Source organism: Streptomyces sp. NPDC051776 (assembly GCF_040681345.1).
Taxonomy (GTDB): Bacteria; Actinomycetota; Actinomycetes; order Streptomycetales; family Streptomycetaceae; genus Streptomyces.
Genome location: NZ_JBFAYQ010000017.1, coordinates 1 through 51,946, shown reverse-complemented (window position 1 = coordinate 51,946; position 51,946 = coordinate 1). Strand labels below are relative to the sequence as shown.

Here is a 51,946-nt window from a genome sequence, read left to right as displayed (position 1 = left end):
GTAGGTCCGGCGTGGGACCGGGGTACGGCCCAGGCGTCGGACGGGGGTACGGGTCCGGCGTGGGACCGGGATACGGCCCAGGCGTCGGACCGGGGTACGGCCCGGGACCACGACCGGGACACCGCGGACCGGTCCATGCCGCCCGTCGACGCCTGGCTGTACCGTCACCAGACCGACGGCGCCATGTGCATGACCATCGGGATGCTCGCCCGGTTTCACGGGCCGGCGCCCGCACTCGGCGAGCTGCGCGCCCGTGTACGCGAGCGCTGGTGCTGCCTTCCACGGCTTTGCGCGGTGCCCCTCGAACGCCCCTGGCCCCGCTGGTCGTCCGCCCGGCGGCCACCCGACCCGGACCTTCACGTGGTCGACCACACCGGGTGCGACCGGCAAGACCCCGATCAGGACCGTGGCGCCGACGACCGGGCTGACACACTCGTGGCCACCCTGCTGTCACAGCCCCTCGACGGCGCATGCGACGTCCGCGACTTCGACGGCTTCGACGACCTCGACGACCTCCACGACTGCAACGACTTCGACGGCAGCGGCGACCTGGCCGGCAGCGGCAGCGGTGGCGGTGGCGGCGACATGGCCGGCAGCTGTGACGGTCACGGCGTCGGTGACGGCGGCCGTGACGGTGGCGGTGACGGCGTCGGTGACGGTGGCGGCGCCGACCGCGTACCGCCGTGGCGCCTCCATCTCCTCCCCGCCGCCGACGGGTTCGCGCTCCTGCTGCGCGCCCACCATGCGCTGCTCGACGGCAAGGCCCTGATCACCCTGCTCCGCATCCTCCTCGACGGTCCCGGCGCGTACCCCCTGCCACCGGCCGCCGCGCACCTGGCCGAGCCCTTCGCCCTGCCCCCGGTCCCCCGCTCCGCCCGGCTCCGTGCCGCGGCCGGACTGCTCCCCGCGGGACGCCGGCTGCCGTTCCACGTGCGGGTGGGCGACGGACGGGCCCTGGCCTGGAGCGAGGTTCCTGTGACGGCGCTGCGCGAGGCCCGCCGGGCCCTGCCCGGTGACCCCGCCTCCGTCAACTCCGTGTTCCTGGCAGCCGTTGCGGCCGCGCTGGGCTCCACCGGCGCACTCGGCCCCCGCCCGGGTCTGCCGGGGGTCCGCGCGATGGTCCCGGTCGATCTCCGCTCGCCGCTGGACGAGGCGTTCCTCGGCAACCACTACGCGACGGTCCGCCTCCCGCTACCCACGGCCACGGCCGTCTCCCCGCAGGAGCGCCTCGCGGCCGTCGACGCCGCCTCGCGCCGGGCCGCGCGCCACGGGCTCGCCCCCGCCCAGGCCCTGATGGTGCGTCGAAGCTCGCGCCGTCGCGGCCCCGTACGTGACGCGTTCGCCCGGTACGCCGACTCCCCGCGCTACTCCTCGCTCCTCTGCAGCAATGTGCGCACCGGAGCGGCCGCTCTGGCTCTCGGCGGCGCGACGCTGGACCGGCTCACGGCCGTACCCGCCCTCAGTCCGGAGCATCCCGTCGCCCTGTCGCTGACCACGCACGGCGCGACCTCGGTCGTCGCCGTGCTCACCGACACCGCGCATGCCGCCCTCGGGGCGCTGCTGGCCGACCGCGTCCGGGACGAGGTGCACGCCCTCCGGGCGGCGGCCCTTGACCGCCCCGAGTGACACCGAGCCCCGGTAGGAACGCACGACTCAAGAGGCCCCTCCCGAGTCCCCCGGCCCGTACGGATGAACGTCCCGGCGTCCGGATGAACTTCCGGCGCCCCGCGACGCCGAGCGGGCGTGCGCACCGCCGCAGACCTGATAGTGCTCAAATGCGACGACTTGGGGATGCCGGGGACACCGGAGACGCCGGAACCGCCCGGGACGACGGCGGAGTGGCGGAGAAGAACAGCGGCCGTCGGCCGGCGGCGCCGTGCCGCCGTACGGTTCTCGGGCTCGCGGGCGCCCTGACGGCCTCGCTCACGGCTCCGCGGGCCGCCGCCGCGCCCCGGCGCCTCCCTGCCCAGGACCCGCCGGGCCCGCAAGCACCCGCCGCCGAGGCGCCGTTCGACCTGAGCCTCCCGTCCACCCGCTGGATCGCCGAGAAGCCGCTGCACCACACCACCGTCATGCAGTCGTTCGGATTCGACGAGAGCCGCCGACACATCTACGCGGTCCAGCTGATCTCGGGCGGTGTCCAACTGCCGGGCGAGTCCCGCGCGTACACCCATGCCGAACGCTCGCTCGCCGGTGACCTCTGCATGAACCGGCTCTCCTGGGACGGCACCCTCCTCGACCGCATGTACCTCAAGGGCTTCGGCCACGGCACCGTGATGGCCGTCGAGGACGCGCGCGCGGACAGCGGCCCCGTCACGCTGTGGACCGAGTGCGACGCCAACCCCGTGTCGGGCTACGGACGCGCGATCGGCCGCTTCCCGTACGCCGCGGGCACCGTGCTCCACAGCACCGACCCCGCCGTCTCGCTCCATTGGGCGCTGCCCGGGACCACCAACAACACCGCGGCCCTGGACCAGGACAGCCGTCGGCTGCTCCTGCGCTACGCGATCGGGGGGTTCCGCCGGTACGCCCTCTTCGACCTGGACGCCTTCACGGCAGGGCGCTACGTGCGGCGCGCCGACTTCGCCCAGCCGGGCACGGAACTCGCCCTGCCCTTCCAGGGCATGACGCTCCACGGCGACTACGCGTACCAGATGCTCGGCCACTCCCACGACCCCGACAGCCCGCCCCCGGACCGCGGCGACACCCTGCTGTACTGCATCGACGTCCGCACCGGGGAGGTCGTCCAGCAGGTGCGCTCCGACACCGTGTACGCGCTGAACCTGCGCGAACCGGAGGGTCTCGCGGTGCTCCGGAGCGAAGGCCCGCGGCTGTGCATGGGCTACGCCTCGGGGCCGGTCGGCGCACGCAAACTCTCCGTGTACACCCTGGAGTAGCGCCTCGCGCCGCGGACCGCGGAGGGCCGCGCGCGCCTCGCCTGTCGATCTTCCCACCCGGGCCCGCCGGTGCGAGGCTGGAACCATGGCTGACCTCATCGAGCGACTGCGCGACGGGCTCCCCGCCGAGGCCGTCCTCACCGACCCCGACGTCACCGGCTCCTACGCCAACGACATGGCGAGCTTCTGCGACGCGGGCGCCCCGGCCGCCGTCGTCCTGCCGCGCACCGTCGAGCAGGTCCAGCACGTCATGCGCACCGCCACGGAACTACGCGTCCCAGTGGTGCCGCAGGGAGCGCGGACGGGCCTGTCCGGCGCCGCGAACGCCTCGGACGGCTGCATCGTGCTCTCGCTCGTCAAGATGGACCGGATCCTGGAGATCAGCCAGGTGGACCGGATCGCGGTCGTCGAGCCGGGCGTCGTCAACGCGGCGCTCTCCCGCGCGGTCGCCGAGAAGGGGCTCTACTACCCGCCGGATCCCAGCAGCTGGGAGCAGTGCACGATCGGCGGCAACATCGGCACCGCCTCGGGCGGTCTGTGCTGCGTCAAGTACGGAGTGACGGCCGAGTACGTGCTCGGGCTCGACGTCGTCCTCGCCGACGGGAGGCTGCTGACGACCGGCCGCCGCACGGCCAAGGGCGTCGCCGGATACGACCTGACGCGGCTCTTCGTGGGCTCCGAGGGCAGCCTCGGCATCGTCGTCCGCGCCGTCCTCGCCCTCAAGCCGGCGCCGCTCCAGCAGCTCGTCCTCGCCGCCGAGTTCCCGTCCACGGCCGCCGCGTGCGAGGCGATCTGCGAGATCATGGCACGCGGCCATGCGCCCTCGCTGCTCGAACTCATGGACCGCACCACGCTCCGCGCCGTCAACGCCATGGCCTCCATGGGACTGCCGGAGACCACCGCGGCGCTGCTGCTCGCCGCGTTCGACACCCCGGACCCGGCGGCGGACCTGGCGGCGGTCGCGGAGCTGTGCTCGGCGGCCGGGGCAACCGAGGTCGTCCCGGCCGAGGACGCCGCCGAGTCCGACATGCTGCTCAAGGCCCGCCGGCTCGCCCTCACCGCGCTTGAGCGGGTCAGCACCGCCACGATGATCGACGACGTGTGCGTGCCCCGCTCCAGGCTCGGCGCGATGCTGGACGGCACCGCGGCGATCGGCGAGGAGTACGGCCTGACGGTGGGCATGTGCGCGCACGCGGGCGATGGCAACACCCACCCGGTCGTCTGCTTCGACGCCTCCGACCCGGACGAGTCGCGCCGCGCCCGCGAGTCCTTCGACCGGATCATGGCCCTGGGACTCGACCTGGGCGGCACGATCACGGGGGAGCACGGTGTCGGCGTGCTGAAGAAGGAGTGGCTGGCGAGGGAGCTGGGACCGGTGGGACTGGAGCTCCACCGGGGCATCAAGCAGACCTTCGACCCCCTGAACCTGCTCAACCCGGGCAAGATCTTCTAGGGCCCCGTCTTCGAAGCAGCGTCGTCCGATCGCCTCACCTGCGCGGTCGCGGACGGTTCTCTTTGCTGGGCGCACGGCTCCGCCCCTGCCCGGGCCCGTACCGCCGTACCGGTTCATGCGCGTCCGGTACGCATCCGGGTGGAGGGGTGCACTTCGTCTGGATAGGGTGCCCAGAGAGGCGGTTGAAAAGGCCGGAGCGCCCAGTGGGGCCGCGGCCGGAGCTCTACAGGGGCCCTCGCATGAGTGAAGCCGTACCCGCACAAGACACCACGACGCGCGGTTCCGAGGATGTGGAGCTCCGCCTGGAGCGGCACCGGACGGAACTCACCGGCTACTGCTATCGCATGCTCGGCTCGGCCTTCGAGGCCGAGGACGCCGTGCAGGAGACGATGGTGCGGGCCTGGAAGGCGTACGACCGCTTCGAGGGCCGCTCCGCCCTCCGGTCCTGGCTCTACCGCATCGCGACCAACGTCTGCCTTGACATCCTGGGCGGGAAGGAGCGCCGCACCCGCCCCATGGACCTCTCCTCCCCGCAGACGGCCGCGTCCCCTCTGGGCCCCCCGCTGCCGGAGGTCACCTGGATCGAACCGATGCCCGACAGCCGCATGCTGCCGACGGACGGGGACCCGGCCGAGGTGGCCGTGGCCCGGGAGTCGGTGCGGCTGGCATTCATCGCCGCGCTGCAGCATCTGGCGCCCCGGCAGCGGGCCGTGCTGATCCTGCGCGAGGTGCTGGCCTGGAAGGCGAGCGAGGTCGCGGAACTGCTCGACACCACCGTTGCCTCGGTCAACAGCGCCCTGCAGCGGGCGCGCGCCACGATCGCCTCCAGCGACATCGCGTCCACCGACACGGCCAGGCCGATGGACGAGGAACAGCGGGCCCTGCTCGCCCGTTACGTCGACGCCTTCGAGCGCTACGACCTCGACTCGCTCACCTCGCTGCTCCACGAGGACGCGACCCTGTCCATGCCGCCGTACGAGCTGTGGCTGCGCGGCCACCCCGACATCCTGGAGTGGCTCACAGGACCCGGGCACGGATGCCGCGGATCCCGGCTCGTCCCGGTCACGGCGAACGGTTCACCGGCCTTCGGTCAGTACCGGCCCGCCGCGGTGGGCGGCGGTCACGAGCCCTGGGCGCTGCAAGTGATCGAGGTCTCCGACGGCCGTATCGCCGGGCTGAATTCATTCCTCGACACCGCCCGGCTGTTCCCGCTGTTCGGACTGGCGCCCCGGCTCGACCCGTAGCCCGGGGCACGCGGGCAGGACCTCGTCCAGGCCCGAATGCAGCCAGCAGGCAGCGAAGCTCGTCGCGGACATGACGCAGCCGGATGCTCCGGCCCGTGCGTCGGGCGGTGAGCTGCAGGCGTGCCAGGGCTTCCAGCGTGAGCACGTCCGGTGCGAGGCGCGGCCCCACCTCCAAGGTCACCGTCTCGGCGTCGCTGCCCCGCAGAAGCACCCCCAGGCGCTCGCACAGCCGGGGCACGTGGGCGGCCGTGATCGGACCGTCAAGGGCGAGGACGATCGCACGTACCGTCGGCTCTTCATCAGGACCGGCCAAAGCCCGCCTCCCGTCGTGGTCTTCCCTAGTGGAGACCCGGCGGCGTCACTAAACTCATCGCCGCCCGGACCGCAGATGCGGTAACGGGGATGTCGCACCGATGAGTTCTGTGCCGACGTGCCGTCCAACTCCTCACCAGCACACCGGAACGTGACCGCCAACGGAGGAGCCCACGATGACCGATGCGACAGCGATGACACCGAGGCGGGCCGGTATCGCCCTACGGGTCCTGGAGATCGCCACCGCCGCTTTCTTCGTCCTCGGCGCCGCCCCCAAACTCACGGCCCAGAACCCGGTGAAGGAGACCTTCGACAAGATCGGCTTCGGCGACTGGTTCCTGTACCTCGTCGGGGGCCTGGAGTTGGCGGGTGCGGTGGCCCTTCTGATTCCCGCGCTGACGGGCCTGGCCGCGCTGGCGTTCCTCGGCCTGTTGACGGGCGCCACGGTCACGCACATCGTCGTGCTCGAGGGTGAAGGCGTCCTCGTCCCGGTCGTCGCGGCCGTGCCGGTCGCCTTCATCGCCTGGATGCGGCGCGAGCGCACCGCGGAACTGTTGCGGCGCGTGACGGACCGGGCATAGGGCGCGGCACGATCAGGGTGCGGCGATCCCCCTTGCCCCGGGCGGGAGTTGGGAGACCCGCCCGGTGGTCCGACGCGGCCGCGGTGCAGGGCGCCGGGCGGGCCGTTCGGGCGGGGACCGGGCGGGTACGCGCAAGGAGACCGGGCCGCACGACGGATCCGGGGCCTCTCCCGGGTCTGGTATGTGTGGACGGTGTGCTCCGGCCCGCGCACGCAGGAACGCGGGCGGTGACGGAGCCTGGTACACCCCACCGCGCGTGTGCGGCAGACTGCTCCTGCCCAACCGCACACCACGGCAGAGCAGATACGACGGGACACGGTCAATGAGCGCCCCTACCTCAGGATCCGCCGGCGGCAGCCCCGCCCCCGGCTTCTACCCCGACCCGTCCATCCCCGGCTACATCCGGTACTGGAACGGTGCCGCATGGGTCCCGGGGACGAGCCGGCCGGCCCCCGCCGACGGCGAGGCCATGCCGGGCGCGCCGGGCGGGGCACCGCCCGCCTCCACGGCGCCGGAGCCGCCGCGGGAGGAGACGGGGGACTCCTCCCCCGACGAGGGAGAGGGCGCGGGCGGAGCGCCGCAGGCCGGACCGGGCCGCGCGCTGCCCGAGTTGAGGCCCCGTGGCGAGATGGACGTACGCCCCTCCGATGGCATCGACTGGAGCGATCCCCAGCGCCTTCACGGCTCGCGCCCCGAGCCCGCTTCCGCCTGGGGCGCGGATGCCTCTCGCCAGTCGGGCTTCGGCGACCAGGACCGTGTGTCCTGGGGCGCGAACCGACCGGGTGATCTGCGGAGCGGCGGCGACGCCCGTACGGGTGGCGGTGACCCTGGTACGGGCAGCGATCCCCGAATCGGCGGTGATCCCCGAATCGGCGGTGATCCCCGTACGGGCGGTGATCCCTCTACGGGCGAGGCAACCGCGTCCGGCGAGCGAGGCGGGCCGGGCACCGTGGACTTCGGGGCCGGGCGGTCCTCCGTCGAACGCGACCGCGAAAGCGATCAGGGAAACGACCGAGGACCGGGCGCCGAAGGCGACCGCCCCCGCCGCGACGGAATGCTCGCCCTGCGCACCGATGCGGGCGACGGCGCCGCATCCCCGGCCGCGGATCCGGCGGCGCGCGGCGAGGCCGGTGGAGACGGCACGATGGCGATCCGCGCCGTACGCCAGGGGGCGGGCAGCGGGACGCCGTCGGTGCCCCCGGCGCGGGAGGGCGGTTCGGCCTCCGGGCAGTCCGGGCAGTCCGGGCGGTCCGGGCAGTCCGGGCAGTCCGGGCGTACGGGGCAGTCGGACCCGGTGGCCGCGGCGCAGGATGGGACGATGACCATCCGGGCGATTCCCGGCCCGCCCGCCGGTTCCTCGCCGTCCGCGGGACGGAGCGACGGCACGATGGCCATCCGCCGCACCCGGCGGTCCGGCACCCCGGGCGGCGGCATTCCGGCCCAGCCCGGCCCGGGATCAGCGCAGTCCTCCCACGGCCCGGCGCAGGCCCAGGCGCCCGGCCCGCACGCGAAGGCGCCCGGCCCCAATGCCCAGGCACCCGGCCCCAATGCCCAGGCACCCGGCCCCAACGCCCAGGCACCCGGCCCCAACGCCCAGGCACCCGCCCCCACGGCGGCCTCCCCCACGGCAGCTTCCCCCACGGCGGCCTCCGCCGCGGCGGCCCCCGGCGCCCGGGCCCCGCAGCCTTCCTCGCCCGCCCCGGCCGGTCCCGTGGGGCCGGTCACCCAGGGGCCCGCCGGCGGTCAGGCCTCGTGGTCGCAGCAGGCGCACCCGCTCGCGCAGCCGGAGGGCGGCCCGTCGGGCGGCGCGTCCGAGCCCGTCGTCCCCTGGCGGCCCCCGGCCGACGACCCGTTCCTACAGGCGGCGCGGGCCCAGGCGTCCGCCCGCCCGGCCTCCCTCGGCCGCAGGTTCGCTGCCCGGCTCATCGACACGCTGCTGCTGGGCGGCGCCGTCGGGGCCGCCGCCGTACCGCTGTGGACCAAGGCGTCGGACCACATCAACGACAAGATCGAGCAGGCCAGGCTCAGCGGCGAGACCGTCACGGTCTGGCTGCTCGACGGCACCACGGCCGTCCATCTCGGCATCGTGCTCGGCGTTCTGCTCCTCGGCGGCGTCCTGTACGAGGTGCTGCCGACGGCCAAGTGGGGCCGGACGCTGGGCAAGCGCCTCTGCGGGGTCAAGGTGCTCGGCATCGAGACCCACGAGCCCCTCGGCTTCGGTGCCGCCCTTCGGCGCTGGCTGCTCTACAGCGTCCTCGGGCTGCTCGCCGTCGGCATCGTCAATGTGCTGTGGTGCCTGTTCGACCGGCCGTGGCGCCAGTGCTGGCACGACAAGGCGGCCGGAAGCTTCGTGGCGGGCACGGGCGGCAGCGCCTCCGCGGGCTGACCGCCGGTCGCCCGAACGGCGCCTGCCGGGCTGCGGCCGTGGTCCGGCAGGGGTCGACTGGTGCGCATGAGCACCGATGAGCCGCCACCGGGATCCGGCGGGCCGCCGGAGGAGGATCCGTTCCGCAAGCGCCCGCAGGACGGTTCCGGATCCGGTGCCGGAGGGGGATCTCCGTACGACAAGGCACCGCCGCCCCCGCCCGGTGAGGGCTCTCAGCCACCTCCGGGCGAGGGCCAGGGGCAGTGGAGCGCGCCGCCGCCCCCGGGCGCACCTGGTCCCTATGGCCAAGGGCCGTACGGGCAGGCGCCGTACGGCGGTTCACCGTACGGCGCCGATCCGCTCGCCGGGATGCCGCCGCTGGCGAACCGGGGCAAGCGTCTGGTCGCCCGCATCATCGACGCCTTGATCATCTATGTCCCGGTCGGGGTCATCATGTACTTCGTCGTGGGCGGGTACGACCCCACGGACGCGGACGATTCGGGCCGGCAGGCCTCCGTCCAGGGCGTCGCGCTGCTCGCGTACCTCATCTACGAGGGGCTGATGCTGACGCGCTTCGGGCAGACCGTCGGCAAGAAGCTGATGAACATCCGTGTCGCCATGCTCGCGGACGGATCCATTCCCAAGGGTTCTGAGGGGTGGGTCCGCGCCTGCGTCTACACCGTTCCGGAGATCGTGCCGTGCTGCGGCTTCATCTTCTGGCTGATCAACGTGTTGTGGTGCACCTGGGACCAGCCGTACCACCAGTGTCTTCACGACAAGGCCGCCAGGACCGTTGTCGTGGAAGTGCAATAACCCACGGGGGGTGGGTTGTCAGTGGTGCAGCGAGTGCTCCTCGACACGGGAGCCGGAGGCGGAACGGGTGCGCGCCCGGGGCGCGGCGGCGCCGAGCCGCTCGCCGCGCTGCGCGGTGGCGGGCTGCCCGGGCGGGGTCGTGCGGGGCGCGGGCACCGTCAGGGCGACGAGGAGTCCGAGGGCCAGCCCGGTGAAGGCGATCACTGTCACCCCGAACCCTGAACGGGTCTGGGAGAGCAGGAGCATGGCCAGGGTCGAGAAGACGACGGTGGCCGAACCGTAGGCGAGCTGTGCGGCGGTCGGTCGCGGCATGGCGGGTTCCGTCCTCGGAGCTGATGCAGGGGTATGAGTGCTGTCTGCCCGAGGCTAACCGGCGGTAAGCGTGACCTTACCCACGCCCCCGGTGCACGGGGGGCGCACGGAGTCATTCGGCATTCCAACTGCCGAGACGGACGCGCCTGTTGGGGCGGTGACCAGGTATGACGACACCGCTGATCCTGCGCCCTCCGGATACCGGAAGGCATAAGCCAAAAAACGTACTCGCCTGGCGTGCGCAAGTCAAGATCTGTTTTTTCGGCCCAGTCTCCGGTCCAATGCCCCCTGACCACGCAGCAATCGGGGAGGGCACAAACAAGTGAAGAACGCGAAGAGCGGACGGCGGGCCATAAGATCTGCCGCCATCGTGACAGCGGTCGCCGCAATCGGTGCGGCCGCGCTGACGATCGGAGCCGCACAGGCGGAGGACCGGCCCGCGGACATCGAGCGCCGTGACCCGGCGCCCGCGAAGCAGAACGTCGAGCACGATCTGAAGGGCCCGTTCAGCGAGCGCCAGGAGGCGCAGCGCGAAGAGGCGCTCCAGCGGGTGCTCGCGGGGGATGCGAAGGCCACCAAGCGCGGTGCTTCCCAGGTCGTGAAGCTCGGCAAGAACAAGTACGTCGAGCTCGGCCGTGAGAAGACCGACAAGATCTTCACGATCCTCGTGGAGTTCGGCGACAAGGTCGACGACACGACCATGTTCGACCCCGACGGCTCCGGCCCCAAGCCGCCCGTCGTGAAGTACGGCGGCAAGCCCGGCCCGGCTCACAACGAGATAGCCGAGCCGGACCGTGCGGACGACAACAGCACGGCCTGGCGCAAGGACTTCAATCGCAAGCACTTCGAGGACATGTACTTCTCGACGGCGAAGAAGAAGCAGTCGCTCGAGAAGTACTACGAGAAGCAGTCCTCGGGCCGCTACTCGGTCGACGGCGAGGTCGCGGACTGGGTCAAGGTCAAGTGGAACGAGGCCCGTTACGGCTCGAACTACTGCGGTGACACCAACTGCGCCAACGTCTGGGACGCCGTGCGCGACGGTGTCAACCAGTGGGCCGCCGACCAGAAGGCCGCCGGCAAGACCCCGGAGCAGATCAAGGCTCAGCTGAAGAAGTACGACGCCTGGGACCGCTACGACTTCGACGGCGACGGCAACTTCAACGAGCCCGACGGCTACATCGACCACTTCCAGATCGTCCACGCGGGCGAGGACGAGTCGGCGGGCGGCGGTGTCCAGGGCGAGACCGCGCTGTGGGCGCACCGCTGGTACGCGTACGGCACCGACGCCGGCAAGACCGGCCCCGCGGACAACCAGGCGGGCGGCACCCAGATCGGCGACACCGGCATCTGGGTCGGCGACTACACCATGCAGCCGGAGAACGGCGGCCTCGGTGTCTTCGCCCACGAGTACGGCCACGACCTCGGTCTGCCGGACCTCTACGACACCACCGGCAAGGGCGAGTCCTCCGTCGGCTTCTGGTCGCTGATGTCCTCGGGTTCCTGGCTCGGCACCGGCAAGAACGAGATCGGCGACCTGCCGGGCGACATGACCGCCTGGGACAAGCTGCAGCTCGGCTGGCTCAACTACGCCAAGGCCAAGGCCGGCAAGAAGTCCACGCACGCACTGGGCGTGTCCGAGTACAACACCAAGCTGAAGCAGGGTCTCGTCGTCGAGCTCCCGGCCAAGTCGAAGACCACCACCATCGCCAAGCCCGCCGCGGGCTCCAAGCAGTGGTGGAGCGACATGGGTGACGACCTGAAGAACACCCTCAGCCGCCCGGTCGACCTGACGGGCAAGACCAAGGCCGAGCTGGCGCTCAAGGGCTGGTGGGACATCGAAGAGGGCTACGACTACCTCTACACCGAGGTCTCGACGGACGGCGGCGCGAGCTGGACCCCGGTCGACGGCACCGCCGACGGCCAGGCCATCCCGCGCGACGGCGGTGACAAGCCGGCCTTGACCGGTGTCTCCGAGAAGTACAAGAGCCTCGTCTTCCCGCTGGACGCCTACGCGGGCAAGAAGATCGACATCCGGTTCCGCTACCAGACGGACGGCGGCGCGGCCCAGCTCGGCGTCGCGGCGGACGAGATCGCGGTGACCGCGGACGGCCAGGAGCTGTTCAAGGACGGCGCCGAGGGTGACGACAACGGCTGGACGGCGAAGGGCTTCTCGCGCATCGGTGAGTCCTTCACCAAGGAGTACCCGCAGTACTACATCGGTGAGAACCGGCAGTACGTGTCGTACGACAAGACCCTCAAGTCCGGCCCGTACAACTTCGGTTGGGCCACCAAGCGCCCCAACTGGGTGGAGCACTACCCGTACCAGAACGGTCTCGCCCTCTGGCTGTGGGACACCTCCCAGGCGGACAACAACGTGGGCGTGCACCCGGGCGAGGGGCTGATCCTGCCGGTCGACGCGCACCCGAAGCAGGAGAAGTGGTCGGACGGCTCCCTGATGCGCAACCGCATCCAGGCGTACGACTCGCCGTTCAGCCGCTACGGCACCGACGGATTCACGCTCCACAACGACGGCAAGGCCGCCAAGGTCAAGTCGAAGAAGGGCGTCTCGGTCTTCGACGACCGCAACGGCGACTACTACGACGAGTCGAACCCGACGGCCGGCGTCAAGATTACTGACACCAACACCCGGATCAAGATCCTCAAGGAAGCCCGTGACGGCTCCCTCATGATCGTCCGAGTTGGGCCTGCGGCGAAGTAAATCGTTATCTTCGCAGGTCAGAGCGTATTCGGCCGCCGCCCTCTAGCGGGCGGCGGCCGTTCGCGTTTAGATGCTCTGGCAAGCTTTCTTATTGACACAACGTCTCAACGGGGGAGATCCGAGGCCAATGGCAGGTGGAGGATTCGTCAAGCTTCCGGGCGGCAGCGTGGTCGTCGCGCTGTCGTTGCCGCGGCCCCAGAGGGCGCCCGGTGAGGGCGCCCGGGACGGTGCCCGGGTCCGCGTGCTCGTGCACGCCGCGAACCGCGCACGGGCCCTGACCAGGCTCCGGAACCTCGGCCTGCGGGCGGTCTACCTGCGCGGCAACGCCGAGCCGCCGACGCCCGACGAGATCACCGCTGTGCTGCACCACCCCGACGGGCTGGTGTGGAAGGCGTCACCGGACGACGACACCGAGTCATGGCACCCGATCCGTACGCTGCTGCGGCCGCCGGCCCAGGTGCAGCGGCAGCACCGGACTCCGGCCCCGCCTCCGGCGAGCCCGCTGCCGGACCACATCCCCACGGGGTCGGCCTCCACGTGGGCCTGGGAGGGCATCCTGGCGGAGTGGTCCGCTGCGCTGTAGTCCCTCATGGCGGGCGCAGGCCGGGCTCTGCGGGGCGCGGGCGGGGTGCGGGGCCTCCCGGCGCGGGCAGGCGCGGCAGCGGTGGCACGGCGTTGGCACGGAGCCCCACCGCGGCTCTGCGGGGCGCGGGCGGGGTGCGGGGCCTCCCGGCGCGGGCAGGCGCGGCAGCGGTGGCATGGCGTTGGCACGGAGCCCCACCGCGCGGGTGGGTCGGTTGCGGGCGCGGGTCAGACGACCGGCTTGCCGCTGAGCTCCACGCCCGCCGCGCGCAGCTCTTCGAGCGTCCGCTCGGTTGTGATGTCCGACACACCGGCGGTCAGATCGAGCAGTACATGGACCGCGAAGCCTTCCCGCACCGCGTCCAGCGCGGTGGCCCGTACGCAGTGATCCGTCGCGAGGCCGACCACGTCGATCCCGGTCACCCCTCGGGCCCGAAGCCAGTCGGCGAGCGGTGTGCCGTGTTCATCGGTGCCCTCGAAGCCGCTGTACGCCGCGTTGTACGCCCCCTTGGAGAACACCGCCTCGATGGCCCCGGAGGCTATGGCGGGCGCAAGGTTCGGGTGGAAGCTGCTCCCCTCCGTGCCGGCTATGCAGTGCTGGGGCCAGGTGTCCACATAGTCCGGCTCCTTGGAGAAGTGGATGCCCGGTTCGATGTGGAAGTCGCGGGTCGCGACGATGTGGCGGTAGTCGGCACGCGACTCCGCGACCATGTCCGTGATCGCGGCGGCGACGTCCGCGCCCCCGGCGACTGCGAGGCTCCCCCCCTCGCAGAAATCGTTCTGCACATCGACGACGATGAGTGCCCGTTGCATGACACACGCCTTCCGGCTGGTGAGCGGCGGGGTGCGGGGGACCCCGCCTCCCGAAGGTGGAACTGGTGACACCGCACGGGAGAGGGCCGCCTCCCACACCCCCAAGCCTGCGGACCGCCTGTTTCTTCCCGCTGTGGGCGGGACCGAACCGGTACGGCGCGCCAGTACCGAGCCGGCATTCTTCCCGCTACTCCGCAAGGATCCCAGGCGGCACGTACGCCACTTCCGATCCCCGCCGCGGCGGGAACGCTCCATCCGGGCGGGGCCCTGCCCGCCGCGGGCCGCCGCTACAGGTACTCCGTGGGCAGCACCGGTTCCCCACGGGAGAGTTGCGTCGCCGACAATGGCAGGTTCCCCCGCGCCGCGACGTGGCGGTCGCGGGCGGCGGCCAGCGGCTCGCGACCGATGATGTCGCCGCCGCGGACGAGTTCCACCAGGAGGAGGTCGTCGGCGAGGTCGGCCGGGACCTCGCCCGTGCCGATGACCTCCGCCTCGGCCACGCCCTGCTCGTCCTTGCGCCGCGCGGCCCACTTGCGTCCGCCGACCGACGTCTTGCCGCCCACCGATTTCTTGGCCACCGGCACCAGCGGTGCGTCCGGAGCATCCGACTCCGCCCGCGCCACCAGCTTGTAGACCATCGAGCAGGTGGGGTGGCCACTGCCGGTGACGAGCTGGGTGCCCACCCCGTACGCGTCCACGGGGGCCGCCGCGAGCGAGGCGATCGCGTACTCGTCGAGGTCGCTGGTGACCACGATCCGCGTGTTCTTCGCGCCGAGGTCGTCGAGCTGCTGCCGCACCCGGTGGGCCACCAGCAGCAGGTCGCCCGAGTCGATCCGTACGGCGCCCAGCTCGGGGCCGGTGATATCCACCGCCATCCGTACGGCCTCGGCCACGTCGTAGGTGTCCACCAGCAGCGTCGTGCCCCGCCCGAGCGACTCGACCTGCGCGGTGAAGGCGTCCCGCTCGCTGTCGTGCAGCAGCGTGAAGGCGTGGGCGCTGGTGCCCACGGTCGGGATGCCGTAGCGGAAGCCGGCCGCGAGGTCGGAGGTCGAGGAGAAGCCGCCGATGTACGCCGCGCGCGATGCGGCCACCGCGGCCAGCTCGTGCGTACGGCGCGCGCCCATCTCGATCAGCGGCCGCCCGCCCGCCGCCACGGCCATGCGGGAGGCCGCGGCGGCGACCGCCGAGTCGTGGTTGAGGATCGAGAGGATCACCGTCTCCAGCAGGACGGCCTCGGCGAAGCTGCCCTCGACGCGCAGGAAGGGCGAGCCGGGGAAGTACACCTCACCCTCCGGATAGCCCCAGATATCGCCGCGGAAGCGGTGGTCCGCGAGCCAGGAGAGCGTCGCATCGTCGACGATGCGGTGGCCGCGCAGGAACTCCAGGGCGCCGTCGTCGAAGCGGAAGTTCTCCACGGCGTCAAGGACGCGCCCCGTGCCGGTCACGACGCCGTAGCGGCGGCCCGTGGGCAGCCGGCGGGTGAAGACTTCGAAGACGGACCGGCGCCCCGCCGTGCCCGAACGGAGCGCGGCTTGCAGCATGGTCAGTTCGTAGTGGTCGGTGAAGAGGGCGGTCGACGGCACATCCACCGGTACGCGCAGGTCCCCTGTGTTCATGGCAGGATCGTACCCCCATTACTCGTCACTCTGACGATTTCCCTCATCCGGCCCTCCGAGCCCTCTCCGGGCCGGTGCACTCGGCCGCTCACCGGGCGGCGGTTTAGGCGATGGCCCACCCCGGGTGGCAGCATGGAACGTGTGAGTGTCGCCCCCGTCGAGATCGAGCGCCCCGAGTCGAGCGAAGCACCCTCCGCCGTGCCGGAGCCCGACGTCCCGTGGGTGACGCTGGTGCACAACGACCCGGTCAACCTCATGAGCTATGTGACGTACGTCTTCCAGGCGTACTTCGGCTACCCCAAGGACAAGGCCCACAAGTTGATGCTCGACGTTCACCACAAGGGCCGCGCCGTCGTCTCGCAGGGCACCCGCGAGGAGATGGAGCGCGACGTTCAGGCGATGCACGGATACGGGCTGTGGGCAACCCTGCAGCAGGATCGCTGATGGCGGGACAATTCGAGGCCATCCCCGGTGGCGGGGCCGCCGTGGCGCTGGACGAGGTCGAGATCGCCATCCTGCGCAGCCTGGCCGTGCAGTTGATGGAACTGGTCGGCCCCGGTGACCAGCCCGCCGAGGGTGCGGACCCGCTCGCCGCGATCCTCTCGGAAGGACCGAGCAAGCCGCCCTCCGACCCTGCGCTGGCCCGGCTCTTCCCGGACGCGTACGGCGGACCGGAGGACAAGCCGGACGAGCAGACGCGTGCCTTCGCCGCGGAGTTCCGCCGGTACACCGAGAACGACCTGCGGGCGCGCAAGCGCGACGACGTGCTCGCGGTCATCCGCTCCCTGGACGCTCTCACGCCGGCCGGGGACGGCGGCGCGGTGCTCAAGCTCGGACCGGACGAGTCACCGCGCTGGCTGGGTGCGCTCAACGACCTGCGGCTGACCATCGGGACCCGGCTCGAAGTGGCGGACGACGACGACAACAACGAGCTCTACCGGCTACCGGACTCCGATCCGCGCAAGCCGATGGTGATGGCCTACCTCTGGCTCGGCGGGCTTCAGGAGTCCCTCGTCGAAACGCTCATGACGTAAGGCCGTAAGGCCGTAAGGCCGTAAGCCTCGCCGCGATGTGTGGCGGCGTTCACTTCCAGGCCGTTTTCCGGGTGTTCGCCGTACCCCTGCGTCTCCCCGGATGTCTGGCTCATGCAAACTGGTCGACAAACGTCCTCTTTGCGTTCGCTCAACGGACACTCAGATCCGGATAACGAATCAGCAACCGCCCCGGTCTTCTTGAGGGGCGGTTGAGTTTTATGTCCGCTTCTTCCTGTGATTCGCGCCACGAGAGTCTCCCCGAACCGTCGTTCGGTCCGTGATAGACCTGCACGACGCCTGCCGGGACAACACCCCTGTCCTTGCAGGGGTGCTGAGCCGGCTGATCGCCGGTATGCAACTCCATCCATTTCCGGGGGGTCGGGACCCGATCCGAGCCGAAAGGCCGGTCGGGCGTGGAGAAAGGCGCAGCATCATGACCTCAGTGCAGGTCGCGCGAGATGACAACAACGCTGACGGCAGTGGGGCCGCGGGCCACACCCCTGAAGAGGGCTACCAGCGGGGACTTGGCAGTCGTCAGGTCCAGATGATCGCCATCGGCGGCGCCATCGGCGTCGGTCTCTTCATGGGTGCCGGAGCGAACATCGCCAAGGCCGGCCCGAGCATCATCCTCATGTACGCCCTCGCGGGCGTCGTGATTTTCTTCATCATGCGAGCGCTCGGTGAGCTGCTCCTGTACAGGCCGGTGTCCGGCAGTTTCGCTGAATACGCCCGCGAGTTCCTCGGCCCGTTCTTCGGCTATGCGACCGGCTGGACGTATTGGCTGATGTGGGTCGTGACCGGTATGGCCGAACTCACCGCCGCCGCAATCTATATCAACTTCTGGTTCCCGGAGATCCCGCAATGGGTCAGCGCACTGGTCTTTCTGGTCGTGCTGTTCGGTGTGAACCTGATCTCGGTGAAGATCTTCGGTGAGGTCGAATTCTGGTTCTCGATGATCAAGGTCACCGCCATCATCGGCATGATCGTGATCGGTCTCGGCGTGCTCACCCTCGGCTTCTCCGACGCCGGTGACACCGCCGCAGCCAGCAACCTCTGGGCCCACGACGGCCTCTTCCCCAACGGCATCGGCTCCAGCCTGATGACCCTGCAGGGCGTCATGTTCGCCTACCTGGCCGTCGAACTCGTCGGCGTCACCGCGGGCGAGTCCGAGAACCCCGAGAAGACACTGCCCAAGGCGATCAACACCCTGCCCTGGCGCATCATCGTCTTCTACGTCGGCGCCCTGGTCGTCCTGCTCTCGGTGATCAAGTGGACCGAGTTCTCCGCCGGTGAGAGCCCGTTCGTGCACGGCTTCGAGAAGATGGGCATCCCGCTCGCGGCGGGCATCATCAACTTCGTCGTCCTCACCGCGGCCCTGTCGTCCTGCAACTCCGGCATGTACTCCACCGGCCGGATGCTGCGCGACCTGGCGTCCAACAGCGAGGCCCCGAAGGTCTTCGGCAGGCTCAACGCCCGTAAGACCCCGGCCGTCGGCATCACCGTCTCCGTCGCCCTCATGGGCATCGGCGTGGTCCTCAACTACGTCGTCCCGGAGAAGGCCTTCGGCTACGTCACCTCCGTGGCGACCGCCGCCGGTATCTGGACCTGGATGATGATCCTGGTCAGCCACATCCGCTACAGGCGGGCCGTGAAGGCGGGACGCCTGCCCACCTCCTCCTTCCCGGCACCGGGCGGCTCGCTCTTCAGCTACGTGGCGCTCGCCTCGCTGATCTTCGTGACCGGCCTCATCGCGTACGACTCGGAGGCCCGTGTCTCCCTGTACGTGGGCGCCGGCTGGGCGGTCTTCCTCGCCGTCGGCTGGCTGATCCTCAAGGCCCGCAATCCGCAGGTCACGGCCCCGGTCCAGGAGCGGCAGCCCGAGTACGTCTCGAAGTAGCGGCTGCGGCCCCACGCCCGATCCCGCGTTCCATCAGGCGGCCCCCGGACCCGGTCCAGGGGCCGCCCCCCGTTGCCCGCCCGTCGCCCGCCGCCACCCTCAATCGTGGCGCTGCGCGCCGCCCCTCATATTCTTTGGCCATGCTGACCATCACCCAGGACCTCCACGACCGGATCGTGGCGCACGCCCGAGCCGACCACCCCGACGAGGCGTGCGGCGTCATCGCGGGCCCGGCCGGTTCCGGCCGCCCGGAGCGGTTCATCCCGATGCTCAACGCGGCCCGCTCTCCCACCTTCTACGAGTTCGACTCGACCGATCTGCTGAAGCTGTACCGGGAGATGGACGACCGGGACGAGGAGCCGGTGGTGATCTACCACTCGCACACGGCCACGGAGGCGTACCCCTCCCGTACGGACATCTCGTACGCCAACGAGCCCGGAGCGCACTACGTCCTCGTCTCGACCGCGGAGTCCGGCCACGAGGAGGGCCCGGTGGAGTTCCGGTCCTTCCGGATCGTGGACGGCGCGGTCACGGAGGAAGAGGTCAAGGTCGTCCCGGCCTACTGATCCCGAGGCGGCCACCGGGAAACCGGAACCCGGGCACCGGGAACGCTGCGTCGGGACTGTTCGACGCTGTGTCCAAGAAGACGTCCGCATCGTGGGACCGGGTCCCGGAGGGCGGACAGGGAATCGTTACGATGAGCCCATGGTTGTGGAAGACGTGAGCGAGAGGACGCCGGGCACCCAGCTCGTGGCGCGGCTGCACGTCGATCTGTGCCGCCTCGCCAGCGCCATGTGTCCGCACACCGGCGCCTGACACACGACCGCTCGCCGCGGTGCCCCGCGTAAGGGCCGCCGGGCACGCACCGCTTCGCAAGCCGCACCATTCCGCACCTCCCTCCCGCCGCCGGCGCAGGACGACGCCGCGCGCCGCCTTCGCCTCATCCCGACAGGAGCCCACACCATGGCCATCGAGGTCCGCATCCCGACCATCCTCCGTACCTACACCGACGGCCAGAAGGCGGTCGAGGGCAGCGGCGCCACCATCGATGAGCTGTTCGCCGACCTGGAGTCCCGGCACGCCGGGATCCGCGAGCGCCTGGTCGACGGCGGGGAGCTGCGCCGCTTCGTCAACGTCTACCTCAACGACGAGGACGTGCGCTTCCTCGACGGGATCGGCACCGAGCTGACCGACGGCGACAACGTCACCATCCTGCCGGCCGTCGCGGGCGGCTCCGCGGCGTACACCGGCTCCGCGGGACGGCACTGATGCGGTACGACTCCCCTCTGGCAGCGGTCGGCAACACCCCGCTCGTCCGCCTGCCGAGGCTGTCCCCGTCCGAGCACGTACGGATCTGGGCCAAGCTGGAGGACCGCAACCCCACGGGCTCGGTCAAGGACCGGCCCGCGCTCCACATGATCGAGCAGGCGGAGAAGGACGGCAGGCTGACCGCAGGCTGCACCATCCTCGAACCCACGTCCGGCAACACGGGCATCTCGCTGGCGATGGCGGCAAAGCTCAAGGGCTACCGCATCATCTGCGTCATGCCCGAGAACACCTCGGACGAGCGGCGGCAACTGCTCGCCATGTGGGGCGCCGAGATCATCTCCTCCCCGGCGGCAGGGGGCTCCAACACGGCTGTACGGGTCGCCAAGGAACTGGCGGCCGAGCACCCGGACTGGGTGATGCTCTACCAGTACGGCAACCCGGACAACGCGGCCGCCCACTACGCGACCACCGGACCGGAGATCCTCGGCGACCTGCCCTCGATCACGCACTTCGTCGCCGGCCTGGGCACGACCGGCACCCTGATGGGCGTCGGCCGCTACCTGCGCGAGCACAAGCCGGACATCAGCATCGTCGCCGCCGAACCGCGCTACGACGACCTGGTCTACGGCCTCCGGAACCTCGACGAGGGATTCGTCCCCGAGCTCTACGACGAGTCGGTGCTCACGACCCGTTTCTCCGTCGGCTCCGAGGACGCGGTGCGCCGGACACGCGAACTCCTGCGGCAGGAGGGCATCTTCGCGGGTGTCTCCACGGGGGCGGCGCTGCACGCGGCGATCGGCGTGGGCCGCAAGGCCGTCAAGGCGGGAGAGCCCGCGGACATCGTGGTCGTCGTCGCGGACGGCGGCTGGAAGTACCTGTCGACGGGCATCTACACGGCCGAATCCACCGAAGCCGCGGTGGAGGCCCTCCAGGGCCAGCTCTGGGCCTGAAACCCTCTGGGGCGACAAGCCCGGCCCGGTCCCGTCGACCCCTCCGTTCCCGGCCCGGTCCCGTCGGCCCCTCCCTGCCCTGCCGGGCCCCGTCGGCCCCTCCCTGCCCTGCCGGGCCCCGTCGGCCCCTCCCTGCCCGGCCGGGCCCCGTCGGCCCCTCCGTGCCTTCCCCGGCCGCCGTCCGCGGCGACCCTGCCCCCTGCGGGCCGGGTGGCAACCGCCCCTGTGGGGGCGGGGCGGTGGCCACGTTCCGGCGTCGGTGACCGCTCGGGCCGAGCGGTCACCGCGGCAGGCTGTTCACCGCGGCAGGCTGTTCACCTCGGCGGGGTCTCGCCCGGCGAGCGCCGCCTCGGTGAGTGCTCGCCTCAGTGGGTGTTCCTTCAGCGAGCCTTCAGCAGCCCGGACTTGTTCAGACCCTTGAAGCCGTTGGCCCACAACTGGTCGACGCGGGCCGACTCGTTGGCGTCCGGTCGGTCGTTGGTGCAGGAGGGGCCGGGGCCGCCTCCGGACATCAGCTCCGAGCACGGGCCCTCGTAGTGGTCGGGCAGGCCCAGGACGTGCCCGGTCTCGTGGGAGGCGACGCGGTCGGAGTCGTACTCCTGGTTCTGCGCGTAGTCCAGGAAGATATAGCCGTGTCCGTGGCCGTCGGTGCTGGCGTACGAACCGCGGGGGTCGTTGCCCTCGCGGTAGGTGAAGTCGGCGTTGCCGCCCTCCTGCAACTGGACGTTGCCGACGGAGGAGTTCCAGACCGAAGCGCTGTTCGCGATCTCCGAAGCGAACGTCGGGGCCGCGCTCGCGTCGTACGTCACGGTGACCGCCGCGGCGCCGGTGGCCTTCTGCTTTGCCTTCGCCGACTTGATCACGGCTTCGAAGAACGCCCGCGTGTTGGCCCGGTCCGCGGCCGAGCCGGTATAGGCCGCGATCGACGCGGAGTGACGCTCGGCGGAGCGGGCGTCAGCCGTGGCATCGGCAGCCGACGCCGGCACCACGGCCATCGAGGCGAGCAGCCCGAGCCCGAGGGCCGTCGTCCCGAATATCTTGGAGCGATTCATGGGGGGAGTCTCCAATCCATTTCCGGACAGGGCGTGTTGCGTCGCCTGGGTGAGCGACAGGGGGCCCTCCGGAGAACATCTGGGTACCCAAAGTCTCGGGGCGTTTCCGGCCGTGCGGGATGATGCCAACTCCCGATAGCGTCAGCCAATCCCCCCTCATTTACTGCTGAATTGGCCATCCAACGAGACATACCGCCTGATCGCAGAATCATGGGGGCAATACCTGATTTCGCAGCCTTTGTAGGGCTGGCCGGGAGAGCTGAAACGCCGTTATTCTCCGGTCGTGGAGCTCGATGTGAGGCACCTGCGAGCACTGTGCGCGATTGCCGATGCCGGCAGCGTGCGCAAGGCCGCGGTGCAGTTGGGCATGACACAGCCCTCTCTGACGACACAGCTCCGCCGCATCGAGAAGGCCGTCGGCGGCACGCTGTTCACCCGCGAGCGGACCGGCAGCAGGCCGACGCCGCTGGGGCGTTCCGTACTGTCACGAGCCCGCCCCATCGTCGCCGAGATGAGCGCGCTGATGAGCGCCGCCCAGGACGCGGCGGTCGGCACCGGGGCCTCGCGCCTGCGCATCGGAAGTACCGCCAGCCGGGCGGTCGTCGGCTGGCTCCGCCGGGTACGCGACCGGCTCCCGGAGACGGACACCACGATCCACATAGAGGTGTCGTCCAACGCCCTGCTGGAGATGCTCGCCACGAATCAGCTCGACGTCGCGTTCGTCCACGAGCCCGAGTTCTTCCCTCTCCGCGTGCCCGCCGGCCTCGACCAGCGCGTCGTGGTGGAACGCGAGCCGCAGTTCGTCGCCGTGTCCACGGACCACCCGCGGGCGGGCCGCTCCTCGGTACGGCTGGCCGACCTCGTCACGGACAGCTGGATCGTCGATCCGGCAGCCGACGACGAATACGCCGCCCTGCGCCGCGCCTTCGCGGTCCTGGGATGCGAGCCGCGCACCGTCGCGGTACGGGACATCACCACGGCCGCGGACCTGGTGGCGGCGGGCGAGACCGTGAGTCCGTGCCAGCCGACCTCGCGCACCCGCGCGGGCATGACGATCCTGCCGCTCGCCGACGACCCTCTGGCCGTACGCCTGTTGCTGATCGCCCGGCCGGGCGCCGCCGCCGTCACCGACGTCGCGATGCTCCACCGCGAGCTGGAGCAGGCATACATCGAGGCGGCCTGGGCGAGCCCCGCCTACCGGCAGTGGCTCATGCGCCACAACAGCCCGCTGCTGCACGGCGCCGGTGACCCCGCGCCGCCGCGGCCGCCGCTGGCGACCCTCCAACTCCCGTCCCAGTCCCGCGTGGCGCGCGGCTCCTGACTCCGGCCCGCCCTCGCGCGCTGCCGGTGTGCGCACTCCGCGGGCGCACCGGCGCCGGTGCGCCCACCCGTATGTGACCCCTGCCTCCGTGCCCCCGGGCGCTCGGCCCCGGGCGGCCCGTGTCAGCGCGAGAGGTGCCGTACGCGCGCCCACACCTTCCGGTCCACCGCTCCCACGTGGCGCCGGAACTCCCCGACCCGTACCTCCCGCAGCTCCTCCGTCTCCAGATAGCTGCGGCGTCCGGCCGCGTCCCCGACCGCCCCGTCGGGCAGGGCGATCACCCCGGCACGGCCCTCCCGCTCACGGCTGGTGATCTTCACGACCAGCGCGCTCTCCCCGCGCAGGGCCAGCACCAGGCACGGCCGGTCCTTCGACCCCGGCCCGTCCTCGTACGGCACGTCCGCCCACCAGATCTCGCCCGGCCGCGGGCGCCTCCCCGCCGGGCGCTTCCCCGGCCCCCGGCGGCCCGGCCGTGCCGCCGGCCTGCGATCCCCGCGGCCCCGCGGCCGGCCGCCGCCCGGACCGGGCCGGGCACCGCCCGCCCCGCGCGGCCTGCCCCCGCCCGGACGCCGCCGCGGCCCGCGGTCGCTCCGTCCCCACCCGTCCACCAGCGACGCGATCAGCGCCACCACCACGACCACCGCGCCCAGCGCCCACCACCACGTCGTGTTCACGCCCAGCACCGTACCTTCGAAACACAGAGCGGCAGCGCCCCCCGTACCGGTGAAGCCATGGGTGAGTTCCCCCACAACACCACTCCGTGGAGGGGCGACCATCCATTTCGCGCCTTACGCTCGACGGACCGCAAGCGCTCACCCCTTCCCACAGCACGCCCCCCGGACCGTCCCCCCGGGTCTCTCGAGACGGGGACCCAGCCTCGGAGGTTTCTGCTTGATGAAGCTCACCGTCGTCGGCTGCTCGGGGTCGTTCCCGTCCGCGGACTCGGCCTGTTCGAGCTACCTCGTCGAAGCCGACGGCTTCCGGCTGCTCCTCGACATGGGCAACGGAGCCCTCGGCGAGCTGCAGCGCCACTGCGGTCTCTACGATCTCGACGCCGTGATCCTCAGCCATCTGCACGCGGATCACTGCATCGACATGTGCGGGTACTTCGTCGCGCGCTACTACCGCCACGACGGCGGCCGCCCGGAGGCCCTCCCGGTCTACGGTCCGGACGGCACCGAGCAGCGGTTGACCACCGCGTACGACGACGTTCCGTCCGAGAAGTCGATGAGCGAGGTCTTCGACTTCCGCACCCTCGAGCCCGGAGAGTTCAGGCTCGGCCCCTTCACCGTCCGCACGGACCGCCTGTGCCACCCCGTCGAGGCGTTCGGCTTCCGGATCGAGCACGCGGGCCGCGTCCTGACCTACTCGGGGGACACCGGCCCCTGCGCGGCCCTCGACCGGCTCGCCGAGGGCGCCGACCTCTACCTGTGCGAGGCGTCCTTCACGCACGGCAAGGAGGACGTACCCGAACTTCACCTCAACGGACGGCAGGCGGGGGAGTCCGCGGCAGCGGCAGGCGTCAAGCGGATGGTGCTGACCCACATCCCGCCGTGGACCGACCCCGAGGTCAATCTGCGGGACGCCCGCGAGGTCTTCGACGGGCCGGTGGAGCTGGCCCGGGCCGCCGCGGTCTACGAGATCTAGGGCCGCGCGCCGTACCGCACCCGGTGCGCGCTCCCCGTACGCCCTCCCCGTACGCCCTCCCTTACGCCGACCGTCCCCACGCCCGCCCAGTGCCCGGCCCGGCTCCCCGCGCGGGGCTCTCAGTCGCGGTCGTCCCGGTGGGTGGCGCGGTGCTGCAGCTCGTGCCACAGGTCCGGCAGGTCGTGCCTGCCGGACATGAACTCCTGGAACTTGATCTTCGCCGTGATCACCGGGTGCCGCCAGCGCTGATCACGCCGAGCCGCCCGCGCCAGCCGCTTCGGCTTGTCGCGGTAGCGCCACCGGGCCCACGGAGCGTCCGGGCGGCTCAGCCTGATCGCCCCGATGACCAGCAGAGGCAGGAAGAACAGGCCCAGCAGCCCCGTCCACACCTTCCCCTTGAGCAGGGTGATCACAGCGAGGACCAGAGCCAGCAGCACCACCCCGACCAGCAGCAGCGCATTGCCGGGAGTCGGGTCGGACTGATATCCCGACCAGTCGATCACCGCGACCGGACGGAAACCGAGCAGCACCAGACCGCACAGGGCGATGGCCACGAAGACCGCGTCGACGGACGTACGCCCCGCCTCCGTCCAGTAGACGTCCCGCAGATGCAGGATCAGCGCGAACTCGTCCAGTACCAGCGCCGCACCCACCCCGAAAACCCCGGCGAGAACGGACTTCACCGTGACCGACGGGTCGGAGACCACGATCAGTGACGCGCCGCTGACCAGCATGAAGACCACACCGAACACCACATGGTGGATGTGCAGCCCGCCGGGCCGCACATTCCCCGGCCACCAGCGCACCTCCGCCCGGATCATGCGCACGCTGAGGCGGATGAAGGCGAATCCGGCGATGAAGGAGCAGAGGAAGACGAAGAGCGGGAGCAGCCCCGCACCCACGACCTCCCGGTGAAACCAGCCGCCCTGCGCCAACGTCACCACACCGAAACGCTAGCCGACCTCCGGCTCGGAATCCCCGGCGAGCGGCCCGCGAGCAGCCTCCTTACCCTGGCCGCATGGGCGTCATCGGCGAGACGAGCCGGAAAGCCGCTCCGGCCGGGGGACCCCGGCCCGACGACGAACCCGCCAGGCCCCGGGACCGCTTCCTCCACCGGGTTCCCGGCGGATTCGGCGCCTTCTTCGGCGGCCTCGCCCTCTACTGCGCCATCACGGCCGTCATCCCGCCCCTGCGGGGCGCACTGGCCCCGGTGACCCGGTTCCTGGAGTTCCTCACCGTCCCGGTCAGCGCCAACCTCGCCTACGCCGCTTTCCTGTTCCTTCTCGCCGCCGCCATCGCCTCCCGCAAGAAGATCGCCCGGCGCCTGGTCATCGCGTACCTGGCGCTGGTGATCCTGGCCGACGCCGTCGCGATGGCCACCGGCGCATGGGACGCCGTCCCCTCCTTCCTGGTGTGCGCCGCCGCGATGGGGCTGCTGGGCGTGGCCCGCCGCGAGTTCTACGCCGACACCCGCGGCGGCGCGCTCTGGCGTGCCCTGCTCGTCCTCGTCGTCGGCCTGGCCGTGGCCGTCCTCGTCGGCTGGGCCCTGGTCGAGGCGTTCCCGGGCAGCCTGCCCCGCGGCCAGGCCTTCCCGTGGGCGGCCAACCGCGTCCTGGGCGGACTCGTGCCCGCCTCCGAGTTCGACGGCCGCCCCGCCCGCTGGCACTACGTCCTGCAGGGGCTGCTCGGCGCCGTCGCACTGCTCTCCGCCGCCGCGACCCTCTTCCGCTCCCAGCGCCTGGAAGCCGCCCTGCACGGCGACGAGGAACCCCGTATCCGCGCCCTCCTCGGCGCCTACGGCGACCAGGACTCACTCGGCTACTTCGCCACCCGCCGCGACAAGGCCGTCGTCTTCTCGCCCAGCGGCAAAGCCGCCGTCACCTACCGCGTCGAAGCCGGAGTCTGCCTGGCCAGCGGCGACCCCGTCGGCGACCCCGGCGCCTGGGACCCCGCCATCGAGAAGTGGACCCGGCTCGCCCGCCGCTACGCCTGGACACCCGCCGTCATGGGCGCGAGCGAGGAGGGCGCCAGGGCGTACGGGCGAGCCGGGCTGAGCGCCCTTCAACTCGGCGACGAGGCCGTGCTCGGCGTCGCGGAATTCGACCTCGCCGGCCGCGACATGCGCGTGACCCGGCAGGCCGTCACCCGCGTACGGCGCCAGGGTGTCACCACCCGCATCCGCCGCCACTCCGCCCTGACCGACGAGGAGATGAGGGAGGTCGTGGAGCGGGCCGACGCCTGGCGCGACACCGAGACCGAGCGCGGCTTCTCGATGGCGCTCGGCCGCCTGGGGGACCCCGCCGACCCCGACTGCCTGATGGTCGAGGCGTTCGACGCGGACGGGACAATGGTGGCGCTGCTGTCCTTCGTGCCCTGGGGGCGGCAGGGCGTCTCCCTGGACGTGATGCGCCGCGACCGCAGGGCGCCCAACGGTGTCACGGAGTTCATGGTCGCCGAACTGTGTGCCCAGGCAGGGCGGCTGGGTGTGCGCCGCATCTCCCTCAACTTCGCCGTCTTCCGCGCCGCGTTCGAGGAAGGCGCGCGGATCGGCGCGGGCCCGGTGCTGCGCGCCTGGCGCCGGCTGCTGCTGTTCTTCTCCAAGTGGTGGCAGCTGGAAGCCCTGTATCGCTCGAACGTCAAGTACCAGCCCGCCTGGTACCCGCGGTTCCTCTGCTACGCCGACGCCGGCTCCCTCGCCCGCATCGGCCTCGCCTCCGCCATCGCCGAGGGCTTCGTATCCGTCCCCAGCCTGCACGCCCTGTGGGGCAAGGGCCGGGCACGCGGCATCACCGCCCCCGCCAGCACCGCCGGACTGCCCTCCCTCGGCGAACTCGGCCTGGCCGGGCCGACGGAGGGCCGCGAGGGCGAGCGGGCCGACCCCCTGGCAGGGCTGCCCGAGCAGGTCCGCGTACGGCGGCGGAAGCTGGACCGGCTGCGCGCCGACGGCGTGGACCCCTACCCCGTCGACGCCGCACCCCGTACCCACACCCTCGCGCAGATCCGCGCCGCGCACCGAGGCCTGGCAACTGGAGCCCGCACAGGCCAACGGGCCACCGTCGCCGGGCGGTTGCTGCTCGTACGCGACTTCGGCGGCGTCGTCTTCGCCGTGCTCCGCGACTGGTCGGGCGACCTCCAACTGGTTCTCAGCCGCGACCGTACGGACCCGGACGTGCTGAGGCGGTTCACCGCCGACACCGACCTCGGCGACCACCTCACCGCCAGTGGCGAGATCGCCGCAAGCGACCGCGGCGAGCTCTCGCTGTTCGTCACCTCCTGGCAGCTCACCGCCAAGTGCCTCCACCCGCTGCCCGAGAAGCGCCGCGGCCTCGCCGACCCCGAGGCCCGCGTCCGGCAGCGCTACGTCGACCTGGTGGTGCGCCCGGAGGCGCGCGACGTCGTACGGGCGCGCAGCGCCGCCGTCCAGGCGCTGCGCCAGGGCCTGCTCGACCGCGGATACCTGGAGGTCGAGACCCCGATGCTCCAGCAGATCCACGGAGGCGCCAACGCCCGTCCGTTCACGACCCACATCAACGCCTACGACCTGGATCTGTACCTGAGGATCGCCCCCGAGCTGTATCTGAAGCGGCTGTGCGTCGGCGGCATGGAGAGGGTCTTCGAACTGGGCCGCAACTTCCGCAACGAGGGCATCTCGTACAAGCACAACCCGGAGTTCACGTCCTTGGAGGCGTACCAGGCGTTCGCCGACTACGACGTGATGCTCGACCTCACCCGCGAACTGATCCAGGCCGCGGCCGAGGCGGCGCACGGGGCGCAGGTGGTGCGCACGACGGACGCCGACGGCACGGTGACCGAGCACGACATCTCCGGCCCGTGGCTCGTCAAGTCCGTTTACGGCGCGGTCTCCGGGGCGCTGGGAGAGGAGGTCGACGCCGACACCGGCATGGAGGAGCTGCTGACGCTGTGCGACGGGGCCGGCGTCCCGCACATCCCCGAGGACACCCGGGGCGACGTGGTGCTGGAGATGTACGAGCGCCTGGTGGAGGAGCGCACCGGACTGCCCACGTTCTACAAGGACTTCCCCACCGAGGTCTCGCCGCTCACCCGCAGGCACCGCAAGGACCCGCGGCTCGCCGAGCGCTGGGACCTCGTCGCCTTCGGCACCGAACTGGGCACCGCCTACTCCGAGTTGATCGACCCCGTGGAGCAGAGACGCCGCCTCACCGCGCAGTCCTTGCTGGCGGTGGGCGGCGATCCCGAGGCGATGGAGCTCGACGAGGACTTCCTGACGGCGCTGGAGTACGCGATGCCTCCGACGGGCGGGCTCGGCCTGGGCGTGGACCGCCTGGTGATGTTCCTCACCGGGCTGACGATCCGCGAGACGCTGCCCTTCCCGCTCGTACGGCGGCACTGACCGGCACTTCCCGCTCGTACTGCAGCAGCGACGGCCGCCGGCGCCGAGGCGCCCGCACTGACGGCCGCGCTGCCGACCGCGCTGTCGGCCGCCCGCGCCGACGGCTCGGCACCGACGCGGAGCCCTCAGACCTTGGTGGCGTCCTCGACCTCCTCCTCCGGCTCCCGGCCCGGCGTGGCCAGGTCGAACCGGGTGATCGCGTACCGGAAGATCGCGTAGTAGATCGCCGCGAAGACCAGACCGATCGGGATGATCTTCCACGGGTCGGTGGCCAGGTTCCAGTTGAGCAGATAGTCGATGGCACCGGCCGAGAAGGTGAAACCCGCATGCACGCCGAAGGCCCAGGTGATCGCCATCGACACCGCCGTCAGCACCGCATGGATCGCGTACAGCACCGGCGCGATGAACAGGAACGAGAACTCGATCGGCTCCGTCACGCCCGTGACGAACGAGGTGAGCGCGAGCGAGATCATCATGCCGAGGACCGCCTTGCGGCGCTCGGGACGGGCGCTGCGCGCGATGGCGAGCGCCGCGGCCGGAAGACCGAACATCATGATCGGGAAGAAGCCGGACATGTACTGGCCGGCGCTCGGGTCGCCCGCGAAGAAGCGGTTGAGGTCGCCGTGGACGACCTGGCCCCCGGCATTGGTGAAGTCACCGAGCTGGAACCAGGACACGGTGTTCACGAACTGGTGCATCCCGATCGGGATCAGCGCCCGGTTGATCAGACCGAACACACCCGCACCCGCGGCGCCCAGCCCGGTCATCCACTCGCCGAAGGCCGTGATGGCGTCCCCGATCGGCTGCCATCCCAGGACGACCAGAACACCCATCGCCGTACCGGTGAACGCCATGATGATCGGGACCAGCCGGCGGCCGTTGAAGAAGCCCAGCCAGTCCACCAGCTTGGTGCGGTGGAAGCGCTGCCAGAGGACCGCTGTCAGCAGACCCATGACGATCCCGCCAAGGACCCCCGGGTTCTGGTACGTCGCCGCGGTGACCTCGGAGCCCTTTTGCCAGGCACCGCTGAGGAAGCTGGTCTGCACGAAGGTGGCACCGTCCGAGCCGGGCACCGGGAACTGGTGGATCACCGAGTAGTAGACGAGGAATCCGGCCACCGCCGCCAGTGCCGTCGAGCCGTCCGCCTTCTTCGCGAAGCCGATCGCGACACCGATGCAGAACAGCAGCGGCAGAGCGAGCGAGGAGTCCAGCAGTGCGCTGCCCGCGCCCGCGAAGACCTTGGCCATGTTGTCCCAGCCCAGGCCCTCGGCGCCGAACACGTCCGGCTGGCCGAGGCGGAGCAGGATCCCGGCGGCCGGGAGGACGGCAATGGGGAGTTGCAGGCTGCGGCCGACCTTCTGCAGACCCTGGAAAAGGCCGGAGCCGCGCTTCTTCGCGGGCGCCGCGGCGTTCGCGGTCGACGTACTCATGGGGATTCCTTCGGGGGCGCATGAGGGCCTTTGACCGGCCCGGGGACGGTGGCCTGTACTGAGTGGTCCACCCGCGGTCAAACCACATGGTCTACACCACTCAGTGGTGTAGACCATGTTCTAGCACGGGCGGGGCGGGATGAGGAACCCGCGCTTCCCGGCGATTTCATGATCCCGGCCAACGCTTCATGAACCCCTTCTGAAGCCCCGCAAAGAGACTCGAAAGCCGCGCCGTTCCCGTCAGCTGCTCTCCTGCGGCGGCGCTGTCGCTGCTCATCGGACCTCCCGGAGCCCCACGGGTTTGGCCGGGGCGGGCAAACTGGTGTAGACCAGTTTGGGCGCGGCGGGCACCACCCATGCGCGGGCACGGACCAGTGGTCGTCATCATGCGTCAGATGGCGGACATATGCCCGCGAAGGTGCTCCGAACGTGCTCTACGGTGAAAAACGGTTGGGCGGCGAAACCGAAGCCCCGAACACGCAGGAGTGCGCTATGGCCACCAAGGCTGAGAAAATCGTCGCCGGACTCGGCGGAATCGAGAACATCGTCGAGGTCGAAGGCTGCATCACCCGACTCCGCGCCGAGGTCGAGGACTCCGGCCTCGTCGACGACGTCGCCCTCAAGGCCGCGGGCGCACACGGCGTCGTGAAGATGGGCACCGCCATCCAGGTCGTCATCGGCACCGACGCCGACCCCGTCGCCGCCGACATCGAAGACATGATGTGAACCGCATCGACGACATGGTGTGAGCCGCACGCATCGACGACATGAGCTGAACCGCCGACATGACGCGAGCCGCCCCTCTCGCGAGCCCAGGGCCCCGTATCCCCACCGGAAACGGGGCCCTCGGCACAGCAGATAGGGTCACCCCCATGTCTCGTATCGACGGTCGGACCCCCGATCAGCTTCGCCCTGTCACCATCGAGCGCGGATGGAGCAAGCACGCCGAGGGCTCGGTCCTCGTCACCTTCGGCGACACCAAGGTCCTGTGCACCGCCAGCGTCACCGAAGGCGTACCGCGCTGGCGCAAGGGCAGCGGCGAAGGCTGGGTCACCGCCGAGTACGCGATGCTGCCCCGCTCCACCAACACCCGCGGCGACCGCGAATCCGTACGAGGCAAGATCGGCGGCCGCACCCACGAGATCTCCCGGCTCATCGGCCGCTCACTGCGCGCCGTCATCGACTACAAGGCCCTCGGCGAGAACACCATCGTCCTCGACTGCGACGTCCTCCAAGCCGACGGCGGCACCCGCACCGCCGCCATCACCGGCGCCTACGTCGCCCTCGCCGACGCCATCGGCTGGGCCCAGTCCAAGAAGCTCATCAGGCACGGCCGCAAGCCCCTCGCCGGCACCGTCTCCGCCGTCAGCGTCGGCATCGTCGACGGCGTCCCCCTCCTCGACCTCCGCTACGAGGAAGACGTACGCGCAGAGACCGACATGAACGTCGTCTGCACCGGCGACGGCCGCTTCGTCGAAGTCCAGGGCACCGCCGAAGGCGCACCCTTCGCCCGCGAGGAACTCGGCTCTCTGCTCGACCTCGCCGTCGCGGGATGCGCCCAGCTCGACTCCGCCCAGCGCGAAGCCCTCGCCCGGCCGCTCTAGCGGACCCCGCGGGGCCACCGGGCGGTGCGGGGGGCGCGGGGGGACACCGGCCGGATACCGTCCGATGCTGCGGCGCGGGACGCCGATGTGGCATGGGACTCCGATGTGGCGGGCGCGGGGACACCGGCTGACGCTGTGGCGCGGGACGCCGATATTGCGGGCGCGGGGCCACCGGGCGGTGCGGCGGCGCGGGGGCCACCGGCCGGCACTGCAGAACGGGGCACCCATTGCGGCCGCGGGACAGCAGCGGGAGCTCCCCGAACTCCGGCCACGGCCCGCACCCACCGGGCCTACCCCCTCCCATGCAACCGATCCCGCGTATCAGGCGTACTTATCTGTACGGGCGCACGAGAGACGTGCGTCCGTACGCTGAGCAGTCCGGCCCACCCGCCGGCACAACCAGGGAGGACCCGCCCCAATGGCCCACCGCCGCCGCATGACCGTCATCGCCGCACTGGCCGCCGTAGCCGTCGTCGTACCGGTCACGACCGCATGCAGCGCCGTCGAGAAGGCCCTGGACTGCGCCCAGACCGCCGACGCCATCCTCACCAGCGTCGAGGATCTCCAGCAGGCCGCCTCCTCCGCCGCCGACAACCCGGCCGAGGCCGAGCGGGCCCTGGACCGCATCGACAAGAACCTCGACGACATCAGCGACAAGACCGACAACGCCGATGTCAGCAAGGCCGTTGACGAACTGAACGCCTCCGTGAAGGACGTCCGCAAATCCATCGAGCAGGGCAAGACCCCCGACGTGACCCCGGTCACCAACGCCGCCAACGAGTTGACCAAGGTCTGCTCCTCCTGAGCGCTCCGCCCGGCACGGCCCGGCTGATCCCGTAGCGGCACGGGCCGTGCCACGAGGTCTCCGCCCTGCCGGGTGCACGAGAGACGGATAATCGGCACCATGCAGCGTCTGATCCTCGCCACCCGCAACGCCCACAAGGTGACCGAACTCCACGCCATCCTCACGGGCGCAGGCGTGTCGGTGGAACTCGTCGGAGCCGACGCGTACCCCGACATCCCCGACGTCCCCGAGACCGGCGTCACCTTCGCCGAGAACGCCCTTCTCAAGGCACACGCACTCGCCCGCGCCACCGGAATCCCGGCCATCGCCGATGACTCGGGCCTGTGCGTGGCCGTCCTCGGCGGCGCACCCGGCATCTTCTCCGCCCGCTGGGCGGGCCGGCACGGCGACGACAAGGCCAACCTCGATTTGCTCCTGGCCCAGCTCGCCGACATCGGCGACCAGCACCGCCAGGCACACTTCGCCTGCGCCGCGGCCCTGGCGCTCCCGGACGGCACCGAGCGCGTCGTAGAGGGCCGCCTGCACGGCACGCTCCGCCACACCCCCGCGGGAACCGGCGGCTTCGGCTACGACCCCATCCTCCAGCCGGAGGGTGAGACCCGTACGTGCGCGGAGATGGCTCCGGAGGAGAAGAACGCGATCAGCCACCGCGGCAAGGCCTTCCGCGCCCTGGCTCCGGTGATCCGCGATCTGATGGGGTGACCTTCGACGAAGGCCCACTCCGCAGCTGACGCGCAATGGGCCTTCGATTCCTCAGTATGTGCGGCCGGAGGGATTCGAACCCTCACGGGTGTTACCCCACTGGGATCTAAACCCAGCATGACTGCCAATTCCATCACGGCCGCTTGCGGTACAACATCGTAGCTGCCGGTGGACGCGACGGGCACGCGAGTCACGAGTGTGAGTCAGTCCGGGACTTCCCGCCTCTCCGGCACCAGGTATCCGTGATGGCGTGACAGTTCGGGCAGAGATAGCGAAGATTCTTCGCTCGGTTGTCACGCCAGTCGCCATTGATGTGGTCGATCTCCAGCACGATGAGACGGCCGTTCCACGACGTCCCGGTGTCGCAGGCGGAGCACCGTTCCGGAACACCGATCTCTCTCAGTGCCCGGCGCAGAACGGACGAGGACGTCCGGCGGTGGTCCGCCTGTACGACCAGAACCTGATCCGCGGGTCTGCGATCCCGTCCGGGCCTGTCCCGCTGATGGGCCTGCCCGAGAAAGTGACTGGTGTCGAGGCCGTCTTCGGCGATCCATTGGCTCACCCGACGTCGCATCCCGGTGTTGACAGGCCTGTTCAGCCGTCTGAGCGTGGCCGCAACGGAGACGGACACTCGGACCGCTTCTTCCAGCTCCGGCTTCGACGGTCGGGGCTCGATGCCGCGCGGTCCGTGCTGAGGAAAGTGGGAGATGTCGATCCCGAAGTGCTCGAACCGCCTGATGAGATGGCGCCGCAACTGGTGGTAGGGACGCGTACCGAAGAAGGCGATGACTTCGTCGATGTCCCGGCACACCGCTGCTGCTTCCACCAGCCGATCTCTTGTGTAGCGGGCCGGGAGGCTCATCGCGGCGCTCCTGTCGGCCGGGACCTCCACTTCGACTGACGGCCACGGTATGTGTCCGTGGCTGAGTGGCAGTTGGGGCAGAGAAGCCTGAGGTTGTCCTGCAGGTTGTTCCGCCAGTTCCCGTCGATGTGATCGACTTCAAGAGGTAGCGGGCGGCCCCGCCAGACGGGTTCGCAGCCGCATCCGGCGCACCGATGGGCAACGCCCCGCTCGATCAGGGCTTGCTTGAGTCGTGTTCCCGGTATGCGCCGGGCATCGGGCGCCCTCAGCACCACGAAGATCCCGGCCTTGGCCCGCTGCCGCCTTCCGTCCGGCGACCTGTCCTTGCCGCGCGTCGCGGTGAAATGCGATGTGTCGATGTCCAGTGACCGGATCCGGCGACTGATGTGGGTGTGCTGGCCCCCGACCACGTCGAGCCCCAAGAACCGCAGGACGTCGCACATGTTCGTCGAGGCGGCGACTGCCTCTTCCAGCACCTCCCGCGTCCAGCGCGCGCCCTCGCGTTCGAAGTGCGTCGTGTCCACGCCCAGCTTTCTCATGCGCTCGCGCACGTAACTCCGGGTCGGGCTCTGCGGATCCACGCCCAATTTGCGCAGTGCTTCCGACATCGTGCGTGACGATGCCACCGCCTCGGCCAGGCGTTCCTTCGTATACGGGCTCGTGGCCATCCCCTCGCCCCCCGTCCACGGTCGTGTGTTCGCCGTCTCGCACTGAGTAACGAAACGACCGTGCGGCGGTCACGCACGGGAAGCGGAACGGCTCGCGCCGTATTGGTGCGAGCCGTTGTTCCAGGGCGGGCTGGGGGCCGGAAGCGGGCGGGTCAGATGTCCAGGTCCTTGATCAGCTTCGCGACGTGGCCGGTGGCCTTCACGTTGTAGAGGGCGCGCTCGACCTTGCCCTGCTCGTCGACGATCACCGTGGAGCGGATCACGCCCGTCACGGTCTTCCCGTAGAGCTTCTTCTCGCCGAAGGCGCCGTACGCCGCGAGGGTCTCCTTCGACGGGTCGCCGACCAGCGTGACCTTGAGGTCTTCCTTCTCCCGGAACTTGGCCAGCTTCTCCGGCTTGTCCGGCGAGACGCCGATCACGTCGTAGCCGGCTCCTGCCAGCAGCTCCAGGTTGTCGGTGAAGTCGCAGGCCTGCTTCGTGCAGCCTGGCGTCATGGCGGCCGGGTAGAAGTAGACGATGACCTTGCGGCCGGCGTGGGCGGCGAGGGAGATCTCGTTGCCGTCGGCGTCGGGCAGGGTGAACGCGGGGGCGGTGTCGCCGGGCTGCAGTCGCTCGCTCATGGCTGAAGTTCTCCTCATCGCTCGTGCTGCTACCCGAGAGATTAGCCGCGGGGATGGGGGTGCCATGGGGCACGGTCCCCCACGAGCTGACAGACTGTCCATCACGGACAACCCAAGACGACGGAGGCAGCGCGGTGTCGGAAGCCAGGACCCCGGCGCAGATCGAGGCGGACATCGCCAGCAGGCGGCAGGCGCTCGCGGCGACGCTGGACGAGATCGCGGTGCGGGTGCACCCCAGGACGATCGTGGGCGACGCGAAGGCGAGGGCGGCCTCGGCGGTCGACCGTACCGCGGGCCGGGCGTACGTGGCCGTGAACCGTGCGGTGTCGGACGTCCGCGGGAAGCTGGTCTCCGACGACGGTTCGCCGCGGCTGGAGCGGATTGTTCCGGTGGCGCTCGCCGCCGTTGCCGTCGTGGGCCTGCTGGCCGCGTCCACGCGCCGTCGCCGCGGTTAGGACCCCTGCGCGCGCTTCCCCCGTCCCGGGGCAGGTACGGTCATGGCGTGAGCACGAACGCTACCCACGACAAACTGCCCATCCGGATGCTGCACGACCGGGTGCTCGTCCGCACGGACATCCCCGAGGGGGAGCGCCGTTCCAGCGGTGGCATCGTCATTCCGGCGACCGCGGCGGTCGGCCGCAGGCTCGCCTGGGCCGAGGTGGTCGCGGTCGGACAGAACGTACGGACCGTGGAGCCGGGGGACCGGGTTCTCTTCGACCCGGAGGACCGTGCCGAGGTCGAGGTCCGCGGGGTGGCGTACGTGTTGATGCGCGAGCGTGATCTGCATGCTGTGGCCGCCGAGCGGCTGGAGGGGTCCGACGATTCGACCGGGCTCTACCTCTGACATTCCCGTCACTCGAGTCACTCGACGATCGTTCGCACGCTTCCGGCTCTGGAGAAACCTTCCGCCTCCCCTTCCGGGACGGCTGGGGGGCGGACATCGGAATGCCGGAAGCCGGAAGCCGAAAGCCGGAATGGCGAAAGCCGGGATGCCGGAATGGCGAAAGGGCGCCTGCCGGAATGCGGCGAACCCGGGGCCGGGAGCCGCGGAGTTCCCGGCTCACGTGCCCGGGCCCGTCTTCGACGTGGCGTCGTCCACCCGAAGGGCCGCCCCCGCGGCGTCCGGTGCGTGCGATCGCAACGCGGACGAGGAGAGCGGCACTGCGTACGACGACGCCAACTCGGCGTGGGGGCCCAGCGGTGACTGGGGTGGTGGCACCTCCCAGCGCTAGCTGGGCGAGCCGGACGCCGCCGGGCAGACGGGACTCCGAAGACGGGTTTTGGATCTAGAACCCGTCGGGGAAGAACTCGTCCTCGTCCGGCGGCGTGAACCCCGACGTCGTCGGGACGCGCGTCGGCGACGACGGCGGGACCGTGCTCGGGGGCCGGGGGCTGCCTGTCGTCGGGGTCTCGGAGGGCGGTGAGCCGGACGGGCTCCCCGAGGGCGATCCGCTGGACGCGGACGGCGATCCGGACGACTCGGACTCCTCCGGTTCGCTCGGTTCGGTCTCCGCGCCCGGCTGGAGGTGCAGGCGGAAGGGTTTCGCGGCGGTGTTCTGCAGTGCCACAGCCGTGTACCGGCCCCAGATCTCCGCCGGATATCCGCCGCCGTTGATGCGGTCGAGCCCGGTCGCCCCGTAAAGCGGCTTCTGCTCACCGCTCTTGGGGTCCTGTCCCATCACGGCGATCACTGTGGCGAGGTCGGGGGTGTAGCCGGCGAACCAGGCGGCCTTGTCCTCCTCCGCGGTGCCGGTCTTGCCGGCTGCGGGGCGTCCGGCGGACTGGGCGGCGGTGCCGGTGCCGTTGTCCACGACGCTGCGCAGTATCGATGTCGTGGTGTCGGCGGCCTGGCGGGGGATCGCGGCCTGGTTCGCCCGCTTCGGCAGTGACACGTCCTGGCCGCCCTTGGTGATTCTGTCGACGAGGGTGTACGTGCCGTGTCTGCCGTGGTTGGCCAGCGTGGCGTACGCCTTCGCCATGTCCAGGACGCTGGCGTTGACGACGCCGAGGGCGACGGACTGGCGGGCTTCGGCGAGGCCGGGGGCTTCCTTGGGGACGCCGAGGGCGATGGCGGTCTCCTTGACCTTCTCCGTGCCGACGTCCTCGCCCATCTGCGCGTAGACGGAGTTGACGGACTTGTCGGTGGCCTCGGCGACGGTGATCTCGCCGTAGTCGGTGCCGTCCTCGTTGCCGGGGCGGTAGCCGGTGGGGCCGCTGCGCCCCTGCACCTCGCGCCGGTTGCTGCCGTCGTAGAGGGTACCCGGGGTGATCGTGCGGCCGTCCTGGGTGGTGGAGCCGTTCTCGACGGCGGAGCTGAAGACGAACGGCTTGAAGGTGGAGCCGACCTGGTAGTCGCGGCGGGTGGCGTTGTTGACGTACTGCTTGGTGTAGTCGATGCCGCCGTACATGGCGACGACGCGGCCGGTCTGCGGGTCGATCGAGGCGCCGCCGGCCCGGACGTAGCGGTCGACGGGGTTGGCTGTGCTCAGCTTGCTCATGAGCTGGGTCTTCACCGCGTCGGCCATGGCCCTCTGCTTGCGCTTGTCGAGGGTGGTGGTGATGCGGTAGCCGCCGGCCTGGAGGGTGTCCTCGCCGATGGCGCCGCTGCCGCTGAGGTAGGTGTTGATGGCTTCGACGAGATAGCCGCGCTGTCCGGACATGCCTGGTGGTGCCTTGGTTCTGCCGGGCTTGGGGAAGGTCATGGCGGCCCGTTCTGTCGGCGCCAGCCAGCCTTCCTTGACCATGCCGTCGAGGACGTAGTTCCAGCGGGCGTCGGCGCGGGCCTTGTTCTCGGGGTGGGCCGAAACGTCGTACGCGCTGGGGGCGTTGACGAGAGCGGCGAGGTAGGCGCCCTCGGCGGTGGTGAGGTCGGCGGAGCCCTTGCCGTAGTAGGCCTGGGCGGCGGCCTGGATGCCGTAGGCGTTGCGCCCGAAGTAGCTGGTGTTCAGGTAGCCGGTGAGGATTTCGTCCTTGTTCTTCTCGCGGTCGAGTTTGATGGCGATGAAGAACTCCTTCACCTTGCGGGTGAGGGTCTGCTCCTGTGCCAGGTAGTAGTTCTTGACGTACTGCTGGGTGATGGTGGATCCGGACTGGCGGCCCTTGCCGGTCACGGTGTTCCAGGCGGCGCGGACCATGGCCTGGGGGTCGACGGCGGACTCGGAGTAGAAGTCCCGGTCCTCGGCGGACAGGATGGCGTGCTGGACGGGCTTGGGCACCTCAGTGAGGGGTACGTTCTCGCGGTTGACGTCGCCGTCACGGGCGAGCGGTGAACCGTCCGCGTAGAGGTAGACGTTGCTCTGTTTGACGGCGGCGGCGTTGGCGGGCGGGATTTCGACCAGCATGTAGCCGGCGATGAAGGCGCCGGTCAGGGCGAGCAGGAACAGCAGGACGCCGCCGAGCACCATGCGCCAGGTGGGCAGGAAGCGGCGCACCCCGGTCCGTTTCGGCCGGGGCGGCCGGGTCTGGTGGAGCGGCCGGGGCGGCTGCGCCGGGACGCCTCCGGTCGGTACCCGGCCGGGAAGAGGTGCCGTGCCGCGGTCGGTCTGCCGCTGCGGATGGCTGCTCATCTGCGGGGACTCCGTTTCGCGTGGTAGGCCCGTCCCGTAGGGAACTGTCGCATTCTCGGCCCCGTACGGATCGGTCGGCGCGCTCTCAGGACCGCTCTGTCACAGGCCGGTTGGCTCCCTCAAACCACTCCATCGCGTGAATACCCGATGGCAGACCGTCCGTATCGTGACTAAGCTCCTCCCCCTTGTGCGGGAGGGCCGCGCGCCGGGGGCGTGGGTCATGCGGTTGTACGGGCTGTGGCCGTGCGCGGTTTCCGGCGCTGTGCGATGTATCGGGCGGCCATCGCGGCGGGTGTGTTCACCGACACCTTCTTCGGTTTCACATCATCAGAAGCGTCTCGCCGAGCCGGACATACGTCGGCACCTCGGGCAACTCGTAGCCGCTCAGCCGCGGGCGCTCGCCCCAGAGGGCGATGCAGGTGTACGCCGTTGGCGCGCGTGCTGCCGTGGTCATCGCTCCTCCAGGTCCCGGCGGACGTCTACCCGTCCCGGCGGACGTCTGCCTGGGCACGTACACGGGGCGGGAGTTGCTGGGGCGTAGAGCGAGCGGATGCTCGTGGTGGATCTGGAGCGGGAGGTGCCGCCGATCTGCGCGGTGCCGGGCGCGCGGACGGTGCGCGTCGACGGGCCGCGGCGGTGGCTCGCGTTCCCGGCGAGGCAGTGCGCGGCACCCGTGGTCGAGGCGATCGCGCATGGCTATCGGCTGGTGGATCTGCCGGTGCGGGAGCCGGTGATCGAGGGGGTCGTGGCCAAGCTGTACGCGGATGTTCGGCACTGTGAGGAACGGCACGGCCCGCATAGGGTGTTCTTTATGAGCGAGCGCCCTGATCTGCCCGAGCTGCGGGCCTCCGACGCCGATCGCGACCGGGTCGCCGAGATCCTGCGGGAGGCCCTGGCCGAGGGCCGGCTGGACATGGAGGAGTTCGACGAGCGGCTGGGGGCCGCGTACCAGGCCCGTACCTACGCCGATCTGGAGCCGCTGACGCGCGATCTGCCGGGCTCCGGCGCGGCGGCGGGGCGCGAGCCGGCGGCGGGTGGTGACTGGCGGGAGCGGATCGGGGGCCCGGCGAGTTCCTCGAAGGGCATCGCCGTGATGGGCGCTTTCCAGCGCAAGGGCCGGTGGACCGTGCCGCGCCGCTTCACCGCGTTCACCTTCTGGGGTGGGGGAGAGCTGGATCTGCGCGAGGCCCGCTTCGAGGATCGTGAGGTGGAGATCCGGTGCTTCACGGTCATGGGCGGGGTCCAGATCGTCGTGCCGCCCGGGGTGGAGGTCGATGTGCGCGGCGTCGGTGTCATGGGCGGCTTCGACCGGAGTGCGGCGGAGGAGCCCGGTGAGCGGGGCGCTCCCCGCGTGGTGGTGAGCGGCTTCACCTTCTGGGGCGGGGTGTCCGTGGAGCGCAGGCTCGCCAGGGCGGAGCGGCGGCGGCTGAAAGCCGAGCGGCAGGAGTGGGCCCGGCTGGAGCGGGAGCGCGAGGAGCGGGAGCGGGATCCGCGCAAGGAGCTTGAGTAGTCGCAGCGTCCCCGTACGGCCGGAGCCTGGTGACGCCTCGTTCGCGTGTCCGAGGGGGCGGAAGCGGGAGGGCCGGGACCCGTGGGCCCCGGCCCGTTCCCGGCCCGTTCCCGGCCCGTTCCCGTTTCGCTTCGTCCGTGGGTGCGAGCGTCAGAGCTGGGCCGGTGCCGATCCCTTCAGGTGGGCCAGGTCGAGCGCCTGGGCCATGGCGCGGTAGCCCTCGTCGCTCGGGTGCAGATGGTCGCCCGCGTCGTAGCGCGGGAGGAGCCGCAGCGGCTGGGCGGGGTCGCGCAGGGCCCGGTCGAAGTCGACGACTTCGTCGAAGACCTGTCCGGCGCGGATCTCGGTGTTGACCTGCTCCCGTACGGCGTTCAGGCGGGGTGTGAAGCCTCGGTGCCCGTAGAACGGGGTGAGAGTGCCGCCGACGACCCGCAGTCCGCGGGCGTGGGCCTGCTGGACCAGGCGGCGCAGACCGTCGGTGATCTTCCGCGGGTCGGTCTGCTGCGGCGGGCGGAGGATGTCGTTCACGCCCAGTTCGACGACCACGGCCCGGACGCCGGTGGCTTTGAGGACGTCACGCTCGGCCCGGTTGAGCGCGCTGGGGTTCTCGGGCGGGAAGAGGTTGCCGTCGCTGAGCACCCGGTTCCCGCTGATGCCGTGGTTGAGCACGCTGTAGCGGGGCGCGCCCGGCTCGTTGCGCAGCCGCTCGGCCAGGAAGTCCGGGAAGCGGCGGTTGGCGCCCGCGGTGGAGGTGATGCCGTCGGTGATGGAGTCGCCGAGGACGACGACCGCGCCGCGGGCCTCGTTGGTCAGCACGTCCACGGCGGTGAGGTAGCGCCAGGACGGGGTCTGCTCGGTGAACGCCGTGCCCGCCACGTCCTCGGCCCGGTCCCCGCGCGCGAGGTACGAGGTCTGGCGTGCGTGCGGGTGGTAGGTGACCGGCCCGGAAGGGGCCGGGGAGTACGTGGTGATGAGCAGGTCGGCGGCGGCCGGCATGTTCAGCCGGGTCGGGTCGCTGGTGACGGACTGCCCGATGGGGATGGTCACCCACGGGTTGCCGGAGAAGGTGAGTCGGCGCAGGGTGCCCGCAGCGGCGGTGGGGTTGCTGGGGGCGGCGGCCAGCGCGAGGGTGGCGTGGCTGATCGTCAGCGGCTTCTTGCCGTAGAGGTTGGAGAGCTGGATGCGGGCGCCGGTGCCGCCGACGCTGGTGCGTACCACGTTCCGGATGGACATCCCCGCATAACCGTTCGGGGTGTTGGGCTCCGCCGCTGCCGGGGAGGTGGCCCAGGTGCCGACCCAGGTGCCCGCCGAGGCGGGTGCGGCAGAGCCGCGCGGCTTACGGGGTGCTGCGTTGTTGAAGGACTCGTTGCTCCCGCCCACCCCGATGAATATCGCGATGGAGATGAGGACCACAACTGCCGCGAGCGCGGCCAGCAGGGCATAACCATGGCGTTTGGTCATGCTCGGCGTTCTCCTCGAACAGGGGAGCCCGCGGCTCCGGTTTGGGTAGGGGTGACGGGCGGTCGGCGGCGACTGCGGCGGCGCTCGATCCGACGGACCCATCATGATCCCACGATGGTGTGATCGCCCGGCGGGGGGTCCTGTGCGGTGCCCGCTCTGACAGACGCCGGGAACTCCCGGAGCGTTCCATCAGTAGGTCAGGTAGCGCGTCACATGATGACAATGCACAGGCAGGACTCGTGAACGGGTGGAGCGGATGGACCGGACGAGGACGGACAAAGGTGATGGAGCCGGTGGGGTGAAGGATGCCCGGCCGGGTGCCGCCTCATCCGCCGTCCCGCGGGGTGCCTTCGCCTACAGCGCGGCGGACGAGGAACGGCGGCGCGGCGTGCGCCGGATGAAGACGTTCGCGACCGGTTTGCTGCTGCTGGTCGCGGTGGTCTACGCGCTCGCCGAATGGCGGCAGACCGCGGGTGCGGACGGCGCGTGGGCGGGGTATGTGGCCGCGGCGGCCGAGGCGGGGATGGTCGGCGCGCTCGCCGATTGGTTCGCCGTCACCGCCCTGTTCCGCAGGCCGATGGGGCTGCCCATCCCGCACACCGCGATCATCCCGACGAAGAAGGACATCCTCGGCCGTACGCTCGGCGACTTCGTGGGCGAGAACTTCCTGTCCTCCGATGTCGTACGGCTGCGGCTGCGGTCCGTCGGTATCAGCAGCAGACTGGGCGGCTGGCTGGCCGAACCCGCCAACGCCGACCGGGTCACGGCCGAGTTGTCGACCGCGCTGCGCGGCGCACTGAGGGTGCTGCGCGACTCCGACGTCCAGGCGGTGGTCGCCGAGGCCATCACTCGTCGGGCCGACGCCCAGGAAGTCGCGCCGGGTCTGGGCGCGCTGCTGGAGAAGGTCGTCAGGGACGGCGGGCACCGCAGGGTGGTGGACCTGGTGTGCGTACGGGCCCACGACTGGCTGGTGATGCACGGCGATTCGGTGGTGGAGGCCGTCACGGGTGGGGCGCCCGGCTGGACGCCGCGCTTCGTGGACAAGCGCGTCGGCGAGCGGGTCTACAAGGAGTTGCTGCGGTTCACCAGCGAAATGCGCGACATGCCGGACCATCCTGCGCGTGGGGCCGTGGACCGCTTCCTCACCGACTTCGCGGCCGACCTCCAGTCCGACGCGGACACGCGGGCGCGTGTGGAGAGGCTGAAGACGGACGTACTGCGGCGCGGCGAGGTGCAGGAGGTCATCGCCTCCGCGTGGGGTTCGGTGCGGCAGATGGTCGTGGCGGCCTCGGAGGACGAGCACAGCCAACTGCGCCTGCGGACGCGTACTGGGCTGCTGTCGCTGGGCGAACGGCTGGCGTCCGACGAGCGGATGCAGGCGAAGGTGGACCGCTGGCTCGAGGACGCGGCGGTCCATGTGGTGACGACGTACCAGGACGAGATCACGGCGCTGATCACGGAGACGGTGGCGAGCTGGGACGCCGAGCAGACGTCGCGGAAGATCGAGGCGCACATCGGCCGGGACCTGCAGTTCATCCGCGTCAACGGCACGGTCGTCGGCGCGCTGGCGGGCCTGGTCATCTACACGGTGTCGCGGGCGCTGGGCGGTTAGCGCGCGGGAGTGCGGTGGCCCGGGGCGTCGGGCCGTGCCGAGTGTCGCGGGGGACGTACTGTCAACGACGGGGCGAGCCGCGTGCGGGAGACGGGCGCGCCCGCCCTCCCGCATCGGCCCGCACACGGAGGGGCTGTGCCCCGCGTGCGGGCCGCGGTTCGCGTGCGGGGGCGAGCGCTTACGGGCCACGGTTCGCGTGCGGGGGCGAGCGCTTACGGGCCACGGTTCGCGTGCGGGGCGAGCGCGCGTAGGGGGATGCGCTCCCCGGCGTACGGGGGGCGTTGGCCTGCGCGGCTGGAGCGGCCGGACCGGGTGTGGCCAAATGGAGGGCCAGTGGCCTGTCCTCTGTGCAGCGTAACTTTCCGCGTTGCGGCGAATGGCGGACAGCACACCCCTGACCTGGGAAAGTGACGACCTGTCGGCTCGGGTGGGCGGCCCCGCCCGGGTGATCACTGACGGTCCGTCAGCGCGCGGGCTCGCCCGGGAGCGCATTCCCTGGACCCGTAGGACGCGGGCGCCCCACCCACGCGGGGCAACCGCCCCGCACTCGCGTCCACGGGAAGGAGTTCCTGTGCGACTCAACCGCACAGCCGGTGTCGCCCTCGCCGCCGGCGCCCTCGTCTCCCTGGCGGCCCCCGTCGCCATCGCCGCGCAGCCGGTTGACGGCCGCCCCTCCGGCGGCGGCGACCGTGCGCGTCTCATCGCGCACCCGGACTCCGTCCGCCCGGGCGGCACGGTCAGCCTCACCCTCTTCTGTCCGCGGGGCACCGAGCGTGCCGAAGGCAGCTCCCGTGCCGGAGTGGTGTTCTTCAAGGATTCGGACCACGACGTCTTCCGCGGCACGCTTAAGGTGCACCGCCACATCGAGCCCGGCACGTACACCGTCCGGGGCACCTGCATCCTCGGCCGGGGCGGCGACGGCGGTCCTCGTGATGACACGGGTGCCGACATGAGCGGCGGCAACAGCCGTGAGGACTCGGGCAGCGGCATGGGCACCGGCCGTGAGGACTCGGGCAGCGGCGCGAGCACTGGCCGTGAGGACTCGGGCAGCGGCGCGAGCACTGGCCGTGAGGACTCGGGCAGCGGCATGGGCACTGGCCGTGAGGACTCGGGCAGCGGGCTGAACAACGGCCGTGAGGACTCCGGCAGCGGCATGGACACCGGCCGCGCCGACGTCGGTAGCGACATGGGCGGCAGTGGCCGTGCGGACGCCGGTGCCGAGACCAACAGCGACTCCGGCGACTCCGGCGGCGGCGACTGGATGCGCGCCAACCGCGGCGCGCGTGCGGACGGCCGCAGCGACCGCGTCACGGCCACCACGACCGTGACCGTCACCCGCCACCCCCGCGGGGGTACCCGCGGTGGTGAGGGTGGTTCCCAGAGCGGTCTTGGCGCCGCGGAGCTCGCAGCCGGTGGCGCGCTCGCCGCGGCGGCCCTCGGCGTCGGGATCGTCGTCGTACGCCGTCGCGCGAGGACCGGTCGCTCCTGACCGGACCCGCTGCGGATGATCGGAGCCGGTCGAGGCGGTCTTCCGGCCGCCGCGACCGGAGTCGGTGGTGATGTCCCCTGGCTTCCCCGAGAGCCGGGGGACATCGCCATGCGCGCCCGGCGCCCGCGTCTCGTACGTCACGGGCACGGCGCCCGGAGGCCGAAAGCGGCCGTACGACTTCGAGTCGGCCGCGCCGACGGATCCGGCCGCAGGTGCCCGGCGCCGAACGATGCCCCCTGCGCCGACCGTGCGCTATGCCCGATAAGGGAGCTTGATATCGGTATGTCCGAGGTCTAAGGTCCGATGCCGACGACGGTACGGAGGGTCATCGCGCGCCCGCCGGCGCCGACTCCGTACACGAGGTGGAGGGCGCATGGATCGACGAGCCCGCCCGGTCACGGGACGCCGCTCCCCGGGTTCCTGGCCACGGCCGCACCGCGGGCGCACCCCATCCGCACGCCGGCGGCGGCGCGTCCTCGTCGCCGTCCTGCCTCTGCTGGCGCTGGGACTGGGCGCCTGCGGGGGCGGTGGTGAATCCGGTGGCCCCACGGAGCTGAACTGGTACAACTTCCCCGATGACTCGGGCGCCCTGCAGAAGGCGGCCGACGACTGCGGCCGGGGCTCGGACGGCCGGTACTCCATCACGTACCACAAGCTTCCCCGGGCGGCCGACGGTCAGCGGCAGCAACTCGTCCGCCGGCTCTCCGCGCAGGACTCCTCGCTCGACATCCTCGGTCTCGACGTGACCTGGCCCGCCGAGTTCGCCGAGGCGGGCTGGATCCGGCCGTGGACCGGACAGAATCGGGAGCAGGCGGTCCGGGGCACCCTCGAAACCTCGGTACAGACGGCGACCTGGGAGGGGAAGCTCTTCGCCGTCCCGTACAACGCCAACACCCAACTCCTCTGGTACCGCGACGACTTGGTCCGCAAGCCGCCCACCACCTGGGCGGAGATGACCGACATGGCCGCAGCCCTGGCCGAGCAGGGCAAGCCGCACTTCGCCGAGATCCAGGGAGCCCAGTACGAGGGGCTCACGGTCTGGTTCAACTCGCTCGTGGAGTCGGCCGGCGGTTCGATCATGACGCCCGACGGCCTGCGGCCCTCGCTCGGCCCGCCCGCCGTACGAGCCGCCGGTGTCATGCGCGACTTCGCCCGCTCACCCGCCGCCGACCCCTCGCTCACCAACCAGATGGAGGACCAGAACCGTCTGGCCATGGAGTCCGGCACCGCAGCCTTCGAGATCAACTACCCCTTCGTCTATCCCTCGATGAAGGCCAACAACCCCAAGCTCTTCCCCCACTTCCGCTGGGCGCCCTACCCCCGCGTCGACGCGAACCGGCCGTCCCGGCCGACCATCGGCGGAATCGACCTCGCCATCAGCTCCTACTCCCGCCACGCCGACCTGGCCTTCGAGGCGGCGCTGTGCCTGCGGAACCGGCAGAACCAGCTCACCGCCGCGCTCAAAGGCGGCCTGCCGCCGACTCTGCGCGACCTCTACACCGACAAGGCGCTCGCCAAGGACTACCCCTTCGCGCGCGAAGTGCTGGGCGCACTGGAGACGGCAAGCGTCCGCCCCAAGACCCCGGCGTACCAGAACGTCTCGATCGTGATCTCCCACACCCTCTCGCCGCCCGCCGACATCGAACCGGTGAGCGCGGTCGACGAGATCCGAGCCGAGATCAACGACGCGCTGCAGTCCGAGGGGCTGATCCCGTGACCACACCACCGAGCACCCGGCCGGAACCCGCCGGCGGCCCCGCGAATGACACCCGGGCCGCGCTGTCGGCCGGGGCGCGCCAGGAGCGGCGCCTGGGCTGGCTGTTGTGCACCCCCGCGGTCCTCGTCATGCTCGCCGTGACGGCCTATCCGATCGCCTACGCCGTCTATCTCTCCTTCCAGCGCTACGACCTGCGCTTCCCCGCGATGGCCGAGTTCGTGGGCTTCAGCAACTACGGGGCGGTGCTCTCCTCCGGGTTCTGGTGGCAGGCGTTCTGGGTGACCCTCCTCGTCACCGTCGTCTCCGTCGCCATCGAACTCGTCCTCGGCATGGCGCTCGCGCTCGTCATGCACCGCACCATCTTCGGCCGCGGCACGGTCCGTACGGCCATCCTCGTCCCGTACGGCATCGTCACCGTCGTCGGGGCGTTCTCCTGGCAGTTCGCGTGGACCCCGGACACCGGCTACCTCGCCGCGCTGCTGCCCGAGGGCAGCGCGCCGCTCACCGAGCAGTGGCAGGCCATCGGGCTGATCATCCTCGCCGAGGTGTGGAAGACCACCCCGTTCATGGCGCTGCTGCTCCTCGCCGGGCTCGCGCTCGTCCCCGAGGAGACGCTGAGGGCCTCGATGGTGGACGGCGCGGGGGTCTGGCAGCGGCTGTTCCTCGTCACCATCCCGCTGATGAAGCCCGCGATCCTGGTGGCGCTGCTGTTCCGGACCCTGGACGCCTTCCGGATCTTCGACAACATCTTCGTGCTGACGGCCGGCGCGCATGGCACGGCGTCCGTGTCGATCGTCGGCTACGACAACCTCTTCACCGCGCTCAACCTCGGCGTCGGGTCGGCCGTCTCGGTGCTGATTTTCCTCTCTGTCTCGCTCATCGCGTTCGTCTTCATCAAGCTCTTCGGCACGGCCGCACCCGGCTCGGAGGTGAACCGCTGATGGCGGAGGCAGGCAAGCAGCACGTCGCCCGATGGTCGGTCGTGAACCTGGTCGTCGTCCTCTACGCGCTGTTCCCGGTGTGGTGGATCGTCGCCCTGTCGTTCAAGGCGCCCAGCACCCTCACGGACGGCAACTTCTTCCCGTCCGAGTGGACCTGGGCCAACTACCGCGGCATCTTCGAAACCTCCGAGTTCACCCGCGCCCTGATCAACTCGGTCGGCATCGCGCTCATCGCCACCGCCATCGCCGTGGCGCTCGGCACCATGGCCGCCTACGCGGTGGCCCGGCTGCGCTTCCCCGGCAAGCGGCTGCTGATCGGCATGTCGCTGCTCATCGCGATGTTCCCGCCGATCTCGCTGGTCTCACCGCTGTTCAACATCGAGCGGATTCTCGGACTCTTCGACACCTGGCCGGGGTTGATCATCCCGTACATGACCTTCTCGCTGCCGCTGGCGATCTACACCCTCTCGGCCTTCTTCCGCGAGATCCCCTGGGACCTGGAGAAAGCGGCGAAGGTCGACGGCGCCACGCCCGCGCAGGCCTTCCGGCTGGTCATCGCCCCGCTGGCCGCACCCGGCGTCTTCACCACAGCCATCCTCGTCTTCATCTTCTGCTGGAACGACTTCCTCTTCGCGATCTCCCTGACCTCCACCGAGGCGGCACGGACCGTGCCGGCGTCGCTGGCGTTCTTCACGGGCAGTTCGCAGTTCCAGCAGCCCACCGGATCGATCGCCGCGGCCGCCGTGGTGATCACCGTACCGATCATCGTCTTCGTGCTGCTGTTCCAGCGGCGCATCGTCGCCGGACTGACCTCCGGCGCGGTCAAGGGCTGAAGGGCTGAACCGATGGCCGAGATCATTCTCGAAGGAATCACCAAGCGGTATCCGGACGGTGCCCTGGCGGTACGCGACGTCAACCTCCACATCCAGGACGGGGAGTTCGTGATCCTCGTCGGCCCCTCCGGATGCGGCAAGTCCACCACGCTCAACATGATCGCGGGCCTGGAGGACATCACCGAGGGCACCCTCCGCATCGGTGACCGGATCGTCAACGACAAGGCGCCCAAGGACCGCGACATCGCCATGGTCTTCCAGAGCTACGCCCTCTACCCGCACATGAGCGTGCGGGACAACATGGGCTTCGCACTACGCCTGGCCAAGGTCGACAAGGCCACCATCCGGGAGAAGGTCGACGAGGCCGCCCGCATCCTCGATCTGACGGAGCATCTGGACCGCAGGCCCGCCAACCTCTCCGGCGGACAGCGGCAGCGGGTGGCCATGGGGCGGGCCATCGTCCGCAGCCCCAAGGCGTTCCTCATGGACGAACCGCTGTCCAATCTGGACGCAAAACTCCGCGTCCAGATGCGGACCCAGATCTCCATGCTCCAGCAGCGGCTCCGTACGACCACGGTGTACGTCACGCACGACCAGACCGAGGCCATGACGCTCGGCGACCGCGTCGTGGTGCTGCGCAGCGGCGTCGTCCAGCAGGTCGGCACGCCGCAGCACCTCTACGACGAGCCGCGCAACCTCTTCGTGGCGGGCTTCATCGGCTCGCCCGCGATGAACTTCCTCTACGCCACGCTGGAGGACGGTGTCCTGCGGACCTCCATCGGCGACCTTCCGCTGGACGACCGGACCCGCCGGGACCTGGAGCGGCAGAACGCCCCCCGCGACCTCATCGTCGGCTTCCGGCCGGAGGCGTTCGAGGATCTGTCGCTGGCGGACACCAGCCGGGGTGGCACGTTCCACACCTTCTCCACCACGGTGGGCGTCGTGGAGTCCGTGGGCTCCGACGCGTTCGTGTACTTCGAGGAGGAGGGCCACCGCGCGATGACCGACGAGCTGGAGGAGCTCGCGACGGACTCCGGCCTGACGGACGCGGGCAGCCGCGGCCACCAAGTCGTGACCCGTCTGGACGCGGCGACCCCGGCCCGGGAGGGCCAGCGCATCGAGCTGTGCGTGAACGTGGCGAAGGCACACATCTTTGACCCGGCGACGGGAGTCAACCTGACGCATCCGGAGCACGGGCACGGGCGTTGAGAGCCGTGCGGGAGTCGAGGGGCTTGCGGGAGTCGAGGGGTGTACGGGAGTCGAGGGGCGTGCGGAAGTCGAGGGGTGTACGGAAGTCGAGGGGTGTACGGCAGTTGAGGCCGTGCGGGAGTCGAGGGGCGTGCGGAAGTCGAGGGGTGCGTGCGGAAGTTGAGGGGTGTACGTGAGTTGAGGGGCTTGCGGGAGTCGAGAGGTGTACGTGAGTTGAGGGGCGACGACCGCCGCGCGGGCGCGGGCGCACCAGTGGATTCCGGTGCGGCGCCGGCCGACGCCCGCTGGGCAGGTGCGGCGGTTCAGGGTGAGTCCGCTGAGTCCGCCGCACCGAGGGCGAGCGCAGCGGCCGCCCCGGCGAGGATGCTCTCCGCCTCCTCGACGATTCTCCGCACGATCTCGCCCGCCGGCAGGATCTCGTGGACGAGCCCGGCCGACTGTCCGGTGAAGGGCAGATACTCGTCGCCGCGCCCGCCGCGTATGGCTTCCATCAGGCGCGGTACGGCCTCGGCCGGATCGACCTCTTCGGGGTGCTCGCGCAGGCTGTCCACCAGGGCGGTCCGCAGCGAGCGCGGTACGCCGTAACTGCCGGGCTCGGTGTACGGAGGCAGGATCCGTTCGCTGTTGGTCGCCTTGACGGCGTCGCGGGCGTCCGCCGCGACGATGCGCTCCTTCCATGCCTCCGACGCGCTCATCTCCACCGACGCCAGGAAGCGCGTCCCCATGGCCACCCCCTGGGCACCGAGGGCGAGCGCCGCGGCGAGCCCCCGCCCGTCGGCGACCCCGCCGGCGGCGATCACCGGCGTATCGCCCGCCATGTCAGCGACCTGAGGCACCAGCACCATGGTGCTCACGTCACCGCCGTGCCCCCCGGCCTCGCCGCCCTGAGCCACGAGGATGTCGGCCCCGGCGTCGATGGCGTCGGCGGCCTGCTCGGAGTCCATCACCTGCTGGATCCAGAGGATGCCCGCCTCGTGGGCGCGCTCGATCAGATCGGCGGGGACGGCCAGATGGAAGGAGATGGCCGCGGGGTGGTCCTCGATCGTCGCCTGGAAGGCGTCCTCGTCGAGCGGTCGCGCCGTGTGGTTGATCGCGAACGGACGGTCGGTGAGCCGCCGCAGCTCGGACCACTGCTCCTTGAGGGCTGGGACGGTCCGGACGGCCGTACCGAGACTCCCGAGACCGCCCGCTTCGCATACGGCGGCCGCCAGCCCGACCTCCTCCCACGGGCCCAAGGGCGCGCAGATGAGGGGAACGTCGATGCCGAGCAGGTCACAGACGGGCGTATGCAGCATGTGCACCTCCGGCGGGAGCGCAGAGGCCTCCCGCGGTCCGGTCCGTGCCCGTCGCCGCGCGGGCGATGTACGCCGCGTGGGCACGAGATGTACGCCGCACGGGTACGGGGCGGCGGGCCACGGCCCGCTGGACCCGGGCATCGCGGCGGTACCGCGCGTTCCTGGGCCGGGCTCGCTGGACCGCGGCTCGGGACCATTCCCATCATCCCCCTGGCGGGCGGGGGTGGCATTCCGGTGCGGGTTCGGGTGCGGCCTGGGGGCTGAAGTGAGCCGCGTGGCGGGGGGGTGTCCCTATGGGTTTCGTCAACCTGTGGGGGCGGGCTTGGGGTCGTAGAAGGTGCCGTCGCGGAGCATGGCGAAGAGCACGTCGGCT

Annotated in this window: 46 protein-coding genes, 1 tRNA gene and 3 pseudogenes; 34 read left to right on the top strand and 16 right to left on the bottom strand. The window is 70.9% G+C overall.

Annotated elements, in window-relative coordinates:
- The 4 genes from AB0M26_RS15825 to AB0M26_RS15810 form a co-directional block, all read left to right on the top strand.
- The coding region (locus AB0M26_RS15825; protein ID WP_365260624.1) for a WS/DGAT domain-containing protein at positions 1-1,626 on the top strand (1,626 nt) is incomplete at its 5' end.
- 149 nt (positions 1,627-1,775) lie between these two features.
- On the top strand, positions 1,776-2,897 hold the full coding sequence (locus AB0M26_RS15820) for a teichoic acid biosynthesis protein C (RefSeq protein WP_365260621.1): 1,122 nt from the start codon (positions 1,776-1,778) through the stop codon (positions 2,895-2,897).
- Positions 2,898-2,982: 85 nt separating this feature from the next.
- The gene (locus AB0M26_RS15815) at positions 2,983-4,350 is read left to right on the top strand and encodes an FAD-linked oxidase C-terminal domain-containing protein (protein WP_365260618.1); all 1,368 of its coding nucleotides are present in this window, start codon (positions 2,983-2,985) and stop codon (positions 4,348-4,350) included.
- Positions 4,351-4,589: 239 nt separating this feature from the next.
- Positions 4,590-5,594 (top strand): sigma-70 family RNA polymerase sigma factor, encoded by a 1,005-nt coding sequence (locus AB0M26_RS15810; protein WP_365260615.1) that lies wholly within the window; start codon positions 4,590-4,592, stop codon positions 5,592-5,594.
- Positions 5,595-5,685: 91 nt separating this feature from the next.
- Here AB0M26_RS15810 and AB0M26_RS15805 read toward each other — a convergent pair.
- Positions 5,686-5,805 (bottom strand): annotated as a pseudogene (locus tag AB0M26_RS15805) (hypothetical protein); the annotation flags it as partial.
- 277 nt (positions 5,806-6,082) lie between these two features.
- Here AB0M26_RS15805 and AB0M26_RS15800 point away from each other — a divergent pair.
- The 3 genes from AB0M26_RS15800 (at position 6,083) to AB0M26_RS15790 (ending at position 9,665) form a co-directional block, all read left to right on the top strand.
- Positions 6,083-6,487 carry a DoxX family protein gene (locus tag AB0M26_RS15800; RefSeq protein ID WP_365260612.1) on the top strand — a complete coding sequence of 135 codons (405 nt, stop codon included), beginning with the start codon at positions 6,083-6,085 and terminating at the stop codon, positions 6,485-6,487.
- 322 nt (positions 6,488-6,809) lie between these two features.
- Positions 6,810-8,873, top strand: a complete 2,064-nt coding sequence (locus tag AB0M26_RS15795; protein WP_365260610.1) for an RDD family protein — start codon at positions 6,810-6,812, stop codon at positions 8,871-8,873.
- A gap of 66 nt (positions 8,874-8,939) precedes the next feature.
- Positions 8,940-9,665 carry an RDD family protein gene (locus tag AB0M26_RS15790; RefSeq protein WP_365260607.1) on the top strand — a complete coding sequence of 242 codons (726 nt, stop codon included), beginning with the start codon at positions 8,940-8,942 and terminating at the stop codon, positions 9,663-9,665.
- 18 nt (positions 9,666-9,683) lie between these two features.
- Here AB0M26_RS15790 and AB0M26_RS15785 read toward each other — a convergent pair whose 3' ends face one another.
- Positions 9,684-9,977 (bottom strand): hypothetical protein, encoded by a 294-nt coding sequence (locus tag AB0M26_RS15785; protein ID WP_365260604.1) that lies wholly within the window; start codon positions 9,975-9,977, stop codon positions 9,684-9,686.
- Between the two features lie 322 nt (positions 9,978-10,299).
- Here AB0M26_RS15785 and AB0M26_RS15780 point away from each other — a divergent pair, with 322 nt between their 5' ends.
- Together AB0M26_RS15780 and AB0M26_RS15775 are read left to right on the top strand one after the other, a co-directional pair.
- Positions 10,300-12,696, top strand: a complete 2,397-nt coding sequence (locus AB0M26_RS15780; RefSeq protein WP_365260601.1) for an immune inhibitor A domain-containing protein — start codon at positions 10,300-10,302, stop codon at positions 12,694-12,696.
- A 127-nt stretch (positions 12,697-12,823) separates the two neighbouring features.
- Positions 12,824-13,144, top strand: a pseudogene (locus tag AB0M26_RS15775) (hypothetical protein); the annotation flags it as partial.
- A gap of 362 nt (positions 13,145-13,506) precedes the next feature.
- Here the strand turns inward: AB0M26_RS15775 and AB0M26_RS15770 are convergent.
- Positions 13,507-14,091, bottom strand: coding sequence for an isochorismatase family protein (locus AB0M26_RS15770; RefSeq protein WP_365260598.1), 585 nt, complete (start codon positions 14,089-14,091; stop codon positions 13,507-13,509).
- Positions 14,092-14,378: 287 nt separating this feature from the next.
- Positions 14,379-15,707, bottom strand: coding sequence for a nicotinate phosphoribosyltransferase (locus tag AB0M26_RS15765; RefSeq protein ID WP_365260595.1), 1,329 nt, complete (start codon positions 15,705-15,707; stop codon positions 14,379-14,381).
- 132 nt (positions 15,708-15,839) lie between these two features.
- On the opposite strand from AB0M26_RS15765, the gene clpS reads away from it, so the two are divergent.
- The 7 genes from clpS (at position 15,840) to AB0M26_RS15730 (ending at position 20,857) form a co-directional block, all read left to right on the top strand.
- Positions 15,840-16,151, top strand: a complete 312-nt coding sequence (gene clpS / locus AB0M26_RS15760) for an ATP-dependent Clp protease adapter ClpS (protein ID WP_365260592.1) — start codon at positions 15,840-15,842, stop codon at positions 16,149-16,151.
- Entirely contained in the window at positions 16,151-16,741 is a 591-nt protein-coding gene (locus AB0M26_RS15755) for a DUF2017 domain-containing protein (RefSeq protein WP_365260589.1), read from the top strand. The genes clpS and AB0M26_RS15755 overlap by 1 nt, the downstream gene beginning before the upstream one ends.
- A gap of 433 nt (positions 16,742-17,174) precedes the next feature.
- Positions 17,175-18,638, top strand: coding sequence for an amino acid permease (locus AB0M26_RS15750; protein ID WP_365260586.1), 1,464 nt, complete (start codon positions 17,175-17,177; stop codon positions 18,636-18,638).
- Between the two features lie 140 nt (positions 18,639-18,778).
- The gene (locus tag AB0M26_RS15745) at positions 18,779-19,204 is read left to right on the top strand and encodes a M67 family metallopeptidase (protein WP_365260583.1); all 426 of its coding nucleotides are present in this window, start codon (positions 18,779-18,781) and stop codon (positions 19,202-19,204) included.
- 139 nt (positions 19,205-19,343) lie between these two features.
- Positions 19,344-19,454: a putative leader peptide gene (locus AB0M26_RS15740; RefSeq protein ID WP_365260580.1), complete on the top strand. Its 111-nt coding sequence runs from the start codon at positions 19,344-19,346 to the stop codon at positions 19,452-19,454.
- Between the two features lie 147 nt (positions 19,455-19,601).
- Entirely contained in the window at positions 19,602-19,907 is a 306-nt protein-coding gene (locus AB0M26_RS15735) for a MoaD/ThiS family protein (protein WP_365260577.1), read from the top strand.
- Positions 19,907-20,857, top strand: a complete 951-nt coding sequence (locus AB0M26_RS15730) for a cysteine synthase (RefSeq protein WP_365260574.1) — start codon at positions 19,907-19,909, stop codon at positions 20,855-20,857. Before AB0M26_RS15735 ends, AB0M26_RS15730 begins: the two co-directional genes overlap by 1 nt.
- Positions 20,858-21,237: 380 nt before the next feature.
- Here the strand turns inward: AB0M26_RS15730 and snpA are convergent, their stop codons facing one another.
- A complete protein-coding gene (snpA, locus tag AB0M26_RS15725) occupies positions 21,238-21,909 on the bottom strand; it encodes a snapalysin (RefSeq protein WP_365260571.1) in 672 nt (223 codons plus the stop codon).
- 283 nt (positions 21,910-22,192) lie between these two features.
- Here snpA and AB0M26_RS15720 point away from each other — a divergent pair, with 283 nt between their 5' ends.
- The gene (locus tag AB0M26_RS15720; RefSeq protein ID WP_365260569.1) at positions 22,193-23,230 is read left to right on the top strand and encodes a LysR family transcriptional regulator; all 1,038 of its coding nucleotides are present in this window, start codon (positions 22,193-22,195) and stop codon (positions 23,228-23,230) included.
- 122 nt (positions 23,231-23,352) lie between these two features.
- Here AB0M26_RS15720 and AB0M26_RS15715 read toward each other — a convergent pair whose 3' ends face one another.
- Positions 23,353-23,904, bottom strand: coding sequence for a type II toxin-antitoxin system PemK/MazF family toxin (locus tag AB0M26_RS15715; RefSeq protein WP_365260566.1), 552 nt, complete (start codon positions 23,902-23,904; stop codon positions 23,353-23,355).
- 220 nt (positions 23,905-24,124) lie between these two features.
- On the opposite strand from AB0M26_RS15715, the gene AB0M26_RS15710 reads away from it, so the two are divergent.
- On the top strand, positions 24,125-24,877 hold the full coding sequence (locus AB0M26_RS15710) for an MBL fold metallo-hydrolase (RefSeq protein ID WP_365260563.1): 753 nt from the start codon (positions 24,125-24,127) through the stop codon (positions 24,875-24,877).
- 119 nt (positions 24,878-24,996) lie between these two features.
- Here the strand turns inward: AB0M26_RS15710 and AB0M26_RS15705 are convergent, their stop codons facing one another.
- Entirely contained in the window at positions 24,997-25,821 is an 825-nt protein-coding gene (locus tag AB0M26_RS15705) for a hypothetical protein (protein ID WP_365260560.1), read from the bottom strand.
- Positions 25,822-25,895: 74 nt separating this feature from the next.
- Between AB0M26_RS15705 and lysX the strand changes: the two genes are divergently transcribed.
- On the top strand, positions 25,896-29,249 hold the full coding sequence (gene lysX / locus AB0M26_RS15700) for a bifunctional lysylphosphatidylglycerol synthetase/lysine--tRNA ligase LysX (RefSeq protein WP_365260557.1): 3,354 nt from the start codon (positions 25,896-25,898) through the stop codon (positions 29,247-29,249).
- A gap of 125 nt (positions 29,250-29,374) precedes the next feature.
- Here lysX and AB0M26_RS15695 read toward each other — a convergent pair whose 3' ends face one another.
- On the bottom strand, positions 29,375-30,679 hold the full coding sequence (locus AB0M26_RS15695; RefSeq protein WP_365260554.1) for a PTS transporter subunit EIIC: 1,305 nt from the start codon (positions 30,677-30,679) through the stop codon (positions 29,375-29,377).
- A gap of 450 nt (positions 30,680-31,129) precedes the next feature.
- Here AB0M26_RS15695 and AB0M26_RS15690 point away from each other — a divergent pair, with 450 nt between their 5' ends.
- The 4 genes from AB0M26_RS15690 to rdgB all read left to right on the top strand — a co-directional run bounded on the left by AB0M26_RS15690 (position 31,130) and on the right by rdgB (position 33,790).
- Positions 31,130-31,405 carry a PTS glucose/sucrose transporter subunit IIB gene (locus AB0M26_RS15690; RefSeq protein ID WP_365260772.1) on the top strand — a complete coding sequence of 92 codons (276 nt, stop codon included), beginning with the start codon at positions 31,130-31,132 and terminating at the stop codon, positions 31,403-31,405.
- 146 nt (positions 31,406-31,551) lie between these two features.
- Positions 31,552-32,283, top strand: coding sequence for a ribonuclease PH (rph, locus tag AB0M26_RS15685; RefSeq protein ID WP_365260551.1), 732 nt, complete (start codon positions 31,552-31,554; stop codon positions 32,281-32,283).
- A gap of 418 nt (positions 32,284-32,701) precedes the next feature.
- Positions 32,702-33,088, top strand: a complete 387-nt coding sequence (locus tag AB0M26_RS15680; protein WP_365260548.1) for a hypothetical protein — start codon at positions 32,702-32,704, stop codon at positions 33,086-33,088.
- Between the two features lie 99 nt (positions 33,089-33,187).
- Entirely contained in the window at positions 33,188-33,790 is a 603-nt protein-coding gene (gene rdgB, locus AB0M26_RS15675; protein WP_365260545.1) for an RdgB/HAM1 family non-canonical purine NTP pyrophosphatase, read from the top strand.
- 59 nt (positions 33,791-33,849) lie between these two features.
- On the opposite strand, the gene AB0M26_RS15670 is transcribed toward rdgB, so the two are convergent.
- From AB0M26_RS15670 to bcp, 4 genes are all read right to left on the bottom strand, one after another.
- Positions 33,850-33,933: transfer RNA gene (locus AB0M26_RS15670), tRNA-Leu, on the bottom strand.
- A 47-nt stretch (positions 33,934-33,980) separates the two neighbouring features.
- Positions 33,981-34,652 carry an HNH endonuclease gene (locus tag AB0M26_RS15665; RefSeq protein ID WP_365260542.1) on the bottom strand — a complete coding sequence of 224 codons (672 nt, stop codon included), beginning with the start codon at positions 34,650-34,652 and terminating at the stop codon, positions 33,981-33,983.
- Positions 34,649-35,320, bottom strand: coding sequence for an HNH endonuclease (locus tag AB0M26_RS15660; protein ID WP_365260539.1), 672 nt, complete (start codon positions 35,318-35,320; stop codon positions 34,649-34,651). The genes AB0M26_RS15665 and AB0M26_RS15660 overlap by 4 nt, the downstream gene beginning before the upstream one ends.
- A gap of 152 nt (positions 35,321-35,472) precedes the next feature.
- Positions 35,473-35,940 (bottom strand): thioredoxin-dependent thiol peroxidase, encoded by a 468-nt coding sequence (bcp, locus tag AB0M26_RS15655; RefSeq protein WP_365260536.1) that lies wholly within the window; start codon positions 35,938-35,940, stop codon positions 35,473-35,475.
- Between the two features lie 134 nt (positions 35,941-36,074).
- Here bcp and AB0M26_RS15650 point away from each other — a divergent pair, with 134 nt between their 5' ends.
- The 3 genes from AB0M26_RS15650 (at position 36,075) to AB0M26_RS15640 (ending at position 37,172) form a co-directional block, all read left to right on the top strand.
- Positions 36,075-36,395, top strand: a complete 321-nt coding sequence (locus AB0M26_RS15650) for a DUF3618 domain-containing protein (RefSeq protein ID WP_365260533.1) — start codon at positions 36,075-36,077, stop codon at positions 36,393-36,395.
- Positions 36,396-36,442: 47 nt separating this feature from the next.
- Positions 36,443-36,784, top strand: a complete 342-nt coding sequence (locus AB0M26_RS15645) for a co-chaperone GroES (RefSeq protein WP_360849218.1) — start codon at positions 36,443-36,445, stop codon at positions 36,782-36,784.
- A gap of 220 nt (positions 36,785-37,004) precedes the next feature.
- Positions 37,005-37,172, top strand: a complete 168-nt coding sequence (locus AB0M26_RS15640; RefSeq protein ID WP_365260530.1) for a hypothetical protein — start codon at positions 37,005-37,007, stop codon at positions 37,170-37,172.
- Between the two features lie 54 nt (positions 37,173-37,226).
- Here AB0M26_RS15640 and AB0M26_RS15635 read toward each other — a convergent pair whose 3' ends face one another.
- On the bottom strand, positions 37,227-39,506 hold the full coding sequence (locus AB0M26_RS15635) for a transglycosylase domain-containing protein (protein ID WP_365260527.1): 2,280 nt from the start codon (positions 39,504-39,506) through the stop codon (positions 37,227-37,229).
- Between the two features lie 213 nt (positions 39,507-39,719).
- On the opposite strand from AB0M26_RS15635, the pseudogene AB0M26_RS15630 reads away from it, so the two are divergent.
- Positions 39,720-39,824 (top strand): annotated as a pseudogene (locus AB0M26_RS15630) (ABC transporter permease); the annotation flags it as partial.
- Between the two features lies 1 nt (position 39,825).
- Here the strand turns inward: AB0M26_RS15630 and AB0M26_RS15625 are convergent.
- Positions 39,826-39,960: a hypothetical protein gene (locus AB0M26_RS15625; RefSeq protein WP_365260787.1), complete on the bottom strand. Its 135-nt coding sequence runs from the start codon at positions 39,958-39,960 to the stop codon at positions 39,826-39,828.
- Positions 39,961-40,317: 357 nt separating this feature from the next.
- Here AB0M26_RS15625 and AB0M26_RS15620 point away from each other — a divergent pair, with 357 nt between their 5' ends.
- Positions 40,318-41,016, top strand: coding sequence for a DUF1707 domain-containing protein (locus tag AB0M26_RS15620; protein ID WP_365260524.1), 699 nt, complete (start codon positions 40,318-40,320; stop codon positions 41,014-41,016).
- Positions 41,017-41,166: 150 nt separating this feature from the next.
- Here AB0M26_RS15620 and AB0M26_RS15615 read toward each other — a convergent pair whose 3' ends face one another.
- Positions 41,167-42,477: an SGNH/GDSL hydrolase family protein gene (locus AB0M26_RS15615; RefSeq protein ID WP_365260521.1), complete on the bottom strand. Its 1,311-nt coding sequence runs from the start codon at positions 42,475-42,477 to the stop codon at positions 41,167-41,169.
- Positions 42,478-42,733: 256 nt separating this feature from the next.
- On the opposite strand from AB0M26_RS15615, the gene AB0M26_RS15610 reads away from it, so the two are divergent.
- From AB0M26_RS15610 to ugpC, 6 genes are all read left to right on the top strand, one after another.
- Entirely contained in the window at positions 42,734-44,089 is a 1,356-nt protein-coding gene (locus AB0M26_RS15610; protein ID WP_365260518.1) for a DUF445 domain-containing protein, read from the top strand.
- 571 nt (positions 44,090-44,660) lie between these two features.
- Positions 44,661-45,578 (top strand): hypothetical protein, encoded by a 918-nt coding sequence (locus AB0M26_RS15605; protein ID WP_365260515.1) that lies wholly within the window; start codon positions 44,661-44,663, stop codon positions 45,576-45,578.
- Between the two features lie 373 nt (positions 45,579-45,951).
- Positions 45,952-47,295, top strand: coding sequence for an ABC transporter substrate-binding protein (locus tag AB0M26_RS15600; protein ID WP_365260512.1), 1,344 nt, complete (start codon positions 45,952-45,954; stop codon positions 47,293-47,295).
- A complete protein-coding gene (locus AB0M26_RS15595) occupies positions 47,292-48,236 on the top strand; it encodes a sugar ABC transporter permease (RefSeq protein WP_365260509.1) in 945 nt (314 codons plus the stop codon). Before AB0M26_RS15600 ends, AB0M26_RS15595 begins: the two co-directional genes overlap by 4 nt.
- Complete coding sequence (locus tag AB0M26_RS15590; protein WP_365260506.1) at positions 48,236-49,069, top strand: carbohydrate ABC transporter permease; 834 nt, start codon at positions 48,236-48,238, stop codon at positions 49,067-49,069. The genes AB0M26_RS15595 and AB0M26_RS15590 overlap by 1 nt, the downstream gene beginning before the upstream one ends.
- Before the next feature lie 12 nt (positions 49,070-49,081).
- A complete protein-coding gene (ugpC, locus tag AB0M26_RS15585; protein WP_365260503.1) occupies positions 49,082-50,278 on the top strand; it encodes a sn-glycerol-3-phosphate ABC transporter ATP-binding protein UgpC in 1,197 nt (398 codons plus the stop codon).
- A gap of 302 nt (positions 50,279-50,580) precedes the next feature.
- On the opposite strand, the gene AB0M26_RS15580 is transcribed toward ugpC, so the two are convergent.
- Positions 50,581-51,573 carry a nitronate monooxygenase gene (locus AB0M26_RS15580; RefSeq protein WP_365260500.1) on the bottom strand — a complete coding sequence of 331 codons (993 nt, stop codon included), beginning with the start codon at positions 51,571-51,573 and terminating at the stop codon, positions 50,581-50,583.
- Between the last annotated feature and the right edge of the window lie 373 nt (positions 51,574-51,946).

Bases quoted from the DNA above. Each gene is read 5' to 3' on its own strand.
- AB0M26_RS15820 (WP_365260621.1), top strand. From the start codon at position 1,776: ATGCGACGACTTGGGGATGCCGGGGACACCGGAGACGCCGGAACCGCC.
- AB0M26_RS15815 (WP_365260618.1), top strand. From the start codon at position 2,983: ATGGCTGACCTCATCGAGCGACTGCGCGACGGGCTCCCCGCCGAGGCC.
- AB0M26_RS15810 (WP_365260615.1), top strand. From the start codon at position 4,590: ATGAGTGAAGCCGTACCCGCACAAGACACCACGACGCGCGGTTCCGAG.
- AB0M26_RS15800 (WP_365260612.1), top strand. From the start codon at position 6,083: ATGACCGATGCGACAGCGATGACACCGAGGCGGGCCGGTATCGCCCTA.
- AB0M26_RS15795 (WP_365260610.1), top strand. From the start codon at position 6,810: ATGAGCGCCCCTACCTCAGGATCCGCCGGCGGCAGCCCCGCCCCCGGC.
- AB0M26_RS15790 (WP_365260607.1), top strand. From the start codon at position 8,940: ATGAGCACCGATGAGCCGCCACCGGGATCCGGCGGGCCGCCGGAGGAG.
- AB0M26_RS15785 (WP_365260604.1), bottom strand. From the start codon at position 9,977: ATGCCGCGACCGACCGCCGCACAGCTCGCCTACGGTTCGGCCACCGTC.
- AB0M26_RS15770 (WP_365260598.1), bottom strand. From the start codon at position 14,091: ATGCAACGGGCACTCATCGTCGTCGATGTGCAGAACGATTTCTGCGAG.
- AB0M26_RS15765 (WP_365260595.1), bottom strand. From the start codon at position 15,707: ATGAACACAGGGGACCTGCGCGTACCGGTGGATGTGCCGTCGACCGCC.
- clpS (WP_365260592.1), top strand. From the start codon at position 15,840: ATGGAACGTGTGAGTGTCGCCCCCGTCGAGATCGAGCGCCCCGAGTCG.
- AB0M26_RS15755 (WP_365260589.1), top strand. From the start codon at position 16,151: ATGGCGGGACAATTCGAGGCCATCCCCGGTGGCGGGGCCGCCGTGGCG.
- AB0M26_RS15750 (WP_365260586.1), top strand. From the start codon at position 17,175: ATGACCTCAGTGCAGGTCGCGCGAGATGACAACAACGCTGACGGCAGT.
- AB0M26_RS15745 (WP_365260583.1), top strand. From the start codon at position 18,779: ATGCTGACCATCACCCAGGACCTCCACGACCGGATCGTGGCGCACGCC.
- AB0M26_RS15740 (WP_365260580.1), top strand. From the start codon at position 19,344: ATGGTTGTGGAAGACGTGAGCGAGAGGACGCCGGGCACCCAGCTCGTG.
- AB0M26_RS15735 (WP_365260577.1), top strand. From the start codon at position 19,602: ATGGCCATCGAGGTCCGCATCCCGACCATCCTCCGTACCTACACCGAC.
- AB0M26_RS15730 (WP_365260574.1), top strand. From the start codon at position 19,907: ATGCGGTACGACTCCCCTCTGGCAGCGGTCGGCAACACCCCGCTCGTC.
- snpA (WP_365260571.1), bottom strand. From the start codon at position 21,909: ATGAATCGCTCCAAGATATTCGGGACGACGGCCCTCGGGCTCGGGCTG.
- AB0M26_RS15710 (WP_365260563.1), top strand. From the start codon at position 24,125: ATGAAGCTCACCGTCGTCGGCTGCTCGGGGTCGTTCCCGTCCGCGGAC.
- lysX (WP_365260557.1), top strand. From the start codon at position 25,896: ATGGGCGTCATCGGCGAGACGAGCCGGAAAGCCGCTCCGGCCGGGGGA.
- AB0M26_RS15695 (WP_365260554.1), bottom strand. From the start codon at position 30,679: ATGAGTACGTCGACCGCGAACGCCGCGGCGCCCGCGAAGAAGCGCGGC.
- rph (WP_365260551.1), top strand. From the start codon at position 31,552: ATGTCTCGTATCGACGGTCGGACCCCCGATCAGCTTCGCCCTGTCACC.
- AB0M26_RS15680 (WP_365260548.1), top strand. From the start codon at position 32,702: ATGGCCCACCGCCGCCGCATGACCGTCATCGCCGCACTGGCCGCCGTA.
- rdgB (WP_365260545.1), top strand. From the start codon at position 33,188: ATGCAGCGTCTGATCCTCGCCACCCGCAACGCCCACAAGGTGACCGAA.
- AB0M26_RS15665 (WP_365260542.1), bottom strand. From the start codon at position 34,652: ATGAGCCTCCCGGCCCGCTACACAAGAGATCGGCTGGTGGAAGCAGCA.
- AB0M26_RS15660 (WP_365260539.1), bottom strand. From the start codon at position 35,320: ATGGCCACGAGCCCGTATACGAAGGAACGCCTGGCCGAGGCGGTGGCA.
- bcp (WP_365260536.1), bottom strand. From the start codon at position 35,940: ATGAGCGAGCGACTGCAGCCCGGCGACACCGCCCCCGCGTTCACCCTG.
- AB0M26_RS15635 (WP_365260527.1), bottom strand. From the start codon at position 39,506: ATGAGCAGCCATCCGCAGCGGCAGACCGACCGCGGCACGGCACCTCTT.
- AB0M26_RS15625 (WP_365260787.1), bottom strand. From the start codon at position 39,960: ATGACCACGGCAGCACGCGCGCCAACGGCGTACACCTGCATCGCCCTC.
- AB0M26_RS15620 (WP_365260524.1), top strand. From the start codon at position 40,318: ATGAGCGAGCGCCCTGATCTGCCCGAGCTGCGGGCCTCCGACGCCGAT.
- AB0M26_RS15615 (WP_365260521.1), bottom strand. From the start codon at position 42,477: ATGACCAAACGCCATGGTTATGCCCTGCTGGCCGCGCTCGCGGCAGTT.
- AB0M26_RS15610 (WP_365260518.1), top strand. From the start codon at position 42,734: ATGGACCGGACGAGGACGGACAAAGGTGATGGAGCCGGTGGGGTGAAG.
- AB0M26_RS15600 (WP_365260512.1), top strand. From the start codon at position 45,952: ATGGATCGACGAGCCCGCCCGGTCACGGGACGCCGCTCCCCGGGTTCC.
- AB0M26_RS15590 (WP_365260506.1), top strand. From the start codon at position 48,236: ATGGCGGAGGCAGGCAAGCAGCACGTCGCCCGATGGTCGGTCGTGAAC.
- ugpC (WP_365260503.1), top strand. From the start codon at position 49,082: ATGGCCGAGATCATTCTCGAAGGAATCACCAAGCGGTATCCGGACGGT.
- AB0M26_RS15580 (WP_365260500.1), bottom strand. From the start codon at position 51,573: ATGCTGCATACGCCCGTCTGTGACCTGCTCGGCATCGACGTTCCCCTC.